We start from the raw sequence: 57,671 nt of genomic DNA, 5'->3' as shown, positions 1-57,671 counted from the left end.
CAGTGTATTAAAAAACAAAACATACTACATAATTGTCCTCCAGTTTTTTTTGTGAATGGTAAAAAAACATGTGACAAAAATTTTCCAACATTTTTGGTGTATACAATTTTAACCTTTTGTATACCTTAAATAACCCTTATTTTTTTGGTTTTTTGGGCAAAATATCTATTGCTTTTATTGTTTATTTATTTTAGAGTTTATACATAGGCTTTCAAGAGCTTGGCTATAGGTTTGCGTTTGTATATTTTTGCCACTTCAAAAGCGTTTTTTCCGCTAAACCCATCGATCAGATAAGGGTCAGCGCCTTGCTCCAGCAAGTATTGCGCAATGTCTGTATGCCCATTTTCGGTGCATACAATCAGAGCCGTCGTCAAAAATTCAGGATGGCGGTAGTTTAAGTCTACCCCTGTGCGAATATGGTAACGTACCAACTCCAGGTTACCATCTTGAGCCGCATAAAACATTTCTTTCCAATCTCCTCCCATATCTAATAGATTATATCTGTATTATTGTACAACCATACTGGAGAAAGTCTCCAGACTTAAAACTCGCAATGGCGGCAAGTTTGTAAATTGCTTTGCTAAATTTTGAAGCAATTTAACAATTTCCTCCTATTCAAAGACCTGAGTTGAAAAAACTTAAGCCAAATGCCCCCACGCTGGTCAAAGCCTCCAGACTTTAAACTCACAATAACAGCAAGTTTGCCACTTGCCTTTGGAACATTCGCCGAAAGATTGGGTGGGGTTTTTCAAAACCTCTTCAAAACTCATAGATTTCATCTTGCGCAAGCTGTCTAAAGGCAATAGGGTTGCTTGCTTGGGTTGAGCTTGGCAACGGTAGTGAGTAAAAGAAAACAAGAAAATAATATAAACTAGTTTTATCATAATAACATTAACCCTGTAAGGTCATCTACTTTTCTGGTTTTGCCCAAAATCCTGAATCATAATCAAGAATTTCCGTATTGGGTAACGCCTTTTTCAGCATCAATTTTTCTTCCTTTGAAAATTTATGAGTGTTAAGACCTAGCCTCTTTAATTGAGTGAGTGATGTTATTACTTTTGGTAAAAACTTAAACTCATTGTAACTAATACTTAAGACCTTTAACTGTGCTAACTTGCCAATGTCATCTGGCAAATCAGTAGTTTTATTCTGAGGCAAATACAACTCCTCTATATTAGTCAACAAACCTACTTCGGCTGGTAATGATGGATAGTCACCAAAAGCCAAGGCAAATTGTTTCAGCTTACTTAATTGACTTATGATTGAAAACGCCTTTGCTAAATTTGTAATGGAACTTAGTTGAATGCCTAGTTTCTCTAGTTGCTTAAAGTTGCCAAAGGTGACAGGAATACGCGTGTTTTGCATCCCTGACAAAGACAAACTTTGCAAAGAAGGTAAACTCGTAAGTATAGGAGTTATTTGCTCTAAGTTGATGTCTGTACTCTGAATAATTTCTAATACCTTCAAACTATATAATTTTTTAAACGAACTAGGCAATACTGTGATATGGCTAAGCCTTAATGCTTTCAGGTTCTTTAGCTTGTTACTTAACCCGCTTAAGTTCAAGGTTCTGTTACCTGCCAAGTTTAAATCTCTTACAGGAACTTTTTCCAAGTGATGGGGGAGGGTTGTCAAATTATTTATAGCTAAATTCAGCATGTGTAAGTTTTTAAGCCCAGCTACGTCTGAAGAAAACGATTTAATTTCATTCTTACCCAAATAGAGCTGTTTTAAGTTGGTAAGTTTACCAAACCCTTGGGGCAACCTACTTAGCTGATTATTAGCCAATTTGAGCACCTCCAAACTTTTCAACTTTCCTAAGCTATGTGGTAAACCAATCAGCTTGTTGTGTGACAAATCCAACTCTTTCAAGTTTTTGAGCCTACCTATCGACTTGGGCAAAGCTTTCAAATTGTTGCGAGTAAGTGTTAGTACTTGAAGGTTTGTGAGCTTGCCTATACTTTTTGGAATTTCGCTAATGCCTTGTTTAACCCCTACTATTATATATTGCACATTGGCATTTTTGAGTAAATGTATTTTTTCCAACTCTTCTTTATCTAACCCAACCCGATAAGCTTTTGTGGGGTTTTTCAAAGCCTCTTCAAAACTCATAGATTTCATCCTGTGCAAGCTGTCTAAAGGCAATAAATTAGCTTGTATCTTTTGTTGAGACTGGCAATGGTAGTGAGTAAAAGAAAGCAGGCACAATAAATGAAACCACTTAATCATTTCATCCACCCTGTAAATTGTTTAAATGATTTATAATCAAAATCCATTATCTGAGTATTGGGTAACCCTTCTTTTAACATTTTTCTTGTTTTACTTGAGAGCTTCTGATTATTAATTGCTAACCTTTTTAATTGAATTAACTGAGTCATCTCAGTTGGTACAGTTTCTAGAGAATCATTGGATGATAAGTCAAGTATCTTAAGGTTCGTAAGTTGCCCTATTTCTTTTGGTAATTTTTCAAGTTTATTTCCTCCTAAAAATAATCCCTCTATGCTAGTAAGATACCCTAATTCAGCAGGAAGCGATTTATAAGCACTAAACATTAACCCTAATTGTCTTAAGGTTTTAATTTTACTTAAATATACCAGCCCTCTATCTATATTTTTAATAGTCATAAAAAAGGCTAAACTTTCTAATTTTTTGAATTTTTCAAAAGTTGTTGGAATATCTACTGGTTTTGAGTTTACTAAAAGTAAATATTTTAACTGAGGTAATTGAGTTAGAATAGTGATGCATTGGTTAATGTTTTGAGTTGGATATGTGATTATCAACATCTCTAGGGTTTGTAGCCTCTTTAAAGATATTGGCAATGCTGAGGTTTTTTTGAGGTCTAAGAACTTTAAAGCGGGTAACTGGCTAAACCTCTCACAAGCATCTTGAAGATTTAAATTAGGGTTGGCATTTAACTTTAACTTTTCAATACTAGCGATTTTCTCTAAATTAGAAGGTAGTTTTTTTAAGTCATTTGCCATTAAATTTACTTCTTTCAGTTTTTTAAGTCTTTGAGCACTTATAGGAAAACGTTTCATTTGATTTTTACCCAAATGAAGTTGTTGAAGCTGAAGCATGCTTCCAAAGCTTCTAGGCAAGTCAACCAGTCTATTATTATATAACTTTAATATTTGCAAGTGTTGCAATTTCCCCACACTATTTGGTAGACTAGTAAGCTCATTATTGGATAAATCTAATTCCTTCAGGTGTTTAAGCTTTCCCAGTGACTTTGGTAATGTTTTCAGCTTATTCCGAGTCACTTTTAATACTTGGAGATTTGTTAGTTTACCAATATTTTTTGGAAGCTTGGTAATCCCTTGCTCAACTCCTACTATAATGTATTGTACATTAGCATTTTTGAGCAAACCTATCTTTTCCAACTCATCTTTATCTAAACCAACTCGATAAGCTTTGTTTGGTTTTTTCAAAGCCTCCTCAAAACTCATCGACTTCATCTTACGCAAACTGTCTAAAGGTAATAAGTTGGCTTGTTTGGGTTGAGCTTGGCAATGGTAGTGAGTAAGAGAAAACAGACAAAAAATAGTTAATCTAATTAATACTCTAAACATATACTCTAGTTTATTTAACAAAGAATTACCAATTTGTTTTAATCTTTTTTATCAATGGGTTAGCACTTTCATATTCACCCTTGACTACCCCTACATCAGCAGTTATCTTGATAGCATCATATAACATAATCTCAACAGCTCTTACTTGTTTCCCCCACTTAATAGGAGTCAGCTTTATAGCCAACTGGTAAGTATGGCTCGCCCCTAACCCTTTACTTGTAACTGGATTCTTCATTTTTTCGCGTAAAACTGGGTCAGCCAATGAAGTTTGCATTGCTAGTTTGAGTTGTTCTTGAGACCAATTAAGCGGAGTTTTATTATTATTCTTTAACACATTACTTACATTAGCAATTATACTTGTTATCACCCCAGGTATTAGCCCAGATAATTTATCAATTTTAAAAACATCAAGCCCAAAAACTATTGTAATGTCTGCATCTCTAGCTTTACTACCTTCAAATAAACACTTTACCCCTATTTCAAAAGAAACTGCATGAATACTAATAGGTACTTTATAAGCCAGAGTAGTTACCGATTGACCTATGCGTGAATAATCCTGTTTAGTGTTTTTATCTCCCTTTTTCTCATCTTTTTCAATACTAGCTTTATCAAGTCGTGATCCATGCATTACCTCTAGTTCCATGCCCACTTTTGTTTTAGCATCTTTAGCATCCACCCCAAAAAATACTTTTACAAACATGCCACTTTCAGCATAGGGCTCTTGTTTTCTAGCCAAGTCAGTATTAGCTTTGATAGAGGTTGCCACTTTATTTGCCCAACTTTCAGCACCTTTAAAATCATTGGCATTGTTGCCCCAAGCAAAGTTAATTCCTCCATGCATTGCAACTCCTAAAGCGTCTATCGGATTAAGTTCATAATCATCAAGTAACTTTTGAAGAGCTACAACAGGCCAAGCAGGAGTAATTGCTAGGCTCGCATTAAGTATTTTCACCCACAAAGAATCACTAACCATATACTTGCTAGCCATTTTTCGTAGGCGTTTATAAACTGCTAATTGATAATATGTCATCACATCATTACCTGTCACTCCTTGAGCTTCTACATACCCGCCCAAGGTAAGCCCTACTTCTGCTATCTCAGCAAAGTTTCCTTTTATTGTAACCCCAAGTTTGCTTGTAAGCTTTATGTTTGACCCTGATTTAGCAGGTTTTCCAGGTTTAGGCTTGGGCCCGCTACGTTGCGCTTCAATTTTCAAATCCATTCCTAAAAAGATTCCAGCAGTAACAGGTGCGTATACTCCCACAAATAATTTAGTTTTACTTCCATCATAAGGCAATTCACCCTCCAAAAGAGCTCCTAGTCCCCCTAAAAATGTCCCTATATTAGCTGCTTCGACATTGCCAAGGTTTTTAGCATTTGTTTTTTGCTGTTGCACACGTGCTTGGTCAGAAAGTACATTTTTATAATCTTGTATTTCCTTTTTATGTTTTGCATAATTCTCCAACGAGTCAAAATGAGCGGTAATGGCAGTATTGGCACTGGGTTTTTGGTGTTGGTATTTATATACACTAATTGCCTTGGTGCTATTGTTACCTATGCCTATTTCTAGGGTATTACCCTTGGCTGTGCTCTTGAGTGCATCGTAGTTCTTATAAATAAACTCGTGGGCCTTATTGGTCCAGTCGTTACCCTTTAAACTATACCCATGTATCCATACTACAGGCATTTTTACAGCGTGGCGTTGCTTGTCTTTGCCCGCAAAGTAGTGGATATAGTCAGGGGCTAATTGCATATCCGACAATAATGCACCTCCATGTTTGTTAGGTTGGCGCCATTTAGCAAAGTCAAAGTGCTCTAACTTTGCCGTGCTTAAAGGCACTTTTACACTGTCGCCAGGGTGAGCCGATAACACATTCTTTCCCCCATGCTCACCACTTGTCTTCCATTTATTGCTTAGGTCTAACAATCCTGAAGGCAATCCTACCTTTCTCGCTATCCCCTCTCTTGTATCATCTGGAATCAATATATAACGCAAATGGGTAATAGAAACCGCTTTGTCACTCCCCTCACTAAACCATATTTTCTCTTCTTCGTTCAACCCTAACCCGTCTACTTCGGCTTTTTGATTTTTTCCAAGCCCATTGGTCACGTATATTGTACTTAATTGTATGTCACGCTTTACATCAGCAAGATATTGAACATAGGCTTGCTTAAAAGCTGGGGCTTGGAATAGTTTCTTAAAAGCTTTGCTTTGAAACACCTGTTTAGGAGAAATAAGCTTGGTACCCTTAGGAAAGTGTATTTTCGCTCCTTCATCTATATTGTTAATGTTTTTTATATGGGTATTCATGCTCAAAAATTCTTTGAACGAAATACTGATATTACCAGCTTGTTTATGCCTTAAAAACACCCTATACAATGTTCCCTCTTCTTTCTGTCCCTTATAAATATAAATTTCATAATCATTATATTGGGTAGCTTCCTGTGAGTTCCACCTAAAAACCCCTCCGTATTTTTGTACTGCACCAGGCGCTTTTAACATTTGTTGGCTTCTGCCTTCGTTATATTTTTGCAAAATATAATGCGCTTCGGGCAAATTTGGGGCAGCAAAACCTGATTGCTTGGCAATGCCTTGGTTATAATTTTGTATTATTCTATCAGCACTCGATACATTGGGAGAAGAGAGTTTTGCTCCAGGGGTACTTGCCAATGTATTGGTTGTGGTAGTTTTTTGAGGTGAGGTTGAGTGGCTAGTTTTTTCGGAAGTTTTTGACATAACATCTTAGTTTAGGTGGTACTTTTAAAAATACAAAAATTCACTTAACTTTTATTAATACCTTGTCATTTTAATTAGATCAATAGTTACCCACGCTGGTCAAAGCCTCCAGACTTTCACCTTACAATAGCAGCAAGTTGGTAAATTGCATTTGAAACAGGGGAAGTTTAAAAAAATTAAGCCAGTAAAAGTAAATGATGGCGGTAGCCCTTGCTTCAAAAATAGGTTCTACCTTACTTGCCCTGTTTTTCCAGCACAATTTTAGCTAAATTGCAGCCGTAATCAGACTAGAGCGCATGAATACTACTCCTGACAATAATACTGTGAAAGCGACCACTCAAAACAATACCCATATACTACAAGCAGAGCTTAATTGGCTCAAAGCCTTGGTGCTTCACCGGGTAAGTTCCCCGCAAGACCCTACTACACTAGAAGGGCTTACCTTACCTTATAGCAAAGAACTCCCGGACGATGGCAGCCATTATGTAAAACTGGCACAACGCCTCCAACTATCGTTGGAAGGGCGCTTGTTATTAATTTTGGGTTTGGCTCGCTCTATGGACGATGATGCGCTTTTTCCACTGGCCGAACTATGCAGTTTAAATAAAAGCAACCTGGAAGACAGTCAACACTGGTGTTTGCGTATGATAGGCGGGCACCTCCACGCCGAAACCCAAACCTTTATTCCTACCCTCAAAACCTTGTTGTTTTTGTTGTGTGGCAGCAACAAAATAGCCCAGCAAGAAGCATTGTTGCGTTTTCATACCCGCCACGCCTTATTTTTAGAGGGCATCGTAGAAATGCACCCGTTGGGAGCAGCTTCAACCCGGGGCGACCGGGTAGTACAGGACTGGATCAACCACCAGGTTTTTTTGAATCCTTCTTATTTGCGCTACTTCTTGGGTGGTCCGGTGCCCCAGCCCGAAGACGACCTCAACTTACCCATTCGCCTGTTAGACTCAGGCTTGACTATAGACGACCTTGTATTGCCCGACAAAGTACACTCGCAACTACAACCCGCCATTCATTTTATCAAACATGGGCAGGAGTTTTTTCAGCGCGAAGGCATTCGTAATAAATTTCGTGAAGGTTTTATTATGCTGCTCTATGGACCTCCGGGAACGGGTAAAACCCTGACTGCCTCGGCATTGGGCAATAGCCTGGGCATCAAAACTTATCAATTGGAAGTGTCGCAGGTGATTTCTAAGTATATAGGCGAAACCTCGCAAAATATGGAGAAGGTGTTTGCCGAGCTAGAGCGTGCCATTCAATGGCTGGAGGGGCAAATGTGTATTTTGTTTATCGATGAGGCGGACGCTGTGATGGGTAAACGCTCAAATGTAAAAGACAGTAAAGACCGCTACGCCAATATGGATGTATCGTTTTTGCTCCAACGCCTCGAAAAGTTTCCAGGATTGCTTATTCTTGCCACCAACTATGAGCGCAACATGGACGAAGCCTTTGGGCGCCGTATTCAAACCTACTTGCACATTCCATTGCCCAACGAAGAGCAACGCAAGCACCTCTGGAAAAACATATTGCCCAAGCCTTATGCTTATGTATCGCCTAACATGCCCGCTATTCTGGCGCACCAATTTGCCATGACCGGGGGGCACATCCAAAACATTCTGAAGCAAGCTTGTTTGCACGCAGCAAGCGACAACAGCACTGTATTAGAGTTTAACCGTCACCTGGAGCCTTACATCAAGTCGGAGTATGCCAAGAAAAATATCACTTATACTCCGCCACGCAATATTTTGACCTTGCTACAGCTTGAGCCCAAAGAATATACTCAATACAAGTACTGGGCAGATGCTTTGCCCGAAAAAATCTCTTTTATGCCCAGTCGTTTGCCCGAATACTTGAGCAAATGTATCAACCTGAGTCAAAACGAGGTGGTAACGCTCATGAAAAGTATTTTGCCTACAGTAGAAGGAAGCCAAAAAAGTACGCTGGGATTTGAGCCCATCAGGTCGGCATTGAAAAAACACTGTGAAGCCAATCAAATAGACTGGCAGGCTTTTGCTCAAAAAATGAATGCGTTTATGGGCAACACTGGGTCAAAACCTGCTTCCTCACCTGCTTCTAAAAAAACCAAGGAGAAACCTGTAGACAAAAAAACAGAAAAAGCGCCGGAAGAGGCTCCAAAAGCTCCTCCGACGCCACAAAAAATAACGCCTACACCTCCCCCAACCAAAGAACAAAACCTAGTGCCTCCTACCTCTACCAACAATGGCGCTGGCCCAAGTTCGTCGGAATACGCTCCTCCTCCACCCCCCTCAGAATACACGATTGATGGCAACCGGGCAATCCTTAACCCCGAACTGGCCACCAACCATTGGTTACGTTTTTTGCCCGAAGGCTTTAGCTATACCAGGCAGGAAACCCCAAAAAATCTGGGGAAGTTTTATGCCCTCACTGAAAACGAAATTATGGTCACTTTACAGTTGGCTGCCAATGATGCCGAAAAGAATGGTTCAAATTACATAGAGTTTACTCCTCACATTAGTGATAACCTAGAGAAACTTCGAAAGAAAATAAAAAAGGATACGCTTTACCGCGATTCGTTTGCGGGCATGTAGCAAGACTATTTGTTGGTGCCTAGGCCACTCACCTCTTGTAGCTTTGGTGAAGCAAAAACTCAATGTGGGGTAAGCCGTTCTACCAAATAGACACATTGGGCATATATGATGCGCTGAAAAAACGGCAACAATAAATTGTAGTCGGGCTTAAAATCTTGTTGAATTTGCGGAAGTACCTCTGTATACAAAGATTGTTGGCACTTTTGCAACAACTCCTGGCTCAACGCCTCATCTTGCAGCTTTTGGGCAGCAAACTTTTTTACGGTGCTTTTAAGTACTTTTTTGTATTTGGTAGATTCGAATAGCCTGACTGGATCGTCGAATAGCAGACGATATTGGGTATCTTCATTCATAATGGGTCTAGTTTAATCTCACTTATTTTATCATACTATCCAGTTCTCATTGGATAGAGCATTTTATACTGAAAAGGCAATATTTATACCTCTTTCCTACTATTTATACGTATTCCCCCCCTTTTGTTCCTCTCAAAAGCGCCTTTGTTTGTATTGCACGCCCCAAAATCACAAAAAAAATTCCCCCTTTGACACATATTACAACCGTTTTACCACAAGCGTGATTTTTAGCCGTCATCGATGAGTTGGCAGCAACTACAGGTGCAAGTCTTTAGATACCGATGCACATCGGTGCGACAAGCCTCCACTTTATAAACAGGGTATAAAAATTGTGCATTCAAGTAAATACCTGTCGTTTAAAAGAAAGCTTTATCTCTCCCCCAGAAATGCAGGCAGAGTACTGGTTCTTTTGAGAACTCAAATAATTATTATACATTTAAACAACCAATGGCTTTTAGATAAGCTCATTTTTCGTGAAGCTAAACAATATCAATACATTTAAACAGGGCATCCCTCATTTATCACTCATTATTTTGCTGTTTTTTGGCGCTCCTTTGTGGGCACAAAACAGCCAACATGTGTCATTGATTGACATGGTAGATGAATATCACCTGGGGCAAGACTCTATTCAGGTACTGCCAGACCCTGGTGGTAAACTTACCATTGCACAAGTATCATCCCCTGAGTTTCAGCCATTGTTTAAATCAGCCTCTGCCATTAGCCAAAAAGTTCAGGTATATTGGGTGAGGTTTTCGAGCAGTGCCAACTTAGAACACGAAAAAGACTGGGTGATGAGCTTTGAGCCCTGGGATAAAGTTAATTTGTATTATGCCAACCCCAAATATAAGGACTACCCGGCATCTAATGTAAAAAAGTCGGGAGCAAGCCTGCCCATGAGTATGCGCGATGTAGACCAAAGTCTCGATCGTGAGCGACCTTTTGTAACTGTACCTATCATTAACAATTCAAAACAAACTTTTTTTATCCGATTGGCGGGTGCCCCTCACTTTGCCAACCGCATCAGTCCAGTGCTTTATTCGCGTACACATATTTTAGAAAAGAAACGCCTGGAGAAGTATACTCAAGGCTTACACCTGGGCTTTATTCTAACCATGGTCTTGTACAATCTCTTTATTTTTATTTCAGTAAGAGACCGCAGCTACCTTTATTATGTACTGTACTTGTTTTTTCTGGGGGTGATCTTCATGATAGACGATGGAGACGGTATGGAACTACTCTGGCGTGAATACCCCTGGCTAGATACCCACCTCACTTATTTTATTTTGCCTTTGGTGCTCATATTCAATACCTCATTTACCCGCAGCTACCTAAACACTCGTATTAATAGCCCTTATTCTGACCGCCTACTCAAGATATTGATTGGCTTTATGTGGCTGTTGATGCTGACAATCATAGTATTTACTGCCACCAAACAGGGTAAGTATATACGTCAATATTACACCATTTTTTACGGACTGGTAGCTATTATCATCACCATCAATACTGGAGTAGCATTTCACTGTATCCGCATTGGTTTTCGTCCGGCACGCTATTACCTCACTGCCAACCTCAACTTGTTTATTAGTTTTGGTATTGCCATTTATTTCTTCTGGACCGATCAGTTCTGGAACGGACACGTAGCCTTACAGATTGGCTCAGCCCTGGAAGCCATCTTGTTTTCGCTGGGGCTTGCCGACCGTATCAATACGCTTAAGCGCGATAAAGAATTCGCCAATGAACGTATTATCAGACAACTGCGTGAAAACCAGGAAATACTCAAAGAGAACCAGTTGATCAAAGACAAAGCCAACAAAGAACTCTCCCGCAAGGTGCGCGAACGCACGACACAGTTAGAAGAACGCAACAAAGAAATAGAGATTAAAAACACCAAGATTACCGATAGTATACGCTACGCCAAAACCATTCAAAGGGCTATTTTGCCCAATACGGATAAACTTTGTCAAGCATTTAACAATTACTTTTTGGTATATTTGCCCAAAGATATTGTTTCAGGTGATTTTTACTGGCTGAGACATTTTGCCGAAGAACAAAAAACTTTTATTGTAGTAGGCGATTGTACCGGACATGGAGTTCCCGCCGCTTTTATGTCGCTCATTGGTACCGCTACGCTCAATGAAATAGTCAATCAAAAGAAAATTGATGACCCAGCAGATATTTTAGTCCATTTACACGAAAGCATCCGGGTATCATTGCACCAGGCTGATGGAAAAAATGAAGATGGCATTGATCTTGGTTTGTGTTTAATAGAACACGACCCAGAAAATGCTAAACAACGAAAAGTAACCTACGCTGGTGCAAAGCGAAATTTGCTTTGTGTAATAAACAATACACAGGAACTAATAGAAGTAAAAGGCGACCGTAAGTCGGTAGGAGGCATGCAAAGAGAAGAAAAACGTGTTTTTACTAACCATGTGCTTAATTTAAACACGGGAGACACGCTTTACCTGACGTCTGATGGTTATACTGACCAAAATGGAGAGCAAAAGAAAAAGTATGGAAAACTTAAGTTTTTACAAACTTTGACCAAACTCTCGCTGCTTAGTTTGTCTGAACAACGCCAAGAGTTATTGCAGGAACTGAAGGAACACCAAGGCAATGTATCGCAAAGAGATGACATTACAATACTTGGAGTAAGGCTGTAATGGAGCATTGCAAAATATTCTTCATTTTTTTAACAAAAAACTCTGATGCAAGTAAAATTTATTTAAATTGCACCTATTCCTTATCAAAAAGAATTGATTCATTTAGTTTAAATGAATGTGTTTTTTTACTAAGGTGTAATCACAATTTCCAAAGAATCTTTGTTTTTTTTTGGGTATTGAGATTATATTTTTAACTTGAAGTCAGTCTTTTTTTTAAACCCTAGCTTTTCAACTTTGGCGGGTTAATGTTAGATGTTAAACCCCGAAACTTTTTAAGTCAAAGCTGATATGAGTGACAAATTAAATTTATTTGATTACTGTACGGATATGGATGAGCAAGGCATCATCCTGTCTTTTAAAGGCACTATATCGCAAGAGATACTCGCAGATGTAGGTGTTAACCTTAGAACCAAGTTTGAATCTCACAACATAAGCCGTAAAACTTTTGCGATTTTTGTAGAGTTAGCTCAGAACATTTACCACCATTCGGCAGAGAAAGAATTTTCTATCATCAAAGGAAGATTAGCTGGTGCAGGGGTAATTATAGTACAAGACGGCGGTAGCCATCTGAACCTTATTTCTGGCAACCTCATAGACAATAGCGTAAAAAAAGGCTTGCTTGAGCGTTGTCATTACATCAATTCTCTTGATGAGGCTGCCTTGCGTGAGTATTTCAAAACGCAACGACGCAACAAAAAACCAGATGGAAGCACCGGAGCCAACATAGGGTTGATAGACATGGCGCGTCGATCCGGAAATGCTTTAGAGTTTGACATATCAGACGTCAATGATACAAACTCATTTTTTTCCCTTTCAATTAAAGTTGATAAAGAATAATAAACTTAGATCGAGCAAATTATTAATAGCGGTATGGAAAACTTTCACATCGAGGGGTCACATTATATACCCGAAGTTAATTTTAATGCAGAAACGGGAGTACTGGAAATATCAGGTGAATCTTATCATGAGTATACCATAGAATTTTTTCAACCTATTTTCGACTGGTTAAAAGATTATACCAATGATAGCGGTAAGAAAATTACCTTGAATTTTCGCATGAGCTACTTCAACACAAGTTCGTCCCGTCGTTTTCTTGAGATGATGAATATCCTGGAAGATTATCATTTCAATAAAGAAGGAGATGTCATTATTAATTGGTATTACGAAAAAACTGATTTGGATATGCTTGAAAGCGGTGAGGAGTACGCTGATGATGTAAAAGTTGAGTTTAATCTAATCGCTTATTAACTTCACTCTCTGTCTCTTGACAATACTATAAATAATAAACTTTCAAAACAGCCAAAAAAATTGTAGCATGACCTCTTGTTCAAAACCAACTAGAGGCTGTGCTACAATTCTACTTTTTGAGAAGTTGTTTCATAAAACATTCCCTCCTTTATGCAATCGTACCTTCCAGTTTATCGATAATCAAACGATCTATACTTTTGATTTTAAGTAGTGGTGATTCCACTTTCACTGCATTAGGGTGGCTGTCTGTAGATACCACACACTCAAATAATCCACTTTTTTGCAAACGTTCCATGGCGTTATTAGGAAAAATACCGTGAGTCGTAATGGCTGATATCTTAGTGGCACCTGCATCTTTATACGCCTGTGCAGCGTTGATCAACGACCCACCTGTACGAATCATATCATCATAAATCACCACATTTTTTCCTTTTACATCGGCATTTATTCCCGTAATCTGGGTGTTTTCGGCACTAATGCGTCGCTTAAACACAAAAGCCGCAAAAATGCCCATATCGTTTGCCAGCGACTCTACCCATTTGGCTCTGCCCGTATCGGTACAAGCTAGAATAAAGTCTTCTCCTCCCAGCTCGCGGGCAGCCTCTATTACCAGGTCTTTACAGTAAATATGCACCGGGCGAATATTACCTTCGAAATAGTGCTGCAAGCCCGAAGTGTGCAGGTCGAACAATAATACTTGATTGCCCCTTCCGGTAATAGGAATGGCCGACAATAGCCGGGCACGACTTTTACCTGTCACTACTTCACCAGGTTTTACAGCCCGCTCCATAGTAGAGTAACCAAAGTAAGGGATCACTAAAGTAAGCGTTTTTCCCCCGTACTTTTCTATAGCACAGGCCATGTCAAACAACTCAAGAGTGTCTGAGTCGGCAATGGTCCCTCCTACTATCACTACATCTTTTCCGTTTACATCTGACAAAATCCGTTGGTATCGTTCGCCATCAGGAAAAAATCGCACTTCGGTTGCTCCATCTTCATAGCTACTGTCCAAAGCCAATAACTTGGCCTTTAAATAGGTATAGTTTTGAGTACTGAATATAATCTTCATATATTTTAATTTTGTGACTGATTTTTCTTCAAATCAACATCGTTTTTATCACATAAACATCTGACAACCGGCACCTTAGCTAGTACTCTAGCTTCTAAGTAGGTAAAGTAGGGATTTTGATGAATTAACTACGTTGAGCTCGCGAAAAGCTCGGTTTTGTTCTTTGGCGATCTTCAAAATTTATCCCGCAGGGAACTAGCATAGCCATAGCTACGTGATATTTAGCCTGTGGCAGAGCTCAGCACAGCGAAGCTGTAGCTATCGGTTTTGAAGGGAAGTCAAAGGGCAAAAGGTGCAGAATACCGCTTTACATATTTAGTGTCTGGAGTACTTATACTATGGGCTTTAGTGTACTCAGCTGAGTTTTAAATTAGAAAGATTTTTTTTGGAATCCAAAGAACCAATCCTTCACCAGAGATTTTACGTTTATTAGGCTCAATAAAATTGAAATTATTCGCAAATTGCGATTTCATCTATGGTTGCAAAAACGATGAACGTTTTATAATGAGGAATTTTTGAAAGCTTCGCACACTTGACCTGAACCATTCGTAATGGCTGTAGCTGAACACTTAAATAAATATTACTGATGCCCATAATTCAATCTTCGTCTTACAAAGCACCTGCCTGGTTGCCCAACCGTCACTGGCAAACCATCTACCCCAACGTATTCAGAACAGTAAAAGGGGTAAATTACCAACGAGAACGGATTCAAACCCCTGACGATGATTTTTTAGACCTGGATTGGTCAAAAACAGGCGATAAGCACACCACACGCTCACTTGTAATACTCTCGCATGGGCTCGAAGGAGCCGCCAACCGAACCTATATGCTGGGCATGGCCAAAGCATTTAACGCCCAGGGGTGGGATGCACTCGCCTGGAACCTACGTGGCTGTAGTGGGGAGCCTAACCGTACCGTTAAACTATACCATCACGGCATTACTGAAGACCTTGACGCTGTACTAAAGCATGTATTTGCTCACTATCCTTATGAAAAAATAGCATTGGTAGGCTTCAGCCTGGGGGGTAACCTTAACCTAAAGTACTTGGGCGAGCAAGGCGAAAACCTTGACTCACGCATTGTAAAATCGGTGAGTTTTTCTACCCCTTGCGACTTGGGCAGTAGCGCACCTCTGCTCGAAAATCGCAATAACTGGATATACCAACAACATTTTAAAAAAAAATTGGTGCAAAAAATAAAAACCAAGAGTAAGCTATTTCCCAAAGAATTACCACTCGAATTATTAAAAAAAGTGGATTCTTTGCTCGATTTTATAGATATTTATCTGGCACCTATCCACAACTTCAAAAATGCTGAGGATTATTTCAACCAAGTAAGTGCCTGCTTTTTTCTTGATAAGATTCAAATCCCATCGTTGATTGTCAATGCTATTAACGATTCGTTTCTTTCGCCAGAGTGCTCGCCCATAGCCCAGGCACAAAATCACCCCTATGTTTTTGTGGAAAATCCAACCACAGGGGGACACTGTGGGTTTCCGATGGCAGATAAACAAGGATTATATTGGTCAGAAAAAAGAGCTTTGGAATTTGTCAGTTAATCGCCAGCAATGCCCAGATGGGGTGATAATGCGTGGTTACGATTCAATAGCATGGTTAGAAATAATCGTCAGGCAATTGAGATATGAAAAGAGACAGAAAATTTTGGTACTCGTTTTTTAATGAACTAGGGTTTATGATTATGCCCTATGCTTATCGTTATCAAAGCAATTCTCCGTTCAACTGTGAGCTGAGAAAAATTGGTGAACCAGTCATATATCCTGAAAGTGAGGAATTTAAGATTATAAAGTCTGATACAGGATATTTTTTTTACCAATTAGATGAAGTAATGCTTCATAAGGCGCTTGATACGATGCGTTATGCAGACTTTTTAATCCGACGCAGACTTAAAAAGAAGCGGATTCCAATGAAAATTCGCCCACAAAAAAGCAAAAATATTGCACGTATAGCCCAACACCCTTTGTTGAATGGGTTTGACCCTAAGGAGTTTTTTGCAATGATTACGCAAATTACCAACGAACTGGATCCTTTGGGGCTTCAGGGTAACGCCAACTATTTTGGCGATTATGACAGTTATGGTTTTTTTATGCTCGACATTGAAAAACTGTAAAAAAACCTGCCCCCACTTTGGGGGCTTTTACTTTTTAAATAATCGAATGCCTGTTATTTCAGAATCTTCTTATCGTTCGCCTTTTTGGTTACCCAATAGGCACTTACAAACCATTTACCCCAATATACTGCGCCGGATTGAAGGCGTACATTACCAAAGAGAACGGATTGACACCCCAGATGGTGATTTTCTTGACCTTGACTGGTGCAAGTCGCCCTCTGGTCAACCTCGCCTGGTGATTATGTCGCACGGTCTGGAAGGCGACACTCACCGTACTTACATGAAAGGAATGGTGCGGGCTTTTCGCCAACAAAACTGGGATGTGCTAACCTGGAACTACCGGGGTTGCAGTGGAGAAAACAACCGCTTGATCAAGGCTTACCATAGTGGGGCTACTTATGACTTGGCAACGGTGGTACAACACGCGCTTTCGCTCAATGTATACCAAGAAGTGGTCATGGTGGGCTTTAGCTTGGGGGGCAACCTTACCCTCAAATACTTGGGTGAACAAGGGGCTCAATTGTCAGAACTAATCACCAAGTCGGTGATTTTTTCGGCTCCCGTAGATTTGGCGGCTTGTGCCGATGAGATAAGCAAGCCGCATAACTTTATTTATGCCAAGCGCTTTTTGCGCACCCTTAAACAAAAGCTTAAGGCGAAGATTGAACGATATCCTGACGCCTTTGCACCGGGTATTATGCAACAAATCAAAACGTTGCGTGATTTTGACAATTTATACACCGCACCTGTGCATGGGTTTGAAAACGCACAAGACTACTATAAACAATGTAGTGCCCGTTATTTTTTAGATACAATTGCCATCCCCACCTTGATTGTAAACGCTCAAAACGACAGTTTTTTGGCACCCACATGCTACCCTAAAACACAGGTTGAAAAGCTAGACTGGATTTTTTTAGAAATTCCCCGAAAGGGTGGGCACTGTGGCTTTGCCCCAGCAAAACCAAATGATTTGTATTGGTCTGAGCAACGCGCACTTGAGTTTGTACAAGGTTAGCTATAGCAATAAAGCCTGCTACTAACTTGTCAGTGCAGGCTTTCAATGATTTATTTTGTAAACTATTGAAAATCAGTGCGTTATAAATTATGTAATTACTTACAAAATAAGATACAAACCCCAAGAACTAAGTTTCCAGCACCTTACAAGCAAGCTGTACGTCCTCCGTCTACTGGCACGTTAATACCATTGATGTATCCCGCTGCTGGGCTCGCCAAAAATACAATGGCGTTGGCTACTTCTTCGGCTTCGGCAAAACGACGGGCAGGAACCCCTGCTTTCATCACTTCTTCTATTTCTTCATTGCTTTTTTTCAGTTTTTGAGCGCGATTTTCTACTATTTGCTCCAGGCGGGCTGTTTTGGTAAAACCTGGCAATACATTATTGACTGTAATGCCGTATTGTCCCAATTCATTGGCCAATGTTTTAGACCAGTTGGCTACCGCACCTCTTACAGTATTTGATACCCCCAAGCCATTGATGGGTTGTTTTACTGAAGTAGAAATGACATTCACAATTCGCCCAAAACCTTCTTTGCGCATCCCCTCCATAAGCCCTTGCACCAATATATGGTTACAAACCAAGTGCATGTCTATAGCGCTCTTGAACTCTTCTACCTCAGCGTTGGCAATAGGTCCACCCGGAGGGCCTCCAGTGTTATTAATCAGTATATGAATGGCTTGAGGTGTATCAGACAGATAAGCGTCTACTTTTTCACGTAAAGTGTCAGGTTCCGAAAAATCAACCAAGATATAATCGTGTACCTGCCCAGCCGAAGTATCCAACTCTTCGAGCACATGTTTCAAACGAGTTTCGTTTCTTGCCAACAAAGTAACCCTTGCCCCTAGTTGAGCCAATGCTATAGCGCTGGCTTTGCCTATGCCTTGGGTACTCCCAGCCACAAAAGCATTCTTTCCCTGTAGATTTAAATCCATAAATTATTCATTAGTTAATGATTCACTGCCCCAATGCGAGGATTCATCAATCACCAAATTTAAGCAATCTCTCTTAACTTTGAGCAACCAACCCTGCCAAAATCGTTTACCCTAGTAGAAGGTAGCTTTGAGTAATTATACCAATCAGGCAAAACAGGTTTTGTATCGAATTTTACCAGGCTGGTACAAGTTTGGCATAAAATCATTAATTTGCACTTCGAACACTAAAATTTTAGTAATATGAATACCCCTGAGTCGTTTGACTTCACACCTGAAATGATCGAAATTCCTGAGGTTTTTCGTTCTTCTCTTGACAAAAAACCTTTTGAAAAGTGTATTTCCTGCGAAACCTACCTTCTGGATGAAGGTGTGACCTATTTTATTGAAAAGTCGGTACGCAACTATAAAGATCATGGGGTAACTGATACCGTTTTTGAGTACGCCATGTGTATCGACTGTATGGAGCGCATGCGGCAGGCAGTATCTACCGAGTCGTTGCAGCGTATGGAAGAGTATTTCTTGTCGCAGGTAAACCCACTAGAGCGCCAACTGCTTATGCTCAACAACGAAGAGACATTAAACATAGAGCCCTGGATAGAAAACTGCATTGTAAAAGGCACCCCAAAGACCGAACTCGACGAGTATCAATTGCATTGCCAATGTTTTGGCAAACAGATGGTGTTTACTTATATGCCTTATATGATTGGTGGAGAAGCTATGGAAGAAATGGCGGAGTTACTTTCGGCAAAATCGCGCGGGGAAATTGACAATTTTATGGATGATAATTTTGGTTTGCCACCTGAGCTTAAGAAAGAGTTGGGAGATTTTAAGTATGTGTTGATTTAGACTTTAATACTGTTGGGTATTTTGGCAGTTGATCAAGATACCCAACAGTATGTAATCCAAAACAGTTTATATTTTACAAAGGTTAGTGACTAAAAGCAGCCCCTCGCTCAATGCTAATTTCAATCCTCTCTTGTTTTTTTACACTACTGTTTTTAAATACCTTCTTGCGGTCGGTGGTGCCATTTTCAGCACAATCTTTTATATACCTGATGGCATCCTGGTAAGCCCTGTCTCTGTTTTTTTGTTGTTCTCGGCTCAACTGCCCCCAAAGCCTTTTTAACTGATCTAAAGCATCTTTTTTGTTGACAATATGCTTAGAAACTTTTTTCCATGTTTTGTTTCCAGTGAAGTCATCACCCATAATCCGGATAATTACCACATGCCTATCATTAGAAAAAGCGCCCCCTTTTAAAAACTCAAAGTCAACCCTGGCTTCTGAACCTTTGAACCCATCAGCTTTAAAAGACTTACTGGTTTTGCTGCTCGAAGTACTTACGCCGTTTTTGGGTGCCCTTGAGATAAAGTTTTGAGCCTTTTTGTAAGCACTCTCTACTTTTTTGCGATCACTACTAGGCACCGACTGGTAAAGCCTCTTGAGCAAATCCATTGCTTCGCGTTTGGTAATAATTTTTCGTTCACCCCAAGAAACTTCTTTACCAGAGGCACCCACGGTAAGCTTGGTTCCTTGAATTTGCATTTTGACAGCATGCTGTCCCCATGCGCTAGACATGCCTATACTTAACAGGCAAATAAAAAGTATTGATTTCATTGTAATAATTGATTTAGTTAGAGTTTGCACAAAACTATCACATTTTTTATACAAAAACAGGTTTTATTTATCCTAAAAAGATAAAACCCCTAAAACAAAAAACGAGATGGCAACAACATCTCGTTTTTCTTTCCTCACCACAAAGCTTATATCTTAGTCAAAGTGTGGTCGTTGACAGAGCTCTCCAAACTTGATTCGGAGAGTTTCCAAATTTACCTACACCAGGATTGACGCATCTAATCCAACAATTCATTATAACACCTAAACGCAGCAGCCTTTCCTCCAAGCGCTAAATTTTTTGATGTAAAGCAAAAGCCCGAATATCATCTAGTACTCCTGAAACAAAGGCATGCTCTCCCCAAAGCCAAAACTTCCACATGAAAGTCGCATCTGGGCGTATTTTTTGAAAATGCCGATGTTTGAGTAAACTATGAGTAGCGTTGGTGTAAGTCTTCACGACACATTGCTGAGGATGATATTTCATAAAAATGTTTCGGTAAATGCTCGATGACTCTTGAAAATTCACATTCAGATCTTTATCACCAAACAGCGCAAACACCGGGCATTGAAGGCGTTTAAGTCCTTCTGTGGCATCTGCTCGTATATTTTTTTGCACAAAATAATAGCGCTCTCTGGTCATTAAACGAGGGGGAATGCCGGTGGTAGCCTGTTTTTTACGCTCATAAGCTAAGTATGCTTCATAGTTTTTTTTCTGAAGTAAAAATTGATGATCTGCTTTGTTTTGAGCCAAACCTTTCGCAATCTCATGGGCATTTTTTCCTTCTCTCTTGAGCCTTTGGGTGGTTAAATAGTTGCTTTGTTGCCTCCAGTTAACTGCTCCTGAAACTATGATCATAAAACTGAGCTGAACCTTTGAATGGGTATTTAACAAAGGAAGTACCCATCCTCCCTGACTAAAGCCAATCACCCCAATTTTTGAAAATCGCCACTTTTGGCTGGTACGTACATACTTTAGCGCATCTCTTACTTCTTGGGCTCGCGCTTCCATGTCTTGAGATAGCCAGTTTCCTTGCGAAGCCCCTACTCCTTTCTTATCCCAAGCCAGAGTAGCCACCCCTTTTGCTGCCAGATGTCTCCAGATAGATTCGTAATATCCGTGGGCATTAGCAGTTAAGGCACCGTCTCCATGCACAAAGATCAACAGCGTAAGCGAGTCTTTTGGTAGACCTTTGGGCATATTGAGTACTCCTGATAAAGTATCTTGATTACTCAAAAAACGTATTGGGTGAGCCGTATAATTGTCTGCTGGTAACCATATAAAAAATGCCAACAGCAGTAAAAACAGGCATAACAAGAATCTTTTTACATTTTTTTTCATGGGCATTTCTAAAATTTGATTCCTATTTCCAGTTCAAAACCCCAATTGGTGCTAAAAACCCGCGAAGTTTGTAATTGCTGAAAAATACTCCCTCCTACCACTATCCCCAGTGAACTCTTAGGGATGTACATAAGCCCCTGCTTAGAACCAACGCCGATTAAAAAGTTGTGTGACCTTTTCTCTTGTCTGTCTCTTAAAACTTCTAATCCTACCGGGACATTTAAAGCCACGTTTGCATACAGGTTTGAAAATAACTTGATGTATACTTGAGTTCCAAAGCCAAAGGTGTAGGCATCTATTACCCGATACTCTGCCCCATTGATGGTAGTTTCCTTGACTTGAGATTGTCCCAATGAAAACATAAAAGGAACAGTGATTTCTTCCCTATCAGAAAAACCTACATAGCTTACCCGCCAACCTTGAGTATGAAGCCCTGCGCTTCTTTTAAAGGTGAGCAGGTTATGCCATTGCCCCAATGGTTTGTTTTTGGTGATGGCTAACCCATGCACAGCTGAAGGTTCACTGAGCACTTTAGGAGGCACATATTCAGCCGTGAGCCGTTTGGCTTTTCTTTCTTCAGCAAACTTTTTTAAACAATGCTCCAACAAGTTTCTGATTCTTTTCTCTTGTGAACCTGCAATGCGAGATTGGGCTGAAGTAGCAAAAACTTGGTCTTCGTAGTGTTCTATAGAGAAGTTTTTTTTTAGTTTGCCTTGCTCCTTTTCATAAAATGCCAGTTTTATTTCGGCTCTGGCAGTTATTTCCGAATTACTTGTTTGCTCTTCTTTTACTTGCAAATAAAGTACTTGCAGTATTATTGGGGTTGCCTGTGGGGTTGGCACAAGTGACTGATTAACAAATATTTGAATAGCTTTAGGTACTTCAGGATTTAGCTTGATTGCCACTTTTTCGTCCAGCACATCTTTGGTATAGCCAATGCTTTGCTTGTCTTTACGGCTATCTACTACCTTTTTTATATAAAAAGAAGGGGAAGCAATGTAAAACTGGGCTGGTTTTAAAGTGATTTGGACTTGGGCAGTTGCAAACTGAACTACCATCAACCAACTAATTACTATGACAATGATTCTCATCTTTCTTTATCTATTTAGTTGATACATAATGAATATCTATTTCCCGCATATCCTTGAGGTCTGCCTTCAAAACCAGGCGATTTAGTGTCAAGGTCTGAATAAAAAATCTGATGGACTCTCCCTTTTTGTTCCAAAGCCTGATAAACTTCCCATTGGTGTTCAGTTTCCACTTACCAGTGGCTGCTTTGCCCTTATCCAGGGATACATATGTCAGGTCATCTTTCAATAAGATATAATCTCTTTGTTCTTGTTTCGAAGGCTTGTAATGGGTTTTACCATATTTATAAGTAGATAATTTCCACTTTTTGGTCAGGTTTTTCTTATGGATATTCTGGGCTTTGGTTTCATAACAGGTTGTTGCTAATAGGCTTATAGCCAATAAAATCATTCTTTGATATTTCATATAGGAGTTGTTCTAAGGGTAAACATACAATCAATCAGAGGTCATTTACAGCAGTTGATCTATCTGACTGGTTATTGTATACTTCAAAGATATGGGGAATTGATGTAAGGATGGTGGTTCAAAATGGACAATATTCTGGGGTATACTGCCTTATATCTATGAAGACTTCTAGAGGGTTTTAACACTTTGTTGGGGGTGAAAAGCTAAATAATGCATATAGCCCTACTATTTATATCACCACACATTCTCGATAAAATACAATGTTTCCCGAAGCCTTTTAAAGACTGTTTCTGAATTAGCGAAATTACGCTGGAATACCCCTCTGGTTTATTTTGAATACAGGCAGTATTTCCTATTTTTGTCTATAAGTTTACAGCCACTGGCTGGTATTTGATTTCGACTACAATATATAAACAAATTCTAATTATGGCTTTTGATATAGATATGATAAAAGCGGTGTATGCTCAAATAACTGAGCGTGTAGAAGCCGCCCGAAAAATTGTAAACCACCCCCTTACGCTATCAGAAAAAATATTATACGCCCACCTTTGGGATGGCAATCCCTCCAAAGTATTTACTCGTGGTAAAGACTACGTAGATTTTGCCCCTGACCGTATTGCTTGCCAGGATGCTACTGCACAAATGGCTTTGTTGCAGTTTATGCAAGCCGGAAAACCAAAAGTAGCTGTACCTACTACTGTACACTGTGACCACTTGATTCAGGCAAAAATAGGTGCTGACAAAGACTTGCAAGAAGCATTGAACACCAGTAACGAGGTTTTCAACTTTTTGGGGTCTGTATCTAATAAATATGGCATTGGTTTCTGGAAACCAGGCGCTGGCATTATTCACCAGGTAGTGCTCGAAAACTACGCTTTTCCTGGTGGAATGATGATTGGTACTGACTCTCATACTGTAAACGCTGGTGGCTTGGGTATGGTAGCCATTGGTGTAGGTGGTGCTGATGCCGTAGATGTAATGGCAGGTATGCCCTGGGAACTTAAATTCCCTAAGTTGATTGGAGTAAAATTGACTGGTAAGCTTTCTGGATGGAGTTCTTCCAAAGATGTGATTTTGAAAGTAGCCGATATTTTGACTGTAAAAGGTGGGACTGGAGCCATCATTGAGTACTTTGGCGAAGGAGCCAAGTCTATTTCTTGTACGGGTAAAGGAACCATTTGTAACATGGGAGCCGAAGTAGGGGCTACTACTTCTACCTTTGGTTACGACGATTCTATGGAGCGTTACCTCAGAATTACTGGAAGAGACGAGGTGGCGGATGCTGCCAACCAAGTAAGAGCTCACCTAACAGGTGACCCTGAGGCTTACGCTAATCCAGAAAAACATTTTGATCAATTAATTGAAATCAACCTTTCGGAGCTTAAACCTCACATAAACGGGCCTTTTACCCCTGACCTTGCTACTCCAGTCGGCGAAATGACCGAAAAAGCTAAAAAGAACGACTGGCCAATGGAAGTTGAGTGGGGATTGATTGGCTCTTGTACCAACTCTTCTTATGAAGACCTTACCCGGGCAGCTTCGGTAGCGCAGCAAGCCATCGACAAAAAACTCAAAACCAGGGCTGAGTTTGGCATCAACCCTGGTTCAGAAATGATTCGCTATACGGCGGAGCGAGATGGTTTGTTAGAAGTTTTTGAGAAACTGGATGCCCGCATCTTTACCAACGCTTGCGGACCTTGTATTGGGCAATGGGCAAGAGCAGGTGCCGACAAACAACCCAAAAATACTATTGTTCACTCGTTTAACCGCAACTTCTCTAAGCGAGCCGATGGTAACCCAAACACCCACGCTTTTGTAACTTCTCCAGAAATGGTAGCTGCCATTGCCATCTCGGGTCGTTTAGATTTTAACCCAATGACCGACAAGCTCACGAATGAAAGTGGCGAAGAGGTAATGTTGGAAGAGCCTACTGGTATGGAGTTTCCTCCCAAAGGCTTTGATGTAGAAGATTCGGGTTATGTAGCTCCTCCTGCTGATGGGTCAAACGTAGAAGTAGTAGTGGCACCAGACTCTAAACGCTTGCAACTATTGACTCCTTTTGAGCCTTGGGACGGTAAGAATATTACTGGTGCCAAGTTATTGATCAAAGCCTTTGGTAAATGTACTACTGACCACATTTCTATGGCTGGTCCTTGGTTGCGTTACCGTGGTCACCTCGACAATATCTCTGATAACTGTTTGATTGGTGCGGTAAATGCATTTGGTAAAGAAACCAACAAGGTGAAAAATCAGGTCACTGGCAAATATGGCGAAGTACCTGCCACCCAACGTGTGTATAAAGCCGAGGGAATCCCTACTGTAGTAGTGGGTGACCATAACTATGGTGAAGGTTCTTCACGCGAGCACGCTGCTATGGAGCCTCGTCATTTGGGGGTAAAAGTAGTATTGGTAAAATCGTTTGCCCGTATTCACGAAACTAACCTGAAAAAACAAGGGATGTTGGGTATTACGTTTGCCAACGAAAACGACTACGACCTGATTCAGGAAGATGATACCTTTAACTTTATTGACTTAGAAAACTTTGCTCCTGACAAGCCTTTGACTGTGGAAATAGTACACGCTGATGGTAGCAAAGATACCATCAAAGCCAACCATACTTACAACCAAGCTCAAATTAAGTGGTTTAAGGCTGGATCGGCGTTGAACCTTATCAAGACTCAAAATAAGTCATAAATGCTTTTACCAAAACCAGCCAGTAGTGCTGGTTCTTGGTTCAACGATACACTTTATGCCTGTTAAAAAAATGAGTTGGTTGTGTCATTCTAAAAGGAAAAAACAAGTCTTTTTAACGACAAAGACAGCATTTTAAAACAAGCGCTTATATTATACAGAAGGTTGGCTATATCGGTCAATCTTCTTTTTTTGCTCCCATCCTTGACCTACCTTCCCATGTTTTTCGTAAATAATAAATACAACTTTACCCTGTTTTTTAACCAATTATATCCTCCATTATGGTTTACCGTGATAACAAATTCATTCGTATAGAACTTGATCAAGACAATAAAATTGCTTTGGTCAAGTCGAAATCATTTATCAATGATAAGGAATATCAAAGAAGTTGGTACGCGCTGGCAGATTTGCTACTTGAACACCAGATTAACAAACTATTGATCAATGACCAGGATACAAAGGTTGTTTCTCTGAAAAGTGTCGAGTGGCTCATGCAAAACATATTGCCTAAGCTACTAGCCAGCATGAACAACCTCACTGCTGCACTTGTTCCGCCTGAAGATATTTTCTATCAGGTATCTATCCAAAACCTACAAGGCCAAATAGACAACCATCCTAATTTGTCAGACAAGATTAAAGTCAAATGGTTTGAGCAACCCGATGAGGCATTGGTGTGGCTCAAGAGTAGTTAAGGAACGTGATCGCCCCGTAAACGGGATTTCGGGCATAGCCCTCAACAATAACTGTCCGGTTTAGAACATATCCTCTTTACTGACTTTCGTTACTTTTAGCCTTTGGCAGAGCTCGGCGCAGCAGGGCTGCAGCCATCGGTTTTCGCCGTAGCTATGGCTACGACTGCAAAAAGTGCCTCAGCCAGCCTCGAGTATACGCCCTCAATCTCGACACTTATTTTGAACATGTTCCTAAGGAAGATATCAAAGCAAGATGATGGCATAAAAAAAACCTGAGTTCAATAAACTCAGGTTTTTTTGTGGTATTCACAACTTGAAGTTAGGTTTTGGCTAACTGGTTTGGATTCCCCATACAAATATGCCCCAACAACAGGGCAATTTGTGCTTTTGATATGATGAGTGTTTATGAAAAAAAATAGTTACAAAATAGCTAGGTAAAAAAGGCAGGAATATCTACCCTGCCAGGTTTTTAGTGTTCAGTGTTAGTGTATATTTTTAAGTCCAGGGTGATGAATTCTGAATCTCACTCATAATGGTCGCATATACTTTTATTTCGTTACGTAACTCTGCATTTTCGGCTTTTAGAGTTCCCAACTCTTCTTCGAGGTAGGTCATTCTATTTTTGAGTTCTATTTTTAACTGAGTCATTTCTTGCTTGAGCGAAGCCGCAGTAGAATGCCCTGTACTTTTTTTGCGTTTTTTGGGAGTTTTAGAGGTGTTGATCTCCCAAATAAATTCAGATGCTAAATTGTTCATATTGTAGAATAAAAATTAGTGTTCAAAAAGTGTTAATTAACGAAAAAATAAATTGTTCCAGGGGATGATATCCTATAGCACAGGCGAATTTTGTAGTTTTATTAAGAAAAGCATGGGTTTGATATTTATTCTTGTTTATTTGGCTTTTTTGTATTTTTTTGTGTTTTCTTATCCAAGCTTTCTATGAGGTTTACAACTTTATTGAGTCTCTTTACCGACTTTTGATAACGTGTTTGCATTTTTGTGTTGAGTAAATAATATCCTATATATTTGTTAACAAGACTTTCTTTTGCTTATTATTTAAACAAATATACTACAATCAAGGAACAAAAAGTACTTCAATTTGCTATTTTAATGAGCAAATTAAACAAAAAAAATATTTTTAATTTAACTCATACAGGTAGTCAAAACGGTGTTGGGAGATAGGGAGATGGGGAAATAAATTTATTTGAAAAAATATTCTTATTTAGGGATCAAGTGCCAGGTACACTCAAATATTGTGTTATAGTTGGGCATATAAGTAGCAGGTGATAGATTTGGTCAAGCTACTCGTCCCCTAAAGCAAACCCTGCGCTCATTACCTTATGTATGAACGCAGGGTGGTGTTTATTTTATAAAAAGAGAAAGTACTTACAAGTTGATCTCCTCGTCTATGTCTACCGAAGTATCTTCAAGGTTTAGGTCTAACATAAACTCTTTGATGGCCTGTGTTCCTTGTCTGATGATTTCTTTGGGTACATTGTTAATTTTAGGATACTGAATCTGTTTGAAATATCGCTCAGATGCTTGACTTGGTTCACGCATACCATATACCAAAGCTCGCCCTATTTTCATGTCATTCATCATTACCTTGGCTTCTTCGTCTTCTATGTTCAATGCCATAGACTGCAACGAAGAGGAAGTAATCACTTCAGGAATACTCTTTACAGGGTTGCACAAAAGATTCATTTTTTCAATTTTTGGTAACTTAAGCAAGGCTTCTGGTATTTCGCTTATCTCGTTATACATCAGGTAAAGCTCTTTCAGTTCCTTTAGGTTTGCTATTTCTTCAGGAATGGCCGTAAGCAAATTAAAGTTGGCGTAAAGCTCTTCAAGTTTACTTAGTTGGAACACACTTGCGGGAATTTCTGCAAAGTCGTTTCCTGAAATATCCAGAGAATGAAGTTCAGTAAAAATACTCATATCTTCTGGAAAAGACTCAAGCAGGTTGCCCGCCAACGAAAGGTTTTCCAAAGCAGTCATTTTCATTACCTGCTCAGGTACTTCTGTAAACAAGTTACGGGTAAGCCCTAATATTTTTAGATGGGGTAGCTCCAGCAATGCGTCAGGCAAAATAGTAAGCTGGGCAAACCCTAAATGAAACTCTTTGAGGTTTTTAAGAGACTTTATCTCATCTGGGATAATTTCAATTGTGCAGTTTTCCTCAAAACTACCGCCCACTCTTAGTACTTCTAATTGTTCTAAGGCAAAAACTTCTTCAGGGAACTCAGTAAGTTCCGGGTGCCAATATAAGTATAGCTCTTTTGACTGTTCTTCCTGGGCTTTCTCTATTTTCTTTAGAATATTTCCTGGTGTATTGCTCATTTGTCTATTGTGTGGTTAAAGAAGGGAACATTTTTTTAGTGATACAATCATACTAAAAGAAATCCCCAACCGCCAAATTGATTGTTATATATTGATTCGCAAAAAAATTATTTTATCATACAAAATGTTATCAACTTCATAGCCAATTTTATTCCAAGCAAAGAATGAATACTGACCAATGGTTATAACTCAAGGAATAAAATTAAGTGTTCAAAGTAATAACAACAATAATATTCTCCTATACTTTCTATTTTTCCTGTTTTTTTTGTCTCAAACTACTTATTCTCCTTCAATCTTTGCCGTTCTATGCCCTCAGCCACCCTGCGAAGTCGCAAAAGCCTTAGCCCATTTTGAGCTTCAGTAGCATCAGCATCTTCTGGAATACTTTCCAGGGCTTCGTCTGGATTTTGGTATTTGTTGGTGCCCACCAACACATCTATGCCTGCCTCAGCATTGGCAATTCGTTCACTGGCCACCTTTTCTATTTCGGTTTGAATAAAGCCTGCTTTGAAAGCTTTCATAAACCCACCTCGTTGTTCGGTTTGCTGAAAAAGTGCCCAACCTTGCTTTGCCAGGCTTTGGGTCAGGTTTTCTATATAATAAGCCCCCGAAGCAGCATCTATTACCTTGTCAAGGTAAGATTCTTCTTTGAGCAAGGTAGACACATTGCGGGCTATGCGACGGGCAAACTCGTCGGGTTCAGTAAAAAAGTCATTATAAGGCAACACGCTTAAAGCATCACTCCCTCCTATCACAGCTGACATAGCTTCGGTAGTACTACGCAACATATTCACGTACACGTCCGAAACAGTTTTGTTCCATACTGAGGTTTGAGCGTGTAGACTCACAGGAAACCGAGCAGTGTCTACCTCATACCCTGCCAATACTTGCTTCCAAAGTATTCTTAAAGCCCTGAATTTAGCAATTTCCATAAAATAATTGCTACCTGTGCCCATCGAAAACTCTACATTGCGCAATAAAAGAGGGAGATCGAGCCCCAAGTCAGTCAACTGGTGGATATACTCTACAACTGTAGCTATACCAAACGCAAGTTCTTGTACTGCATTGGCTCCAGCATTGTGCAGGTGATTGGTGTTAATGGTCAACGCCTTGACTTGTGGACGGTGATGGGTATAGTGAATAAGTTCGGCAAGGTCTTCAAATACAGTATTGTGGTAATGCCCACTAATGGTCCAGTTGGCCAAAAAATCGTAGTCTATGGTACCCTTCCACTGCGTATGGTCCATTTGCGAAATAAAAGGCTCAATGCGTCCGTCAAAAGAAAAACCTACAGCATTTTTTTCGAGATCAATTCCCTGTAAAAGTACATCAAAATCTACCAGTGTAGCATCTACACCAAACAAGTCAAAGTGTACAGCATCGGCTCCTTTTGCCAAAGCCTGCAATGCCAACTGATGGGCATTTTGGGCAAGCTGGGGAGCATCTTCTATGCGCAAGTCCTGGTCATTGTCCACCCAGGGAAAGAAGTGAATAATTTCACGGTTTTGCCACTTTGCAGCATTGCCAAAGTCGGTAGCAGTAAGTGCATTGTGGACTTGGTCTTCAGCTGTATAAAAAGGGCTTTGCCGGATTCCTTCATAGGTAACAGAACCCAACGCCTGAAAGTCTTTATCTTTTAGTCTTTCAACTGCTTTCTCTATCCAGGCTGCTTTGTTGCTGGTTTCAAATTCCTGTAGTAATTTTTCGTGTGATTGCGTACTCATGAATGTATAAAGTCACTTTTGGTGTGATTTTCTGAACCTGTATTGTATTACCCTCTAAACGCAATAGAATACTAATATGCAAGCTAAAAATTATTTAGCAAATTTAAAATTTATCGGGTAAAGCACCTCTAGTCAAGCGTTCATTTTTTAATCTACACATCAATTATAGGTGATTGGAGTATATATAAACATAATGACCCCTAAACAGACACCCTATGTACAAACTACGTATTTTTACCCTTATTGCTACCTTGGCACCTGTACTCGGTCATAGCCTGGTATTTTCTCAAAGCAAAAACGTACGGTTGGCACAAAAATACCAACTACGCTACCCCAACACCAAGGCAGTGGTGCTCAACGCTGACATTATCTATGAGTTTGGATACAATGATAAAAATGCCCTGCCTTATATTACAGAAACCCGTCAAGAGACCTACCTGGCCTTGCGGGGAGGAGAAAAACTTCGACGATTTTCGTTTTATGACCAACATAGCAAAATAAAAGAAACCAAACGTTTTGGCACAAACAACGAAGCTACTCTAAACCAAGAAGTTGTATGTGGCAATTATAATTCTGATGGCATTTTTTATTCTGATGCACAAGTATGCCAATACCCTTTTTACCTGCCTGCTATTGGGGATATTCAGGGGCTTTTACTCAAAAAAACTTATGATGACCCCCGCTATTTCACCACCGTTTTTTTTAATGATGAACTTCCGGTCATTGCGCAAACGGTGACATTCAAAGTGCCTCAGTGGATGGATGTAACACTCAAACCATTTAACTTTATGGGTTTTGACATACAACACAAAAAGGTAGTCAAAGAAAACGGCAACACCCACCATATTTTTAGCATGCGGCAACTACCTGCTATAGAAAACTACGACGATGTACCAGGCAAAACCCATACTTACCCCCATGTGTTGGTGCTGTCAAAAGGGTTTAAGCAACACGGGAAAAAGATTGCTTTGCTGGGGTCTATAGATGATTTGTACCAATGGTACCGCAAGGTAGCCCGGCAAACAAATAACCAAACCGAAACCTTGAAACCACTGGTAAGCAAGTTGATTTCGGATAAAAAAACTAAAACCGAACAAATCAAAACTATTTTTTATTGGGTGCAAGACAACATCCGGTACATTGCTTTTGAGGATGGCATGGCGGCTTTTAAGCCTGAAAGTGCCCAGGAAGTGTACCAGAAAAAGTACGGTGATTGTAAAGGAATGGCTAATCTTATGAAAACGATGCTCAAGCTTGCCGGCTTTGATGCCCGCCTTACCTGGATTGGTACCAGACGCATCGCTTATGACTATACGTTGCCTTCTATAGCAGTGGCCAACCACATGATTTGCACGCTCATGTTCAACAACCAAAAATATTACCTGGACGCCACCGAAAAGTATGTACCTTTTGGCAAGTATGCCGAGCGAATTCAAGGCAGACCAGTGTTGATTGAAAATGGGGATACTTATTTACTGGAAAAAATACCCGTAGCCGTGCAGGGAGAAAACAAAATAAACTTCACCCAAAACCTTGTAATAGAGGGTGAAAGCCTCAAAGGTAGTGGTCAACAGGCGTATTATGGCGAACAAAAAAAACAATTATTATATTTTTTGAATCACACCCCCCAAAAGAAACCTCAGGAGTTGATTCGGTTTATTGTAGACCTTGACAGTAAGAATTGCTTTGCTGATAGTATTAGGTTTAGCCACCTTCAGAAACGAGCAGGTGCTTTTCTAATCAATTATAAGGTAAAGCTAGATAACATGGTGGCCAGGTTTGACAGTGAGCTATACATAGACCTTGATTTTTATAAAGATTTTAAGACGCACAAAGTTGCTAAAAAGCGTTTCAGCAGTCTTGACCTCCAGGAAAAAGTGTTGCGTAAAACCAAAATTATACTCCAACTGCCCAAAGGTTATCGGGTAAAACACCTCCCTACCCCACTTATTCAAACTCACCCAGTGTTTGCGTTTAAAATTCATTTTAAAACTGAGGGCAATCAGCTAATTTATACTAAAGAAATATCGACCCAAAGTAGCCTGATCAAAAAAACAGATTTTGAAGCCTGGAATAAAGCAATTGATGCTTTGAACAAAATCTACAATGATCAGGTCATTTTAACCAAAAAACAGTAGTTATACCAGGCACTTGTTTACCTATCGCTTGTTATCAGAGATGAATTACTTTCAGCCTCCTTTTTTTATTTTTACCTTGTGCCCAAACCAACCAATATACTACTTATGAATACCCAAAACATATTGCGTTTTTTGGCTGACCTTGCCCAAAACAATACCCGTGAATGGATGCAGGACAACAAAAAAGTATACCAACAAGCCAAGAAAGATTTTGAAGAGTTCACCAGTGAAGTCATAGAAGAAATAGCGACTTTTGACCCCAACATAACCGGGCTTACCGCTAAAGACTGTCTCTTTCGCCTTCATCGTGATGTTCGGTTTAGTAAAGACAAAAGCCCTTATAAACTTAACTTTGGGGCATCTATTACCAAAGGTGGGCGCAAATCGCACTGGGCTGGGTATTATTTGCAAATACAGCCAGGAGGCGAATCGTTTATGGCAGGGGGCTGTTATATGCCTGCTTCCGAAAACCTGGCAAAAATACGTCAGGAGATTGATTATAATGCAGAAGAGTTTAGAAAATTGTTGGCAGCCGATGGCTTTAAAAAATATTTTGGTACCTTATCGGGCGAACAAGTAAAAACTTCGCCGAAAGGCTACAAAAAAGATAATCCCAATATTGACCTACTGCGCCATAAGAGCTTTACAATGTGGCACAAAGTAACGGATAAACAAGTGCTGAGCAAAAACTATAAAACCTTGATTGTGCATGCTTTTGAAGCAATGAAACCAGTCAATGACTTTTTGAATACCGCCATGGAGTAGTTGGAACAGGCTGACCAGGTTACAAAAGTACTCATAAAGCAAAAGGTGTGACCCCAGGAATAGGCCACACCTTTTATATATTTTTATCACTGGTATATCATTCAGTCACCCCTAATTTAGAATACTGAAGTGTCCCAACATTTATGTATCATTGTTCCTTGCTGCTCTTTGTTAAAACTGCACCAAAGACCTTAGCATACGCCTTTTATTCATACGGTACACACGCTTCTTTAATAAATGAAGAATAATACCTGACAAAATCAACGAGCCACTGATAAACAAGGCTTCACGGTGTACAGTAAAAGGTCTTGTTCCGGGCGAATCGTCCAAGGCAGGGTTGATCATATCCATAGCAAAATACCCAATACCTGCCACTGGCAACAATAAGCTACCTGCGTATAAAAAACGACTTGGATTGCGCACAATAATTTTATCAATATTGGCAAAAGGTATACTATTACCCAAAATAAACAACTCGTTTTCCCCTACTCCCAATATTTTGCCCTTATAACGGGCTCTGCCTCCCTTGAGAGTAAACTCTAATTCATTGCCTCTGTAAAACCTCACTCGTTTTACTTTGCCAAGGCGTCTGTGCATGTCTAGTGCCATATAACGCACTACATTATCTGCATTTTCTTTTTCAGCGTTATTGATACTTTGCTTGATGCTATCTTTTTTGGTTTCTACTTTTTGCTCTTGTGCGCTCAAGGTATGCACATACAAGCTCAATACAACGAAAAAACGGAGGGTGTAGATGATATTCATAGGCATATAAATTATGGGTGTGTGCAAGTCAACACGCTTAGGGTACAATATGTTATAAAAAAAGGCTATCTTTTTATCAGATAGCCCTTTTATATACGAATCACAAAACCTGAACGTTGCCGCAGGTTAGTCTACATTGTCATTAATCATTCTTGTCCTCTTCTGGAGTTTGTCCCATATTTCGGCGTACCAAAAACTGCTGTAGGGCAATAACGTAAGCATCTGCCTGCTCTGACATTTTGACGGCTGCTTGGTAGCAACGTAAAGCATCGGTATAAAACCCTTTGTCTTCAAAGAAAAAGGCTTCTGATAATTGAGCAGTGGCATTACGGGTGGCTTTGTTAGATGCTTTAAAAGCACTATAAGCTTTGTTAAACTTGGGGGCATCTTCTTCGTCTAAACGAAAAAGGCCATATTTGTCTGATTGAATGCCACGTTCTTTTGACTCGATAAATACCAGGCAATCAAGTGCCCCCTTGAGTTTACCCTGACTAAAGTCTACCACAGTAGAAGTATCCGCCAAGGTTTTGGTGTATAACACCTCCTCTTCAAACCTATCCATAATCTTCAACAGATAATTTTTGGTTCCAACAAGTGCTTGCCAGGTAATGGTTACTTTGGGGTCATAAAAATTAGAACGGTCAGGTAAGTATACACTGAATGCATTGAAGGTAGCTCGTTTTACCGATCCGGTCACATTCATGTATTTATAGCGATTTGCGTTGATGTTTTCTTTGCCTTTTTTGGTAAGCTCTGATATAATATAGGTGGCATAACGACTCGACAATGACTTGCGTTGTTCGTCCAGCCTTTTTTCCAGGGTGGCTACATTATACACCCCTGCTTTGCTTATTTGTACAGTACCACCCGAACTATGTACCAAACTCAAATAACTGCGGGGAGCCACTTTGATTTGATAACTATTGCTCAATACTTGTCCCACGGATAATGCACTGTTTTTGCCTGTAATTGTACTGGCGCCACTGCTTGCCAATACCCTGAACTTGCTTTGGGAGTAGCCAGTAAGTGCCAATGTCCCAAACACAATTACTATAATATATTTTTTCATAATAAGATGGTAGGTATTCTTCAGGAGTAAAAACTATGTAACAGCGTTCCTGAATGTTTATGAATAATAATGTTTACCTTAATAACGACGTTTATCAAATTAGGGTGTGATTTTAAGTAAAACTATAAAGATCATACCTGCCAAACGACATCACACCCTTGCACAGTAATGGTGCCTCTGCCAAGCAATTTGTTGTACTGAAGCAAAAAAACCACCCCAAACAGGAGTGGTTTTGCATAAATATAATTTGTTTCAGTTACTTTATTACATACTTGGCATAATCGCCAATGCCGTGACGAATCAAGAACTGATGATAAGCAGTAATGTACGCTTCATCGTTGCCCGACATTTTCACAGCTTCTCTAAAACTATTCAAAGCGTCAACAAACAACTTGTGGTCTTCCATAATAAAAGCTTCTGATAATTTATCTGCGGCATTCATTTTTCCACTGATGCTTTTCTTAAAAGAGCCATACGCTTTTTTGAAACTCGCTTCTACCTTCTTGTTCATTTGCCCTATTTCGCAAGTACGTGACTTTACGGCTTGTTTGCGCTGTACTGGTGTTACACGTACCAAAAACCTTTGGTCTTCGGCTTTGTATTGGCTAAAATCAATGGTGATAGAAGTATCAGTAACAGTAGATGTGGCCAACTCATCGTTGAACAGGTTTTCTATGGTTACTTTATAGCTTTTGTTCATCGCCAATGGGTTCCACTTGATGGTCACCTTAGGGTTGTGGTAGTTGTTAGACGAAGCCATAAATAAATTGATGATGTTGAAAGTCAAGTCTCGTTTTACCGATCCAGTCACGTTCATGTACTTGTAACGGTTCTTATTGATGTTTTCTTTACCACCTTTGGTCAGCTCACTGATAATATAAGTAGCATAACGCTTAGATACTGACGCTTTAGTTTTTGCCAGTTTTTGTTCCAAACTAGCGATGCTATAGGTTCCCGCCTTGCTAATTTGCACGGTTCCACCAGATTTGTGTACCAAACTGAGGTAGCTTCGGGGTGATACGGTTACTCGGTTAGCAGACTTCAGCGAACCACCCACTCTTAGGTTTCCGCCTCCGGCAACTTTGCTTTTGCCACTACTTGCCAGCACTCTAAAAGCATACTGAGCCTGAGTTACGCTATAAGATAGAGTAAGCGCCAATCCAAAAAGTAAAATATGTCTAAATTTTTTCATAGCATTATAATGTAATTTCAATCTGTAAAAAGTTTAGTAATGAATAATATAAAATAAGCAGGAGGTTATTTTTGTTTGTACTTTTCATAATCTCCAATAGCGTGGCGAATCAAAAAATGATGGTAAGCTACTTTGTAAGCATTGTTACCGTTTGATAATTCTATTGCCTTCTCATAACACTTTAACGCTTTAGAAAACAATTCGTTTTCTTCGTAAAAAAATGCCTCTTCCAGTACATCTGCTGCATTGTTGCTTGCTACTGGGTTTTCTTTCTTAAAATCAGCAAAAGCTTTTTTTACCGTTTGGTTATCAGCTGCCATAATCAGGCTATACCTTAATGAAGTAGCTTTGGGCCTTTCTTTTGACGTTATCTTCAATACGCACATCTCTTGTCCTTTGTAAGGAGCCTTGTTAAAGTCAATCACCAAACTGGTGTCTTTTACTTCCTGGGCGTATAGCTTTTCGTCAAACTCATTCATCACCACCACATTGTATGTTGTAGTCCCTACAACTGGATACCAGTGAACGGTTGCTTTTTTGCTAATAAATTTATTGACCGAATTTTGTGGAGCAATGTTTAGCTTAAAAGGCGACTCTGCCCTGTTTACCGATCCAGTCACGTTCATGTACTTATAACGGTTTTTTTGAGGGTTTCTTACCCTGGCTTTAGTGAGTTCTTTTATTACATAGGTTGCATACTGTTGGGTAACCGTTTTTTGCATTTTAGTCAGTTGTTCAAGCAATAACTTTGCGGTGTACTCTCCTTTTTTGCTAATCTGGACTGTTCCACCCTGTCTGTTTACCAAGCTCAAATAGCTTTTTGGTTCTACCTTAATTTTTTGGTTCTGATAAATTTTTTGTCCCACTCGAAGTTGTTGAACGTTATCAACCAATGAACTTTTTCCACTGCTTGCCAACACCCTGAACACATGTTTTTTGTTTTGAGCTTTTAGTGTATAAGGGATCATCGTTATTGTGAGCAAGCAAATTAAGCAATATCGTGTCATGAGTTATTTTTGGTATTATTTTAAGATGTTATAAATCAACAACACTCTATCTTGTACTAAAAAACTTCACAAAAGTTTTATTTTTTAGATAAACGGTAGATAGAGTGTTGTTTAATGTATATATAAGACAGATTTAAATCATTTGTAGTTGTATTATTTTGACAATTAAAGTACTTAATAGTTTAGTTTACCCAAAAAAAACCTACATGTTTACTCCTCTGATTCTTTCTGGGGAGGTGTTGCGACATCTTTTTGGTGCTGAATCTCGTTGGGTGCCCGCCAACCAAAAAGTTTACGAATAAAACCATGATAAATCTCTACAAAGATACCAGACAAAACCACCCCAAGCAAACCTGCCCCCAAATCCATTTTAGTGTTGGTTTTGTAAAAAACAAAAAGCATCAATCCAACTACCAAAAATACAATAATCGCTTGAATAAGAATAGTAAGGGCGTCATACCAAATGCCTACTTTGATAAAAATATAAGAAAAGATGAGAACAGTTATAAGTACAATCAATATGCTAATGGAGGTATTAACCCAAGGCCTTGTTTCTTTAATAAAATCTCCTCGCAAAATCATAGATACAATATTAGCATGTACTACCACACCATACATGTCAGGAGTACCTCGTCCAATATAATTATCATTAAGTGGAGTAAAAAGTTTATCATCAAATGATTTGGCCTCAAGAGAAGGACCCATAAATCCCAAAATTACAACTTTGTTTTTAAGCACATTTCCAATTTTAGAAGATGTATCTTGTACTGAATTAAAGATATCTGCTACGTCTAGGACTGCAAAGTTAGAAGCTTTGCCAGCAGTAACACTTATGTTACCCAAAAAATTAATCCATTCATAGTCCTTATTTCGTTTCAGGAAAGTTGCTGTTTTTTTAGGAGCATAGAGTTGGGCTATTTTTACAGCAAAAGCATATTCGTTGCGAGGTTTTTTGATCACAGTAGTATCAAATTTCTGAGCGCCACTAGAAAACACTCTATGTGTTACTCTTTCTTTGGGGCTAAAAGATCGGACAGTAGGCCAACTGAGTTGATTACCTTTACCTTTGGTAATTAAGTTTACAAAACCTGTATGGGCATTTTTGGTAAATAGGTCATAATTGGTTCTCACATAATACTTATCTTTAGTCTTATTTAATAGTTGACTTGCCATGACAAGGTTAGGAGTTTGTTTAAATGCATCAGCCAGCACTTGGTCTGAGGTAGAGTCTCTTGCTGTTTCAAGTTGTACATCAAAGCCCACTACTTTAGGTTGATATTGATTAATGATACTGACGAGCGAGGACAAGCCATTTCGGTCTAAATTGCCAATATTTACTACTGTGATGTTGGTGTCAGCTTTTTGGTGATCCATGATTTTTGATACAACCAAGTCAGTTAAATCAAACTCTGCAAAAGCATCTTCCAATGGGTTCAAAAACTCAATGTTTCTCAATACAGCAGTTTGTCGTACAATAAGGGCTACACTTCCCATCAATGCCATGATGATTAACCCGTGCAAGAATGAATTAGCGAGTCGTTTTAACATAATTAAAAAGTAAAATCAGGTTATTTGATAAATGTAAGTATTGATATGATAGCTACTGAGTTTTGTCAGGCTAACAGTAAGGTAGTGAATTGATGGTTTTTATTTTTTGAATATATTACTTTTTTTCAAGCAATTAAAATACTAAACTCACGAAACTTAATAAAAAAAGAGAAATACTTACATGGCAATAAGACGAAAAAAACGTCTGGATATTTCACAATATGTGGAGGGAATCCTCCAGCAAGATCGGGTAAGGCTCAGCCAAGCCATTACCCTGGTAGAAAGCACCCTGGAAGAAGATCGGTCGTTGGCACGACAACTTATTGAACGCCTGCTCCCCTACACAGGCAAAGCAGTACGCATTGGCATTACAGGAGTACCAGGCGTGGGTAAAAGTACTTTTATAGAAGCATTGGGGCAATACATTGCCCAACAGGGCAAAAAACTGGCAGTACTGGCGGTAGATCCCAGCAGTCAACGCTCACGCGGAAGTATTATGGGCGACAAAACCCGCATGGAACTATTGGCAGCCAACCAAAACGCCTACATTCGCCCTTCGCCAGCGGGTACCTCATTGGGTGGAGTGGCAAGCCGTACCCGTGAAACGATGTTGCTATGCGAAGCTGCCGGATTTGAGGTAATTTTTATAGAAACGGTAGGTGTAGGACAATCGGAAACGGTGGTACACGGAATGGTTGATTTCTTCTTGTTGTTGATGCTTGCCGGAGCGGGCGATGAGTTGCAGGGCATCAAAAAGGGGATTATGGAAATGGCTGATGTAGTGGCGATTACCAAAGCCGATGGCGACAACCAACAAAAAGCAGCGGTAGCCAAAGCCGAATACCAAAGTGCCTTTCACTTGTTTCCTCCTGCTGCCAATGGTTGGTTTCCTAAGGTGGTTACCTGCTCGGCGCTCCATAACGAGGGCATTGAGCATATTTGGAGTTTGACCAACGAATATATTGAGCATACCCAACAAAATAAGTATTTCGACGAGCGTAGGAAGGAACAAAACCTGCGTTGGATGTACGAGACCATCCGCCAAACTCTTGAGGAGCAGTTTTTTCATCACAAGGAGGTGATTAAGAAGCTTCCACAAGTTGCCCAACAAATCAGTGAAGGAACTTTGCCCCCACTTACCGGAGCACAATTATTACTTGATTTGGCAAAAAAATAGCCCTCTATGCTTGTGGCTCTACCCATACACTGGTCAATTGCAAAATAAGGTCGTGGTTTTCGGATTCGGCAGTGTCAGCAAGGTCATAGAGTTGATCGAGGTATTCGGGGCGGATGAACAAACGATAACCTACCAGGTGTTTTACAATGATCTTTTTATTGACCAGGCTCTGAATAGATTTTTTCTTTTTATTTTTTTCCAAAAACTGTTCATCATTGATCCAAATAGCCCGCTGTCGCATAAACTTTTTTTGGCGTTGGTGGTGCTCGTCATAATAAAATTCGTGCAGGGTATACTCAAAAAATATATCTGCGATCACCTTGCGCTCATGCTCGGTAAGTTTTAATAGTGGAGAGGTAACCATGTAATGATTGTTTTTTAGGGCAGCCTGACAAAGTTCCAGGCTGTATGTTGACATCGTTGTTCGAAATTAATTATATTTTTCTATTCCAACAATCAAGTAAGGGCTTTGTATAATTATTTTTGGTTAACTTATTCACTCGAAGAGGTATTAACAACGACCAATACTGTTTGAAAAACTAACAATGATGCAACTATGAACACTAAATTTTTGACCGATAGAGCAGAGGTACACTTCAACACCTCTACTCATTTATATATTATACTGGTGTCTGTACTGGTACTGATCGTGGGCGTTTTGGCATTAAAAAAACTAGAAGCACCCAATAAATACATCTTACCACTGATGGGAGCCATGGGCATTGTCATTGGGTTTATTTTTTGGTTCACCAAACAAAATGTAATGCTGGTGATTGACAAAAAAGCTCAAACCATTCAAATACAGGAAAAAACCAAACAAGGGCTCCTCACCTCTACCCTACCCTTTGACAATTTTAACGCCCTGATAGTACAAAGGGCAGTGTCGATAAGTCGCAATAACAGCGCTGGCACCTCAAGCAAAAGCGTGAGTTTTCAGATACAACTTAAGCGCAATGACGGGGCTATGGTAAAGTTGGCTACTTACCACCAGCTCAACAATGCATACGAGTTTGTAAGTAAACTCAAAAAAATAGTGCCTTATCAAGTGTATATCATAGATGCTCCGATGGAAGAGTACAAAACGGGCGTGCAAAAACTCAAGCAATTGGAGGGAGCACAAGTGCTAGACGATTATACCCCGTTGCTCAAGTCACACCTGACAACTCAACAAACCCCGGCAAAGATTCAACTGCCCACCTCGCCTGGATTTGACAAAACCCACAATGCTGAAGGAACGACTTACCAGTGGAGCAATCGCAAAAACATAGCGGTAATGCTGCTTGGAGTTATTTTTATCACGGGGTTTATATTTCTTATTCAACTCATTGACCATAAAGGAATACGACTGGGAGCCAATATATTTATGGGGCTTATATGCCTGGCAATGGTGGCAGGGCTCATTAATAGTGCCTTTGGTACCAGTTACTTACACTTGGGCAAACAACAGCTTACCCACAAAAGTGTGCTATTTGGTAAAACGATTGGTAGCCAAAGCTGGAACTATAGCCAACTTGCCGAGATTATGAGTGAACTGGGTACCCAAGGCGACCAAAGCATTCAGCTGAGCAGTAAAAAAGGGCAAGACTTATTGCATCAACTGGCGCATAGTTCACCCGAAAACCTGGTCAGTCAAATGATGGGGCTTATCAGCCACTATAAATCTTATTTTATGACTATAGATGTGAGCGGTTTGTTATTAAGCGAGCGCTTATACCTGGAACTGGAAATAGCTAAAAAAATGACTCAATCTCAAAGCGAATCATCACAATAATGCCTTTTACTTTTTCACATCCTGCACTTATACTTCCGCTTACTTACTTACCTAAGCATTGGGTTTCCAGCTCGGCACTGGTCATAGGCAGCCTTGCTCCAGATTTTGAGTATTTTTTGCGTATGCGTATCAATAGCCAGTATAGCCATACCATACAAGGTTTGCTATGGTTCGACTTGCCATTGGGTCTGTTGCTCACGGTGGTATTTCATCAGATAGTGCGTAATGTATTAATTGATAACCTGCCATTTTTTCTAAAGTCGCGTGTATATCATTGTAAGGAGTTTAACTGGTGGGCTTATATGCGTAAACGGTGGTGGGTGGTGATCATTTCTCTGCTCATTGGTTCGGCTTCGCACCTTCTTTGGGATAGCTTTACGCACGAGCACGCTACTTTTGTAGACTTATTTCCCTCTCTTAATACCCCGTACCGCATATTGGGGCACTTGGTGCCTGCCTATCGTTTGGTACAACACTTAAGCACGCTGACAGGTGGTATTATCCTATGTTGGGCAATTTGGCGAATGCCCCAAAACTTCACTGTGAAAGCCAGTTTTAACTCTAGTTTTTGGGACGTTTTTGTATTAGTTACCCTGCCCATATTTGCCGCAAGGTTGTTTTTCAGGGATGGTTACCTCATTGGTAACATAGTAGCAAGTATGATAGCGGCAGGGTTGGCGGGGTTGGTCATTACCTCAGTGGTATACAAGCAATTGTACAAAAACAAAAAGGAGTAACTTCATAGAAAGCTACTCCTTATTTTATACTCCTTTATGGGCTATATTTCTTACCGCTTATGGCTCAGGCTTCATCCTTTATTTAGGCTGCTCAAGCAACAAAAACTCTTTGGTTACCAAGTAGTTGAACGGAAAAAAATTGACGTTCAAGTTTTTCATTAAAGGTAACTTGTTCAAAATACTATGCGTTTTACGACTGGTAAGTTTTAAATGAGTCGAAGCAATCACTTTTTTCATTTTTTTGTGGGTCAAGTGATTCAAGCCTTTGTATACACTCACCAGGTCAGACTCAAGGTCGCCTACTATAGTGCGGTTGTTCTTTGCAATGCGATTCATCAACATTTTTTCGGGCAAAAACTGGCACCAATAAATGCCTACATCTTTGGTTACGTGTGAAGCATAAGGACCTGCCCAAGGTGGGTAGGTTACAAATATTTTTCCGTTTTCGGTCAAGTGTTGGCTCACTTGCTTGAATATTTCGGTGAGTATAGGCAATTGAATGTGCTCTACTACATCGTTGAAGAAAATGTAGTCAAAGCGTTCATCATCGCGCAAGGGGTCGTCCAAAATATTACGTTTTTCGCATACAATGTTAGGAATGTTGTGTTTGTTTATCAAATGTTCGGTAATCTTGATATGGTGCGAATCAATGTCTAAACCGTATACCTGGCAATTGTCATAAGCAGTGGCATACCATAGTGCCATGCCTCCCATACCACAACCAAAATCAAGGACTTTTTTATTGCTCAGGTCAAACTGTTGCTTGATCAGCATTTTGTCTAAATACAAATGAGAGTCTACGTCTTCGGTAAAGTTTTTCTCTGCGTAAGCGACTCCTTCATCAAATTGCTCGCTAGTTAACATTACAAATGTTTATTTATAAGATATTAAAAATTGTGCAAAGTTAAGCTTTATCTGGCACTCTAGCCAAATATAGCGCTTCATTTTGTACAACTTCAAGAAAAGTTTTGCGGGAGAATACAAGCAAAAAACAGGCTTGTTTGGCTTTACTGTGACTTTTTTTGCAAAAAAGCATTTTTTTAAACCTGGTTAAAACCGACAACCCCATAAAAGTCCTATCAGAAAATTTTTTTTAAAAAAAATGAAGCAAGGGGGGAGAGATTTGACCTGCCAAATGTACTTACTTATGAAAACATTTACCATCAGGCAAAATAGATAGTATAGTTTTAAAACGAACAAAGATTAATAATTCCCTCAATATTTTTAATAAAAGCACACTGATTATTCAGGGTGTTTTTTTTGCTTTAGGAATATGCAAAAAGTAACTTTTCGTGCTAGTTTATCCCCCCTAGCCTAGGGTTTGGGTAATAAGTTGTTTCCAGGTAGTTGAGTTCTACAATAGCTAGGCTATTTAGGTCAGACTCAAATCAGCTTTAGTAAAACTGGCTTACTTCGCAAGGAAGTCTGAAAACTTCCATTTATTCAAGTCTTTTGCGAAAAATGGAGAAACCCTAGACGGAGGTGCTAACTGACCTTAACCTTGCAGATCAGTGGAGCAATGGAAGCGTGGCTAAGTATTTGCAAAATTTTTTGCAAACCATGGAACAATGCAGAGCCCAAATCTACCCGAAAACAGAAGTGTTGTCTGTTTACGTGCTCAACCTCCCCCAGGCTATGGATAAATCCTGCATATGGTTGGTTATTCTCCTGTAAATACTCATTCAATTCCCCCCAAGTAGCCAGCTCTTGGTCAAGTACCTTGTACAGTATCTCTTCAGTTTTAGAGGGAGGTGCTTCTGTAAATTCAATATACAGGTGAACATCAGGTAACGGAGCTTCCCAGTATTCTATTATAAAGGGAAAAGGAGTGGTATCAAAAGGTAGGGGCAACGGATACCCAAATTGCTTAAATATTTGTTGTGCAGGGAGTTGTTGCCACTCAAACCGAATTTCACCTGCCTGTATATCATCTTGAGGGAAAATTTGACGACCTGTAGGAATACTTTGCCACCCAATGCTTATAGAGTAGGCTGGTCCAGCTGGCGCTGATAAGTTACAGGCAAGTATAGAAACACCTTCTAAAAATTTGATAGTGAAACTCCTTTCTATAACCGAAGTAGGAGTCAACGCGAATCGATGGATGTCGACCCCTTGAGTAAGTTGACGAAACTCGCTGGTGAGCTGCTGATCCATTGCCTGCATAAACTGAGGTGATGCCTGAGTAGTTTGGGCAAAAATGCTAAAGCAATTGAGCATAGTTTGTAGTAAGTTTAGCGGGTGGCTGCTTTGATCAAAGCCCAAGCTAAAGCAAATGATGCTGGGTCATCAGCTATGCCAGCCCCAAAAGTTAAAATATCTTCAATAATAGTTAAAATCATGATGAGCGCAGCTGCACCAGCCAGAAAGTATTTTACTTTAGGGTATTTTTTAAGAAAATCCCGAATTGCTATATCAAAATCTATCCCTTTGGTGATTGTTTGTTTAATTAGAAGGAGGATTGGGAACCTGAATTCAAACTCAACATGTGCTGATGGAGCAATTATGAGTTGGTAGTATTGACCAATAAGCAAATGCTCATAAGTCCCTTGCCAGCTTGGGTTGTTTGTCAATGGGAGTAAGTTCATTATTAGGGACTCTTTTGTTTAGACTAGACTCAAATTAACTTAGGTAAAACTGGCTTGCTACACAAAGAAGTCTAGCGGCTTCCATTTATTTAACCTACGGAAGACTTGAAAGAGCGAGTGTATTTTTTGCCAAAGCAATTTTAGTAAAACGAGCTTTCAACGAAAGAATCCCCTACAAATACAACCCTTGCCTATTTCTCTAAGTACTTTGAGGTTTTATTGCACAAGGAAAACTTGTCTTGTAAGGATCGATACTTCCATTCATTCAAGCTTTTCAAGTCTCCTACGGAAGATTTGATGGAGCAGGGTGTTTTTTTTGCTTTAGGTAAAAAGCAAAAAAGAAGGCTATCAAAAACCTCCTTTTTATCACTCACTAATGAAATACTCAAATTACCAGGGCACCTCTTCGTCGAGGTGAATAAATTTGCCAGTAAAACTGGTCTTTTCTTCCAACGATAAATTGACCAATGTTTTAGCACCTGATACTACATCCATAGGTGCTGCATCGGTGCCCAAGTCGGTTTTTACCCAACCAGGGTGCGCCGAGTTTACCTTAATATTTGTGTCTTTTAATAAGGCTACTAAATGCACTGTAAAAGAGTTTAAGGCTGTTTTGGAAGCATTGTAGGCAAATGGTTTGACACCATACCAACCCGATTCGGCGTCGTTTTGTACATTGACCGACCCCAAAATACTCGACACGTTGGTAATATACCCCTGTTTGCTTTTTCTAATCAAGGGTAACAGCTTTTGGGTCAAGGCTACCAACCCAAAGAAATTTACCTCAAAAGTTTGCCTCAGGGCTTCTAAAGAAACCGTTTCAGTAGTGTTCTCTCCCCAGCTTTCTTCACTGTGAATAATTCCGGCATTGTTTACCAATATATCCAACTGTCCGTATTTTTCATCAATGTATTTTTTTGCTTCATCAAAACTCTCTGGCTGGGTTATATCCAACTTCAAAAATTCTACATCCAAACCTTCAGACTTTAGCTGCTCACTTGCTTGTTTTCCGCGTTGGTCGCTGCGGCTTCCCATAATTACTGTGATGCCCTTTTTTGCCAGTTGACGGCTTGCTTCAAAACCTATACCTTTGTTAGCGCCTGTAATAAATGCTACTTTTTTCATTTTTCTTTTTAACTTTTCTAAATACTTAAAATCTACCTTGCTGGAAACTCATATTTCTTTTGGAGATTATGCCAGCATTTTATTTTTGTTAATAAGTAAACACTTAAGGCTGCAACCATTGCTTATCAACTAAATCTGAGACAAAATTACGGCGTTCATGATTTAAAATGAAATAAGATGTTTTAGCTTTGTTATCAATAAAATTATATCACAGTGATGGTAAGTTTAGAATGGTACCGTACATTTAAGGCAGTTTACAAGCATAAAAACTACTCAAGAGCTGCCAAAGAGTTGTTTATGAGCCAGCCAGCGGTAAGCAACCAAATAAGTATGCTTGAGGCTGCCGTGGGGCACAAGTTGTTTTACCGAAAGTCGAAAGGGGTAGAGCCTACCGAAAACGCTAAGTTTTTGAATAACCTCATTATTGATGCGTTGGATAAACTAGAAGCAGTAGAGGCATTTTATAACAAGCGAGCAGCAAAAGAAAGTCAGTTTTTTTCTTTGGGTATGAGCCCCCACGCATACCACGCCCTGTTTTCGGGCAAACTACCTTCCATAGGGCAACATATTTCCTTTCAATTTGAGGAATCCAGCCAGGGGTTGTTTGAACTGGTCAACGAAAGAAAACTCGACTATGCCATTGTAGATAAGGAGGTGAATACATTTGACACGTTGACTGCACCCATATTTCAAACCTCTATGTGTGTGGTAGCCCACCCCAATGTAGATTTACAGTCAGTTGCCCAGCCCATTGCCCAACACAACTTTGCAGAGATAGAGGCTTGGCTGGAAAACCAGGTTTGGTTTTCGCATTCGGCTACCAACCATTATATCAAACTTTTTTGGTTGCACTGTTTCAACAAACGACGCCCACGAATTTTCACCAATTATACCATTCCCAATAGTTTTTTGATGTTGAATGAGTTGTGTCAAACCCCTGGTGTAGCCATTGCCCTAGAGCACGAGATTAACCATTTTGTGGAGGCTTCTAAGCTCCAACAGGTTTGGGCACCCGAAAATGCCCCGGAGGTTCGTTACTTTTTGATTGCCCATAAAAAAAAGCAGGCTCATTTTGATGCAATACTCACCGGACTGACCCAATAAGTGACTGATTTGTGGCGCAATGATGTGGTATGGTTAGCCAAACTCAGCAAATGGTAAATACCTGATTACCAGATGTCAAATAATTAATTTTACTTAAAAAAAGGCAACACTTTGATAGCGTTGCCTTTTTTATGATTGCTTTTTTGTCAAACTTGCTATTTAAGGTATTGGTTCAAATAGTCGACATATACTCCATATAGCAAGAAATAACTGGTACCACTATAGGCTACACCGTGCGCCCCCGGTGGGTAAATTCTCATATCTACGTCTTGCCCCTTGTCAGTCAATGCCTTCATCAATTGGAAGGTGTTTTGCACGTGCACATTTTCGTCCATAGTAGAGTGCGAAAGTAACATTCTGCCTTTGTATTTTTTGGCGTACTTCATTACTGAGCTATTGATGTAGCCTTGCTCATTGTCGCCCAATAAACCCATATAGCGCTCCGTGTAGATGCTATCGTACAAGCGCCAGTCTGTTACAGGGGCAGTTACTATAGCTACTTTAAATACTTCGGGGTAGTTAAGCTGGGTAAAACTCGCCATATAACCTCCGTAGCTGTGCCCACGAATTGCCATGCGGTTGCCGTCTACCCACGATTTGGTGGCCATAAATTTGGCAGCTTCTGCAAAGTCTTTAGCCTCATTGTGTCCCAGGTTTTTATATACTACTTTCTCAAATTTGCTCCCATAACCTCCGCTTCCACGGTTGTTTACACTCATCACTATGTAGCCTTCCTGGGCAAGGTATTGTTGCCAGCCATTGGCAGCAAATTGGTTGTATACCGACTGAGAGCCAGGTCCTCCATAAATATCTACCACCAAAGGATATTTTTTGTTTTTGTTGAAACCCTGTGGCTTGATTACAAAAATATCAATCATTTGCCCGTCAGAGGCTTTAAAATTCATCAGCTCTTGTTTAAAGTAGCCCGAAGCAGTTTTCTTTTTCACTCTTTTGTTGGTTTCCAAAGACTTTATTTTCTTGCCCTTGGTACTCCACAGTTCTACTTGCGTAGGAGTGTCTACATTTGAGTAACGATCTATGTAATATTGACTGTTAGGCGAGAAATTGATAAAATGACGCCCAGCAGTTTTGGTCAATTGTTTTTTACGTTTGCCTTTAAAATCGATGCTGTAAAGGTGGCGTTCAAGAGGAGATTTTTCGGTTGAGGCATAATATATCTTCTTGCGCTTGCTGTCTACATTATACACATTGGTTACTTCCCAATTGCCCTTGGTTACCTGGTTTAGCAGCTTGCCGTCGTAGTTGTAACGGTACAGATGACTCCAGCCATCGCGGTCAGAAATCCAGAAAAACTCTTTGCTATCTTCAGGAAAAAAGAACAAGTGATTGATGCCCGCAAAAAAATCGAATACATCTATCCATACTTTACTTTTTTCTTCCATCACTCTTTTACCCTTGCCAGTTTTGGTATTATGAAAAAACAACTGAAGGTGGGTTTGAGCCCGATTGAGATGCACTACAGCAAGCTGCCCTGGCACCGAGGTCCAGTATAAGCGAGGTACATAACCATCGCCTAAAGCTACCTCCATCCACTGGCGGCTTTTTTGGGCAAGGTCTACCACGCCAATTTTTACTATAGGGTTTTTGTCTCCTACTTGAGGGTACTTTATTTTTACCCATTCTTTGTGGGTTTTGCTATAGTCGGTCATCTGAAAAACAGGTACTTGACGCTCGTCTGTTTGCCAAAAAGCAATTTGCTTGCTATCGGGCGACCAAGTCCAGGCTTGCGCCAAACCAAATTCTTCTTCGTAAGCCCAACCATAACGCCCATTATACAAGAAGTTTTTTTCGTCGCCATCATTGGTTAGCTGGGTTTCTTTTTTAGTGGCAAAGTCATACACAAACAAATCTCCTTTACGCTCATAGCCTACTTTTTTGCCATTGGGCGATAACTGGGCAGTTTGGGCATCTTTAGCGACCAACTTAAGGGTTTTGTCTTTGATAGAATAAAAGTAATAATCAGCAATGCCCGAACGACGCCATACCGGACGAAAATTACTCTTAAACAACAAGTACTTAGAGTCTTTAGAAAACTCAAACGCGCTATATCGAAACGGTTTGTCAGTACCTGGAAACTTCATTTTTTTGGCCTCAAACACCAAGGATTCTTTTTTGGTTTTAGGGCTAAATGCTTTGATTACTCCACGGCTTTCTATATAAGAAAAAGTCTCTCCATTGTTGATCCAGTTTACGCTACGAGGACCATTAGACCCGCTCAAACCAGCCGTCAATGCCTGGCGCAGATTACTGTATTTTTTTTGGCTCCAGCCAGGCAATGCCAACAGGCACAACAGGGCTAACAGCATTGTATTTTTTGATATTTGGGCAATTATTTTACTCATATCTTTAAAATCAATTTAATTGTTGTGTTTTATGCTGTAAAAGTAAATAAAGTATATGGATTGTTCATCACATGGGCAGGGTATAACTTTTTGAGCGGTATGTAGTTTATATTGAACTCCTCTTGAGTTGAATTCTGGGGGGCAATGCAGGTAATTTTTCAACCCTAAAATTCTATACCTCAAGAGAAATTCATTTAATTTTGCCACTACTCCAGCATGCGTGGAGATTGATTTTTTCACAAAAAAGTATGACTTAAAGTAATTCAAATGATTTTGACTGAAGACAATAAATTGAAAAAGTTGGTAATTGTAGGCGATCGGGTGTTGATTCGCCCAAAAAGCCCTGCTGATAAAACCAAGAGTGGGCTTTATTTACCTCCTGGAGTGCAGGAAAAGGAAAAAACACAAAGTGGATATGTTATCAAGGTAGGTCCAGGATACCCTATTCCGTTGCCCACCAACCAACAAGATGAACCCTGGAAAGAAAACAATGAAAAAGCGCAATATGTACCTTTACAGGTGAAAGAAGGTGACTTGGCTATTTTTCTGCTCAATGGCTCACACGAGGTACAATACGAAGGCGAGAAGTACTACATTGTACCGCAAAACTCTATACTGATGCTTGAGCGCGACGAAGAATTGTTTGATTAAGGAACGTGATCGCAATAACTGTCCGGTTTAGAACATATCCTCTTTCCTGACTTTCGTTACCCCGGCAGTTCCGCCGGGACTTATACCTTTGTATTAAATAAAAAAAGTACAATATAACGTTAACAATAAAAGCCTAAATAACAGGTAGTCAACAGATCAATAAACTCTTTTTCTATAAAGGGGACTAAGTACTATCATACGATAGATACAGACTCGTAGATATATGCTACCTGTTTTTCTACTCCGAAATAGAATTAAGTATCTAAGGCATAAATGCGTTTTATAGCCCGCGTTCTAATAAGTAACATTGAGTAAGATAGGCTTCAATAAATGGTATGGTTCCCCCGATAAATCGGGAATTTCAACTTAAATGGTGGATAAATGAAAAAACACTCATACATTCAAATGGGTCTGGGCATGGACATAGCAAAATCGGATTTTAGTGCTTGTATCATGGGTTTTGAGGGTAAAAAGAAATACAAGGTTTTAGCCAGTTCCAAGTTCTCTAATACCCCCTCTGGCTTTGAGAAATATTGGAGCTGGAGTCAAAAACACTTGGGCAAGCATGACTGTGAAGATATAGAATACTTAATGGAGGCTACTGGGGTTTATCATGAAAATTTGGCGTGGTTTCTCTATGACAAATCTGTAAAGGTTGTTGTCGCCTTGCCTAGCCAGGCAAAGGACTTTATGAAGGGCGAAGGGATTCGGAGTAAAACTGATAAAATAGATGCTCAAGGGTTAGCTAAAATGGTTCTAGTCAAAGACTTAAGGGCCTGGCAACCAATATCTTCCTCTATGCAGGCATTACGTTCTCTTACCCGTCACCACGAAACTATACAAAAAGACCTTACTCAAAGTCGGAATCGCTTACATGCGCTTGATTATAGTCATAACCCTGATAAGTTTGTTGCCAAACAACTCAAAGCTCAGATTAAGTTCCTCGAGAAACAACGAGATCAAACACATGATCAAATAGAAGCTACAGTCAAAGAAGATGAAAAGCTGCATGAAAAAATAAAACATTTAACCAGTATTCATGGGGTTGGCTTGCTTACCGCAGCAGTAGTTGTCGCCGAAACTAATGGTTTTGAGCTATTTACAAGTGAAAAGCAGCTTACCAGTTATGCCGGGTACGATATTGTGGAAAACGAATCGGGCACCCGCAAAGGAAAAACAAAGATTTCAAAACAGGGAAATGCTCACATAAGGCGTATTTTATGTATGCCAGCATTTAACGCTATAAATGTTGAGGGTGTTTTTCTGAATTTGTACAACCGGGTTTTTGAGAGAACTAAAGAGAAAATGAAAGGCTACACTGCAGTACAACGGAAGCTCTTGTGTATGATGTACACATTATGGAAAAAAGATGAGGACTTTGATTACAGCATTAATAACAAAACTGTAGAAGAGCAAAATGCCCTCCTACACTAGGTAACTGCTAAAGCAGCTCCTTTTGGGTTAATGCAAATATAACCAGTTGTTGGTATATATTCAAAATCTTAAAATATTTATATTAAATTATTTGTTTTTTAAGATAGTATCTATGAGCTTTTATTGTCCGTAGCGCTGCTATGCCCGCAAAAAGTGCCTCAGTCAGCCTTGAGTTTATGCCCTCAATCTCGACACTTATTTTGAACATGTTCCTAAGCTTCTTTTTTATACTTTATTTCGAAGCAACCTTCTTAACTCAAGAAGGTTGTTTTTAAGCGCTTGTTTATTTACTTGCCCAATACAAGCCACTCAGCTACATCCATAACATGAGTACAATCGCTTGCTTTTTGGTAGCTAACGAAATACCGCCAAAAACACGATATATCGTACAAAAAACTTGCACTTAGCCTCTCTTATTTTAAGCCAATTTTTTTTACAAAAAAACATTTTGGTTATCAATAACTTACGTTTTATTTTTTAACAACATGTATTTTTGGTCTTTGGTTTGAATAAATACTAACCAAAGATATTTAATAAGCTTTGTGGTTAGGAAAAAAAAACGAGATGGTGTTGCCATCTCGTTTTTTTCTTTAGAATATAAATTCTATCGCCTCAATACTTTCATCTCTACCCTCACTACACCATCTCTTACCATTCCGATGCGCTCGGCAGCCGCACGCGATAAGTCAATAGAACGAGTAGAAGTACGCGGCAGGCGGTCGTTGATCACAACCAATACTTTACGGTTATTTTTAAGATTACGTACCTCAATTTTTGTATTAAAAGGCAATGTTTTATGGGCGGCAGTCAAAGCATACTTGTTGTATGTTTGCCCGCTGGCGGTTCTACGTCCGTGAAACTTGTCATGATAATAAGAGGCTTTACCATTCAACACAGAAGCTACATTGCTACTACTACCACCACTACCAGTAGAAGAGCTTCCCCCGCTGGTAGACGAACTACCGCCTCCAGTAGTGCTGCTTCCTCCAGTACGGGTACCCGACGAACCCCCAGAAGTACGGGTAGCAATTAATAAAGTATCACAGGCAGTTAATAATGATATGACAAATACACCTACTAATAATGTTTTAAGTTGATTCATTTTTGTTATTATTTTTCAAAAAATTGAAATGATACGATAGTGAATAGCTGTAGTTGTGTTCGTCTGGAGACAACTAAAAGATGTGTTTTTTTTACAAACCCTGTTTTTTTGTATACCAAAAAAGCAAAAATAAGATGTTAAGTACAATAGTGCGAGCGTATTTGAGGGGGTAGATGTAAGGTTTTATGCGAACTTATGTCAGATACCAGCCTACCAGTCAGGTTATTTACCTTTTTTATTTCTTATGGTTGTTTTGGTTGTTGGCAATTAGCTTCTCCATTTCTATCACTGAATGTTTGTATTCAGTAATATCCATTGCATAATTTACCACTTTACAGGGGGCTCCGGTAGCATCCGGAATGGGATGGTAACTTCCTTTAAACCACAACTTATTGCCTTCGTTGTCTACCCTTAGAAAGTCACCAGACTTGTCTTCACCAGCCAGTATTCCCTGCCAAAAATCTTTGTATTTCTTTGTCTTCTTTTCGGTATCACTCACAAATATTTTATGGTGTTTGCCCAACACCTCCCCTTTTTCGTAATGCATCAGTTCCAAAAAGCGATCATTGACATTAGTGACCATTCCGTTCAAATCATACTCCACCATGAGATTGGTTTGGTTAAAAGCCTTGAGCATGCCCTGAAAATCAAGCGTTACGTGTTTGAGTTCACTAATATCATTTACCAATACCAAAATTTTGTAGATAGTACCATAAGAGTTTTTTGCTGGCGTATAGGTAACATTTGCCCATACCTCTTTGTGGTCTTTGGTAATGAGCCTTATCTCTCCTTCTTGTGCCAACCCGTTCGCAAGTTTGTCCCAAAGGGCTAGATACTCGTCAGTTTTGGCAAATTTAGGTTCTACCAACATTCTAAAGTTTTTGCCAATCAACTCATCTACCTTAAAGTTTACCAAGTCGGCAAAAATGGTATTGGCTTTCATAAAAGTAGCGCTTAGGTCGAGTTCAGCCGTGGCAAGGGTATGGTCTATAGCTTCCAGAGCGGCTTCCATCTCCATACTATTGCGTTTCATATCTTCTTGTACTGCTGTGATTTCCTCCATATTCTGGCGGATTTCTTCTTCCTGGGTACGCAACTCTTCGGCTTGTTGTAAAGCTTCGGCTTCAAGTTGTTTGGCTTCGGTTACATCCTGGGCAAAATGAACAATCTTGTACGCCTTGCCTTTGAGGTCAAAAATAGGGTTATAACTCCCTCTAAACCAACGAATACTACCATCTTTGCATACTTTTTCAAACACCCCGGTTTTAAACCTTCCGTGCACCATTTCCATCCAAAACGCCGTAAAATCTGCACTGTGCTTTTCTTCTTCTTTTACAAACAATTTATGGTCTTTGCCCAATACCTCTTCTTCGGTATAGTCTAAAGCTTCCAGGTATATATCGTTAATACTCAGTATTTTACCCTCTATATCCAGCTCCATTACTCCATTCGACTTGCGAATGGCCTTTAGTTGTCCTTCTACATCCAAACTCTCCTGTTTTTGGGCAGTAATATCGCGTGCCAGCATAATTACTTTGTAGGGTTTACGTTTTGCTGTAAAGGCCAAAGTAAAGGTAGCTTGCCACCATATTTCTTTGCCCGATTTAGAGATACGTCTAAACTCACCTGAACGCTCTCCATCGCGTTTCAGGCTTTTCCAAAACCCTTGATACTCATCGCCTTCGGCTTCTTCGGGGTCTACCAGTATTTGGTCGTGTTGCCCGTCCAGCTCCTCCATAGTATACCCCATAGTATTGAGGTATTGATGGTTGGCTTTTTTGAAAAACCCTCTTAAGTCATACTCTACTGTTGCCAAAGTACGGTCAATGGCATTGAGGTGTGCTGCCATATCCGCCTCTTTCTGACGCATTTCCTCTTGCACCTCATTCAGTTTATCTACATTTTCGGTCAGCTCTTTCTCCTTTACCTGAATGGCTTCTAATTGCTCGGCAGTTTTTGCCTGAAGCTCACGGTGGTACGTAATGTCTTGAGTAAACTCTACGATTTTGTAAGGCTGCCCGCTCAGGTCGAGTATAGGGTTAAAGCTTCCTCTTGTCCATATAATTTTACCCGATTTAGTCTTGCGTCGTACTGCATCTGCCTGATAGTTTCCCCGGCGCAAGTCTGCCCAAAAAGCGTGTAGGTCAGGGCTGTCGTGGTCTTCTTCAGGAATAAAAACTGTGTGTGGCTCTTCGTGTACTTCACCCAAATTATACTCTACCAGTTTTAGAAAATCCTCATTGGCATACATTATCCTACCCTGCATATCATACTCTACCACCATGTTCGACTTATAAATGGCTGCCAGTTGCCCCTCAAAGTCAAGCGCCATTTTCTTTTGCGCAGTAATATTGGTAGCCAGGGCTATAATTTTATAAATGCCCCCTGCGGCATCTTTTACTGGCGTGTAAGTAGCATTAAACCAAATTTCTTTGCCAGTGCTGGTCACATATTTATACTCTCCTGACTGACTTTCACCTTTTTTAAGCGCCGCCCAAAACCCTTTGTATTCGTTGGTTTGGCTGTAGTCTGGGTCTACCAATATTTTATGGGGTTGCCTTGCCAGCCCGTCATGGGTATACTCCATAGAGTCCAGAAAAATGTTATTGGCAGTATTTACATGCCCTTCGCTGTCAAACTCTATGGTAGACAATGTGCTATTGATGGCATCGAGTTGGCCGGTAAGCTCAATCTCTTTGTTCTCCATTTGCTCTTTGGTAGCGTGGAGCTCTTCCATACTCTGACGAATTTCTTCTTCGGAGGTGCGTAGTTGCTGTACCAGTTTTTTGGTATGTTCGTTTACTTTTACGCTGGCTATAGTAGAAGCAATGCTTTCGGCTAGTTTTTCTATCAACCCTATCTGATACTTTTCATAAGTCTCAAAAGAAGCTATTTCTATCACCCCGTGAATTTGGTCGTTTACCTTCATGGGCACCACCAACACACTTCGGGGGTTGGCTTCACCCAGGCCTGAGGTAATCTGCACGTATTCGTCGGGTACGTCAGTCATATAAATGGTGCGTTTTTCACGCACAGCCTCCCCTGTTACTCCTTCTCCTATTTCAATTCTTTTGGTGTGGTATTTTTTGGTTTGAAAAGCGTAAGCAGACAACAGCTCCAGGTATACATCGTCTTTGTTTTCATCATTGAGCACAAACAACCCTCCTTGATTGGCACCAACATAATCAACCAGGCTTGATATGATATTATAGGCAAGCTCTGCTACGTTGTCGTTGTTAGAACGTAAAATCTCCCCAAACTTTGCCAACCCTTCGGTAGTCCAGTTACGTTTTTTGTCCTCTATAGCTACTTGGCGTAAGTTGTTGCGCATGCCCAGCAAAGCGTTGCCTAGTTCGTCGTTTTCGCTTAGGGGTTTAAAATCCACCTCAAGGTTACCCTTGCCTATCTCAGAAGCAAAATGGGAGGTTTTTTTCAAACCTTCGATCAAGTCGTTGATGGTTGCCTGTATTTTAATATCATCGTACTGGTCGTCCAACTTGGTGTCAGGCAATACCCCTTGCGACAAATCGCCAATTACTTCTTTTACTTTAGCCACTGGCTTTTTAAGGGTTTTGTTATAGAAAAACAGTACCCCTACAAAAAACAGAATGACCAACAATACAATGAATATAATTTCTACCTCAATCAGGTTGAGCCCCTGGCGTGCTTTGCTTTTGGGCAGTTCTACCATAAGGTGCCAATCAAGCGCTTTAATGTTTAGGTAGTCGCTGGCGGTGGTTACTTCTCTTTTGTCATCGTCAAACTCTATAGCTCCCTTGGTGTCCAGGGTAGCTCTGGCAGCGTTAGACACCAAGCGTTTTTCTAACAAAAGGCTATACTCTTCGGGCAACGAGGTAGCTCTAAGTTTGTAGTCTTGCCCTATGATAAATATGCGGGGTTGAATGGCAGTGGTGTTATGCACCATTTTTTCTTCAAGAATGGCATTAATGGGTTTGGCCGATATCCTAATAATAATGACACCTAAACGTACCCCATTGTCGTCAAAAACTGGCGAAGATGCAAAGCCCATCGGTAACTTGCTGCCCACCAGTTTATAATTGCTAAAATCGGTCAATGAAGTGGTATTTTTTCCATCGTTAAAAGCCTTGTTGATCATTTGGTTACGATAAGCTCCTCTGGCTATATTGGTACCAAAATCTTCTTGCTGCCTTACCGAAAAAACTACATCTCCCCGATTATTGACCAAATAAATATCTTGATAACTACGCGCTCCCAATAATGCTTCGAGCTTAAGGCGATAAAGCGAATCTACTTGGCGGTACCTTTGGCTGTTGATGCCTCCTTGAGAAAATGCCCGACTAAAGTTGCGAAGGCTGAAAGTGACAATATCAAGGTTGGAGTATACCCTGGCATCTTTGCGCAATTGTTGATAAAATTGCTCTATTTGTTGCTTTTTTGCGGTGCGAATCGCCTGTAAAATTACAAGGCTGTTTTTCTTTTGGCTGGTTTCCAGATAGGCAATAAAAAAGTAGGTAATCCCAGACAAAAGAAGGACACCTATGGTAGTGGAAATAATTCTAAGTCTTTGAGCAGCAGTAAGTTTTGGTATTAGCTTCATATAAATGCTCAGGAGTTATAATTTTAAAAAAATTTGACAGCAACCGAATTTATTCAAGCGCAATTTATGCCAAACCTTGGTTGAATAGCACATTTGTTTCTAAATATAATATAAATGTTGGGTTCTACAGAATTTATAGGTAGATTTTCAGCTACTTTTGATAAAATATAGCAGATTACAATTCGGTGTTATTCTACTTAGGAATGGTGAAAAAATAAATTACTGATTTCGAGGGAGGGATTTTATTTTGAGACGAGGCACTTTTTGCAGGCGTAGCCATAGCTACGGCTAAAAAAGTAACGAAGCATCAGAATGAAAGAGCACCTCCAAACTGAAAAGTTATTTTTTTTCCGTTCCTTAAAACCT

45 protein-coding genes are annotated in these 57,671 nt (G+C 39.9%); 18 read left to right on the top strand and 27 right to left on the bottom strand.

All coding sequences use genetic code 11. From position 1 onward, the window contains the following. Window positions 1-197: 197 nt before the first annotated feature. The 4 genes from M23134_RS15995 to M23134_RS15975 all read right to left on the bottom strand — a co-directional run bounded on the left by M23134_RS15995 (window position 198) and on the right by M23134_RS15975 (window position 6,306). The gene (locus M23134_RS15995; protein WP_002697927.1) at window positions 198-485 is read right to left on the bottom strand and encodes an ankyrin repeat domain-containing protein; all 288 of its coding nucleotides are present in this window, start codon (window positions 483-485) and stop codon (window positions 198-200) included. 424 nt (window positions 486-909) lie between these two features. After that, window positions 910-2,112, bottom strand: coding sequence for a leucine-rich repeat domain-containing protein (locus M23134_RS15985; RefSeq protein ID WP_198145033.1), 1,203 nt, complete (start codon window positions 2,110-2,112; stop codon window positions 910-912). Between the two features lie 113 nt (window positions 2,113-2,225). Then, window positions 2,226-3,569 (bottom strand): leucine-rich repeat domain-containing protein, encoded by a 1,344-nt coding sequence (locus tag M23134_RS15980; protein WP_002697923.1) that lies wholly within the window; start codon window positions 3,567-3,569, stop codon window positions 2,226-2,228. A gap of 25 nt (window positions 3,570-3,594) precedes the next feature. Continuing rightward, the gene (locus tag M23134_RS15975) at window positions 3,595-6,306 is read right to left on the bottom strand and encodes a hypothetical protein (RefSeq protein WP_002697922.1); all 2,712 of its coding nucleotides are present in this window, start codon (window positions 6,304-6,306) and stop codon (window positions 3,595-3,597) included. Between the two features lie 296 nt (window positions 6,307-6,602). Between M23134_RS15975 and M23134_RS15970 the strand changes: the two genes are divergently transcribed. Then, window positions 6,603-8,888, top strand: coding sequence for an ATP-binding protein (locus tag M23134_RS15970; RefSeq protein WP_002697919.1), 2,286 nt, complete (start codon window positions 6,603-6,605; stop codon window positions 8,886-8,888). A 59-nt stretch (window positions 8,889-8,947) separates the two neighbouring features. Here the strand turns inward: M23134_RS15970 and M23134_RS15965 are convergent, their stop codons facing one another. After that, a complete protein-coding gene (locus M23134_RS15965; RefSeq protein WP_002697917.1) occupies window positions 8,948-9,241 on the bottom strand; it encodes a hypothetical protein in 294 nt (97 codons plus the stop codon). 473 nt (window positions 9,242-9,714) lie between these two features. Between M23134_RS15965 and M23134_RS15960 the strand changes: the two genes are divergently transcribed. The 3 genes from M23134_RS15960 to M23134_RS15950 all read left to right on the top strand — a co-directional run bounded on the left by M23134_RS15960 (window position 9,715) and on the right by M23134_RS15950 (window position 13,152). Beyond that, window positions 9,715-11,904, top strand: coding sequence for a 7TM diverse intracellular signaling domain-containing protein (locus M23134_RS15960; RefSeq protein ID WP_002697915.1), 2,190 nt, complete (start codon window positions 9,715-9,717; stop codon window positions 11,902-11,904). Between the two features lie 288 nt (window positions 11,905-12,192). Beyond that, entirely contained in the window at window positions 12,193-12,741 is a 549-nt protein-coding gene (locus tag M23134_RS15955; RefSeq protein WP_002697913.1) for a SiaB family protein kinase, read from the top strand. Between the two features lie 33 nt (window positions 12,742-12,774). Next, the gene (locus M23134_RS15950; protein WP_002697911.1) at window positions 12,775-13,152 is read left to right on the top strand and encodes a DUF1987 domain-containing protein; all 378 of its coding nucleotides are present in this window, start codon (window positions 12,775-12,777) and stop codon (window positions 13,150-13,152) included. A 148-nt stretch (window positions 13,153-13,300) separates the two neighbouring features. Here M23134_RS15950 and M23134_RS15945 read toward each other — a convergent pair whose 3' ends face one another. Then, window positions 13,301-14,221, bottom strand: coding sequence for a ribose-phosphate diphosphokinase (locus tag M23134_RS15945; protein ID WP_002697909.1), 921 nt, complete (start codon window positions 14,219-14,221; stop codon window positions 13,301-13,303). Between the two features lie 586 nt (window positions 14,222-14,807). On the opposite strand from M23134_RS15945, the gene M23134_RS15940 reads away from it, so the two are divergent. From M23134_RS15940 to M23134_RS15930, 3 genes are all read left to right on the top strand, one after another. Then, a complete protein-coding gene (locus M23134_RS15940) occupies window positions 14,808-15,779 on the top strand; it encodes a YheT family hydrolase (protein WP_002697907.1) in 972 nt (323 codons plus the stop codon). 83 nt (window positions 15,780-15,862) lie between these two features. Beyond that, window positions 15,863-16,348 carry a hypothetical protein gene (locus M23134_RS15935; RefSeq protein ID WP_002697906.1) on the top strand — a complete coding sequence of 162 codons (486 nt, stop codon included), beginning with the start codon at window positions 15,863-15,865 and terminating at the stop codon, window positions 16,346-16,348. Window positions 16,349-16,394: 46 nt separating this feature from the next. After that, window positions 16,395-17,363 (top strand): YheT family hydrolase, encoded by a 969-nt coding sequence (locus M23134_RS15930; protein WP_002697904.1) that lies wholly within the window; start codon window positions 16,395-16,397, stop codon window positions 17,361-17,363. 143 nt (window positions 17,364-17,506) lie between these two features. On the opposite strand, the gene M23134_RS15925 is transcribed toward M23134_RS15930, so the two are convergent. Continuing rightward, a complete protein-coding gene (locus M23134_RS15925; protein WP_002697902.1) occupies window positions 17,507-18,298 on the bottom strand; it encodes an SDR family oxidoreductase in 792 nt (263 codons plus the stop codon). Window positions 18,299-18,538: 240 nt separating this feature from the next. Here M23134_RS15925 and M23134_RS15920 point away from each other — a divergent pair, with 240 nt between their 5' ends. Continuing rightward, entirely contained in the window at window positions 18,539-19,144 is a 606-nt protein-coding gene (locus tag M23134_RS15920; RefSeq protein ID WP_002697900.1) for a hypothetical protein, read from the top strand. Between the two features lie 82 nt (window positions 19,145-19,226). Here the strand turns inward: M23134_RS15920 and M23134_RS15915 are convergent, their stop codons facing one another. The 4 genes from M23134_RS15915 to M23134_RS15900 form a co-directional block, all read right to left on the bottom strand. Further along, window positions 19,227-19,913, bottom strand: a complete 687-nt coding sequence (locus tag M23134_RS15915; RefSeq protein ID WP_045113689.1) for a hypothetical protein — start codon at window positions 19,911-19,913, stop codon at window positions 19,227-19,229. A 289-nt stretch (window positions 19,914-20,202) separates the two neighbouring features. Beyond that, complete coding sequence (locus tag M23134_RS15910) at window positions 20,203-21,252, bottom strand: alpha/beta hydrolase family protein (RefSeq protein WP_045113709.1); 1,050 nt, start codon at window positions 21,250-21,252, stop codon at window positions 20,203-20,205. Window positions 21,253-21,260: 8 nt separating this feature from the next. Continuing rightward, window positions 21,261-22,343 carry a hypothetical protein gene (locus M23134_RS15905; protein WP_045113688.1) on the bottom strand — a complete coding sequence of 361 codons (1,083 nt, stop codon included), beginning with the start codon at window positions 22,341-22,343 and terminating at the stop codon, window positions 21,261-21,263. Between the two features lie 10 nt (window positions 22,344-22,353). Continuing rightward, complete coding sequence (locus M23134_RS15900; protein WP_002697892.1) at window positions 22,354-22,746, bottom strand: lipocalin-like domain-containing protein; 393 nt, start codon at window positions 22,744-22,746, stop codon at window positions 22,354-22,356. Window positions 22,747-23,172: 426 nt separating this feature from the next. On the opposite strand from M23134_RS15900, the gene M23134_RS15895 reads away from it, so the two are divergent. Further along, the gene (locus tag M23134_RS15895; RefSeq protein WP_002697891.1) at window positions 23,173-25,440 is read left to right on the top strand and encodes an aconitate hydratase; all 2,268 of its coding nucleotides are present in this window, start codon (window positions 23,173-23,175) and stop codon (window positions 25,438-25,440) included. A gap of 278 nt (window positions 25,441-25,718) precedes the next feature. After that, on the top strand, window positions 25,719-26,129 hold the full coding sequence (locus tag M23134_RS15890) for a hypothetical protein (RefSeq protein WP_002697889.1): 411 nt from the start codon (window positions 25,719-25,721) through the stop codon (window positions 26,127-26,129). A 495-nt stretch (window positions 26,130-26,624) separates the two neighbouring features. Here M23134_RS15890 and M23134_RS15885 read toward each other — a convergent pair whose 3' ends face one another. The 3 genes from M23134_RS15885 to M23134_RS15875 all read right to left on the bottom strand — a co-directional run bounded on the left by M23134_RS15885 (window position 26,625) and on the right by M23134_RS15875 (window position 30,193). Beyond that, on the bottom strand, window positions 26,625-26,885 hold the full coding sequence (locus M23134_RS15885) for a hypothetical protein (RefSeq protein WP_002697888.1): 261 nt from the start codon (window positions 26,883-26,885) through the stop codon (window positions 26,625-26,627). A gap of 630 nt (window positions 26,886-27,515) precedes the next feature. Beyond that, complete coding sequence (locus M23134_RS15880) at window positions 27,516-28,469, bottom strand: leucine-rich repeat domain-containing protein (protein WP_002697885.1); 954 nt, start codon at window positions 28,467-28,469, stop codon at window positions 27,516-27,518. A gap of 275 nt (window positions 28,470-28,744) precedes the next feature. Then, a complete protein-coding gene (locus M23134_RS15875) occupies window positions 28,745-30,193 on the bottom strand; it encodes a methylmalonyl-CoA mutase family protein (protein ID WP_002697884.1) in 1,449 nt (482 codons plus the stop codon). Between the two features lie 215 nt (window positions 30,194-30,408). Here M23134_RS15875 and M23134_RS15870 point away from each other — a divergent pair, with 215 nt between their 5' ends. Together M23134_RS15870 and M23134_RS15865 are read left to right on the top strand one after the other, a co-directional pair. After that, on the top strand, window positions 30,409-32,331 hold the full coding sequence (locus tag M23134_RS15870; protein ID WP_002697883.1) for a transglutaminase-like domain-containing protein: 1,923 nt from the start codon (window positions 30,409-30,411) through the stop codon (window positions 32,329-32,331). A 105-nt stretch (window positions 32,332-32,436) separates the two neighbouring features. After that, window positions 32,437-33,096 carry a DUF2461 domain-containing protein gene (locus M23134_RS15865; protein WP_002697882.1) on the top strand — a complete coding sequence of 220 codons (660 nt, stop codon included), beginning with the start codon at window positions 32,437-32,439 and terminating at the stop codon, window positions 33,094-33,096. A 171-nt stretch (window positions 33,097-33,267) separates the two neighbouring features. Here the strand turns inward: M23134_RS15865 and M23134_RS15860 are convergent, their stop codons facing one another. From M23134_RS15860 to M23134_RS15840, 5 genes are all read right to left on the bottom strand, one after another. Next, window positions 33,268-33,861: a hypothetical protein gene (locus tag M23134_RS15860; RefSeq protein WP_157558505.1), complete on the bottom strand. Its 594-nt coding sequence runs from the start codon at window positions 33,859-33,861 to the stop codon at window positions 33,268-33,270. Between the two features lie 142 nt (window positions 33,862-34,003). After that, window positions 34,004-34,930, bottom strand: a complete 927-nt coding sequence (locus tag M23134_RS15855) for a hypothetical protein (RefSeq protein ID WP_002697880.1) — start codon at window positions 34,928-34,930, stop codon at window positions 34,004-34,006. Window positions 34,931-35,186: 256 nt separating this feature from the next. Continuing rightward, on the bottom strand, window positions 35,187-36,122 hold the full coding sequence (locus tag M23134_RS15850) for a hypothetical protein (protein ID WP_002697878.1): 936 nt from the start codon (window positions 36,120-36,122) through the stop codon (window positions 35,187-35,189). 65 nt (window positions 36,123-36,187) lie between these two features. Beyond that, window positions 36,188-37,090, bottom strand: a complete 903-nt coding sequence (locus tag M23134_RS15845) for a hypothetical protein (RefSeq protein ID WP_002697876.1) — start codon at window positions 37,088-37,090, stop codon at window positions 36,188-36,190. Window positions 37,091-37,339: 249 nt separating this feature from the next. Continuing rightward, on the bottom strand, window positions 37,340-38,677 hold the full coding sequence (locus M23134_RS15840) for a CHASE2 domain-containing protein (RefSeq protein ID WP_082226584.1): 1,338 nt from the start codon (window positions 38,675-38,677) through the stop codon (window positions 37,340-37,342). Between the two features lie 181 nt (window positions 38,678-38,858). On the opposite strand from M23134_RS15840, the gene meaB reads away from it, so the two are divergent. Further along, on the top strand, window positions 38,859-39,854 hold the full coding sequence (gene meaB / locus M23134_RS15835; protein ID WP_002697873.1) for a methylmalonyl Co-A mutase-associated GTPase MeaB: 996 nt from the start codon (window positions 38,859-38,861) through the stop codon (window positions 39,852-39,854). Window positions 39,855-39,858: 4 nt separating this feature from the next. Here meaB and M23134_RS15830 read toward each other — a convergent pair whose 3' ends face one another. Continuing rightward, on the bottom strand, window positions 39,859-40,272 hold the full coding sequence (locus M23134_RS15830) for a hypothetical protein (protein ID WP_157558504.1): 414 nt from the start codon (window positions 40,270-40,272) through the stop codon (window positions 39,859-39,861). Window positions 40,273-40,410: 138 nt separating this feature from the next. Here M23134_RS15830 and M23134_RS15825 point away from each other — a divergent pair, with 138 nt between their 5' ends. Both M23134_RS15825 and M23134_RS15820 read left to right on the top strand, forming a co-directional pair. Continuing rightward, on the top strand, window positions 40,411-41,625 hold the full coding sequence (locus tag M23134_RS15825; protein ID WP_002697869.1) for a hypothetical protein: 1,215 nt from the start codon (window positions 40,411-40,413) through the stop codon (window positions 41,623-41,625). Next, complete coding sequence (locus M23134_RS15820) at window positions 41,625-42,362, top strand: DUF4184 family protein (RefSeq protein ID WP_002697867.1); 738 nt, start codon at window positions 41,625-41,627, stop codon at window positions 42,360-42,362. Before M23134_RS15825 ends, M23134_RS15820 begins: the two co-directional genes overlap by 1 nt. Window positions 42,363-42,440: 78 nt before the next feature. Here M23134_RS15820 and M23134_RS15815 read toward each other — a convergent pair whose 3' ends face one another. From M23134_RS15815 to M23134_RS15800, 4 genes are all read right to left on the bottom strand, one after another. Continuing rightward, complete coding sequence (locus M23134_RS15815; protein ID WP_002697866.1) at window positions 42,441-43,226, bottom strand: class I SAM-dependent methyltransferase; 786 nt, start codon at window positions 43,224-43,226, stop codon at window positions 42,441-42,443. 621 nt (window positions 43,227-43,847) lie between these two features. Next, a complete protein-coding gene (locus M23134_RS15810; RefSeq protein WP_002697863.1) occupies window positions 43,848-44,579 on the bottom strand; it encodes a hypothetical protein in 732 nt (243 codons plus the stop codon). A 14-nt stretch (window positions 44,580-44,593) separates the two neighbouring features. Continuing rightward, window positions 44,594-44,932 carry a hypothetical protein gene (locus M23134_RS15805; protein ID WP_157558503.1) on the bottom strand — a complete coding sequence of 113 codons (339 nt, stop codon included), beginning with the start codon at window positions 44,930-44,932 and terminating at the stop codon, window positions 44,594-44,596. A gap of 405 nt (window positions 44,933-45,337) precedes the next feature. After that, window positions 45,338-46,072: an SDR family oxidoreductase gene (locus M23134_RS15800; RefSeq protein ID WP_002697857.1), complete on the bottom strand. Its 735-nt coding sequence runs from the start codon at window positions 46,070-46,072 to the stop codon at window positions 45,338-45,340. A gap of 216 nt (window positions 46,073-46,288) precedes the next feature. Here M23134_RS15800 and M23134_RS15795 point away from each other — a divergent pair, with 216 nt between their 5' ends. Beyond that, window positions 46,289-47,176, top strand: coding sequence for a LysR family transcriptional regulator (locus M23134_RS15795; RefSeq protein WP_002697856.1), 888 nt, complete (start codon window positions 46,289-46,291; stop codon window positions 47,174-47,176). 155 nt (window positions 47,177-47,331) lie between these two features. Here M23134_RS15795 and M23134_RS15790 read toward each other — a convergent pair whose 3' ends face one another. Beyond that, entirely contained in the window at window positions 47,332-49,539 is a 2,208-nt protein-coding gene (locus M23134_RS15790; protein ID WP_002697853.1) for a S9 family peptidase, read from the bottom strand. Between the two features lie 267 nt (window positions 49,540-49,806). On the opposite strand from M23134_RS15790, the gene M23134_RS15785 reads away from it, so the two are divergent. Beyond that, window positions 49,807-50,190, top strand: a complete 384-nt coding sequence (locus M23134_RS15785) for a co-chaperone GroES (RefSeq protein ID WP_002697852.1) — start codon at window positions 49,807-49,809, stop codon at window positions 50,188-50,190. Window positions 50,191-50,571: 381 nt separating this feature from the next. Further along, entirely contained in the window at window positions 50,572-51,624 is a 1,053-nt protein-coding gene (locus tag M23134_RS15780) for an IS110 family RNA-guided transposase (RefSeq protein WP_002697850.1), read from the top strand. 604 nt (window positions 51,625-52,228) lie between these two features. Here M23134_RS15780 and M23134_RS38295 read toward each other — a convergent pair. Beyond that, window positions 52,229-52,726 (bottom strand): septal ring lytic transglycosylase RlpA family protein, encoded by a 498-nt coding sequence (locus tag M23134_RS38295; protein ID WP_002697847.1) that lies wholly within the window; start codon window positions 52,724-52,726, stop codon window positions 52,229-52,231. Window positions 52,727-52,961: 235 nt separating this feature from the next. Next, window positions 52,962-57,305 (bottom strand): PAS domain S-box protein, encoded by a 4,344-nt coding sequence (locus tag M23134_RS15770; protein ID WP_002697845.1) that lies wholly within the window; start codon window positions 57,303-57,305, stop codon window positions 52,962-52,964. Window positions 57,306-57,671: the final 366 nt, after the last annotated feature.

The sequence above is a fragment of the Microscilla marina ATCC 23134 genome (assembly GCF_000169175.1).
GTDB lineage: Bacteria > Bacteroidota > Bacteroidia > Cytophagales > Microscillaceae > Microscilla > Microscilla marina.
The sequence above is the reverse complement of the archived record's forward strand: the minus strand, read 5'-3'. Positions and strand labels throughout refer to the sequence as shown.

Excerpts from the sequence above, each read along its gene's own strand:
- M23134_RS15855 (WP_002697880.1), bottom strand. The coding sequence starts at position 34,930 with ATGAAAAAATATATTATAGTAATTGTGTTTGGGACATTGGCACTTACT.
- M23134_RS15780 (WP_002697850.1), top strand. The coding sequence starts at position 50,572 with ATGAAAAAACACTCATACATTCAAATGGGTCTGGGCATGGACATAGCA.
- M23134_RS15800 (WP_002697857.1), bottom strand. The coding sequence starts at position 46,072 with ATGAAAAAAGTAGCATTTATTACAGGCGCTAACAAAGGTATAGGTTTT.
- M23134_RS15845 (WP_002697876.1), bottom strand. The coding sequence starts at position 37,090 with ATGATCCCTTATACACTAAAAGCTCAAAACAAAAAACATGTGTTCAGG.
- M23134_RS15930 (WP_002697904.1), top strand. The coding sequence starts at position 16,395 with ATGCCTGTTATTTCAGAATCTTCTTATCGTTCGCCTTTTTGGTTACCC.
- M23134_RS15785 (WP_002697852.1), top strand. The coding sequence starts at position 49,807 with ATGATTTTGACTGAAGACAATAAATTGAAAAAGTTGGTAATTGTAGGC.
- M23134_RS15820 (WP_002697867.1), top strand. The coding sequence starts at position 41,625 with ATGCCTTTTACTTTTTCACATCCTGCACTTATACTTCCGCTTACTTAC.
- M23134_RS15890 (WP_002697889.1), top strand. The coding sequence starts at position 25,719 with ATGGTTTACCGTGATAACAAATTCATTCGTATAGAACTTGATCAAGAC.
- M23134_RS15935 (WP_002697906.1), top strand. The coding sequence starts at position 15,863 with ATGAAAAGAGACAGAAAATTTTGGTACTCGTTTTTTAATGAACTAGGG.
- M23134_RS15870 (WP_002697883.1), top strand. The coding sequence starts at position 30,409 with ATGTACAAACTACGTATTTTTACCCTTATTGCTACCTTGGCACCTGTA.
- M23134_RS15925 (WP_002697902.1), bottom strand. The coding sequence starts at position 18,298 with ATGGATTTAAATCTACAGGGAAAGAATGCTTTTGTGGCTGGGAGTACC.
- M23134_RS15965 (WP_002697917.1), bottom strand. The coding sequence starts at position 9,241 with ATGAATGAAGATACCCAATATCGTCTGCTATTCGACGATCCAGTCAGG.
- M23134_RS15915 (WP_045113689.1), bottom strand. The coding sequence starts at position 19,913 with ATGAAATCAATACTTTTTATTTGCCTGTTAAGTATAGGCATGTCTAGC.
- M23134_RS15980 (WP_002697923.1), bottom strand. The coding sequence starts at position 3,569 with ATGTTTAGAGTATTAATTAGATTAACTATTTTTTGTCTGTTTTCTCTT.
- meaB (WP_002697873.1), top strand. The coding sequence starts at position 38,859 with ATGGCAATAAGACGAAAAAAACGTCTGGATATTTCACAATATGTGGAG.
- M23134_RS15940 (WP_002697907.1), top strand. The coding sequence starts at position 14,808 with ATGCCCATAATTCAATCTTCGTCTTACAAAGCACCTGCCTGGTTGCCC.
- M23134_RS15860 (WP_157558505.1), bottom strand. The coding sequence starts at position 33,861 with ATGAATATCATCTACACCCTCCGTTTTTTCGTTGTATTGAGCTTGTAT.
- M23134_RS15885 (WP_002697888.1), bottom strand. The coding sequence starts at position 26,885 with ATGAACAATTTAGCATCTGAATTTATTTGGGAGATCAACACCTCTAAA.
- M23134_RS15975 (WP_002697922.1), bottom strand. The coding sequence starts at position 6,306 with ATGTCAAAAACTTCCGAAAAAACTAGCCACTCAACCTCACCTCAAAAA.
- M23134_RS15770 (WP_002697845.1), bottom strand. The coding sequence starts at position 57,305 with ATGAAGCTAATACCAAAACTTACTGCTGCTCAAAGACTTAGAATTATT.
- M23134_RS38295 (WP_002697847.1), bottom strand. The coding sequence starts at position 52,726 with ATGAATCAACTTAAAACATTATTAGTAGGTGTATTTGTCATATCATTA.
- M23134_RS15810 (WP_002697863.1), bottom strand. The coding sequence starts at position 44,579 with ATGCTCAATTGCTTTAGCATTTTTGCCCAAACTACTCAGGCATCACCT.
- M23134_RS15875 (WP_002697884.1), bottom strand. The coding sequence starts at position 30,193 with ATGAGTACGCAATCACACGAAAAATTACTACAGGAATTTGAAACCAGC.
- M23134_RS15790 (WP_002697853.1), bottom strand. The coding sequence starts at position 49,539 with ATGAGTAAAATAATTGCCCAAATATCAAAAAATACAATGCTGTTAGCC.
- M23134_RS15905 (WP_045113688.1), bottom strand. The coding sequence starts at position 22,343 with ATGAGAATCATTGTCATAGTAATTAGTTGGTTGATGGTAGTTCAGTTT.
- M23134_RS15995 (WP_002697927.1), bottom strand. The coding sequence starts at position 485 with ATGGGAGGAGATTGGAAAGAAATGTTTTATGCGGCTCAAGATGGTAAC.
- M23134_RS15950 (WP_002697911.1), top strand. The coding sequence starts at position 12,775 with ATGGAAAACTTTCACATCGAGGGGTCACATTATATACCCGAAGTTAAT.
- M23134_RS15955 (WP_002697913.1), top strand. The coding sequence starts at position 12,193 with ATGAGTGACAAATTAAATTTATTTGATTACTGTACGGATATGGATGAG.
- M23134_RS15985 (WP_198145033.1), bottom strand. The coding sequence starts at position 2,112 with ATGAGTTTTGAAGAGGCTTTGAAAAACCCCACAAAAGCTTATCGGGTT.
- M23134_RS15865 (WP_002697882.1), top strand. The coding sequence starts at position 32,437 with ATGAATACCCAAAACATATTGCGTTTTTTGGCTGACCTTGCCCAAAAC.
- M23134_RS15900 (WP_002697892.1), bottom strand. The coding sequence starts at position 22,746 with ATGAAATATCAAAGAATGATTTTATTGGCTATAAGCCTATTAGCAACA.
- M23134_RS15825 (WP_002697869.1), top strand. The coding sequence starts at position 40,411 with ATGAACACTAAATTTTTGACCGATAGAGCAGAGGTACACTTCAACACC.
- M23134_RS15840 (WP_082226584.1), bottom strand. The coding sequence starts at position 38,677 with ATGTTAAAACGACTCGCTAATTCATTCTTGCACGGGTTAATCATCATG.
- M23134_RS15880 (WP_002697885.1), bottom strand. The coding sequence starts at position 28,469 with ATGAGCAATACACCAGGAAATATTCTAAAGAAAATAGAGAAAGCCCAG.
- M23134_RS15895 (WP_002697891.1), top strand. The coding sequence starts at position 23,173 with ATGGCTTTTGATATAGATATGATAAAAGCGGTGTATGCTCAAATAACT.
- M23134_RS15850 (WP_002697878.1), bottom strand. The coding sequence starts at position 36,122 with ATGAAAAAATTTAGACATATTTTACTTTTTGGATTGGCGCTTACTCTA.
- M23134_RS15910 (WP_045113709.1), bottom strand. The coding sequence starts at position 21,252 with ATGAAAAAAAATGTAAAAAGATTCTTGTTATGCCTGTTTTTACTGCTG.
- M23134_RS15920 (WP_002697900.1), top strand. The coding sequence starts at position 18,539 with ATGAATACCCCTGAGTCGTTTGACTTCACACCTGAAATGATCGAAATT.
- M23134_RS15815 (WP_002697866.1), bottom strand. The coding sequence starts at position 43,226 with ATGTTAACTAGCGAGCAATTTGATGAAGGAGTCGCTTACGCAGAGAAA.
- M23134_RS15945 (WP_002697909.1), bottom strand. The coding sequence starts at position 14,221 with ATGAAGATTATATTCAGTACTCAAAACTATACCTATTTAAAGGCCAAG.
- M23134_RS15795 (WP_002697856.1), top strand. The coding sequence starts at position 46,289 with ATGGTAAGTTTAGAATGGTACCGTACATTTAAGGCAGTTTACAAGCAT.
- M23134_RS15830 (WP_157558504.1), bottom strand. The coding sequence starts at position 40,272 with ATGTCAACATACAGCCTGGAACTTTGTCAGGCTGCCCTAAAAAACAAT.
- M23134_RS15970 (WP_002697919.1), top strand. The coding sequence starts at position 6,603 with ATGAATACTACTCCTGACAATAATACTGTGAAAGCGACCACTCAAAAC.